We start from the raw sequence: 43,721 nt of genomic DNA, 5'->3' as shown, positions 1-43,721 counted from the left end.
GTTAATCTCATATAGTGTTCCTTGTACAGGTTCAATAGAACCTTCCACATATATATTAGCTATTGCCCATGTCTTTAATCCGATTACATCTCGAGATGATACTCCACTCAAAATTCTCAAATTATCATTATCCACTATCTTAAATAGAGGTAGTTCCTTCTCTATGTTTTGATATAATTTTAAATCTAAATTTGCTATTGTTCCATCTATCTTGGCTTTCACAGTCAAATCATTGTAATCTTTTTTATTTGTTAAAAGTGAGGCCTTGGCAGATCTATATGCTCCTTCACTAGAAGCTAATTTATTCTTAACATCTAAAAACTCTTCCTCTGAAATTAATTTTTCATTGTAAAGAACTTCATATTTACTATAAGTAGTTTGTTGTCTATTATAATCCGCTTTTGTTGAGATTATTTTTGCTTTAGAATCTAAATATGCCGATTCTACATCTTGATTTTCAAGGACCAACACTACATCTCCAACCTTTACTTTATCTCCATTTCTATAATTTATCTTTACGACATCTACCCTGCTTTTAGTAGTTTCTTCCGTCTCGTTTATAGAATCTAAAGACCCAGATGATACTGCTACCTTATTTATTTCGCTTAAATCAGCATCTGCCATCTTTACATTTTTATAATTTATCTCATCATTCCCCTTAACAACATCTTCTTTTTTTCCACAAGCTACTACACTTAATGCTACAAGTAATATAGCTATCTGCTTCATTATTTTATTCATTCTATCCTCCTGTTCGCCTATGGGCGAAACGATAATTATTAATTAAATTTTTACTTTAAATCTTCTAAATATTTTTCATATGCATAATAATAGTTCAGTTTGGTTTCAATCAGAGATAATTTAGTATTATTTAACTGTGTTTCATATATCAAATAATCTGTTATAGATATAATCCCTTCATTATATTTTCTTTTTTGTAGATCATAGTTCTCTTGTGAAGCCTCTAACTGAGCTTCCCTAGCCTCTGTAGTCCCATTTAATTTAACCAAATTAATATAATTTGTTCTGATACTCACCTCTAAATCATCCAAAGTTTTTCTCTCTGTATTTTCAGCTTTTCTAGACTCATTCTTACTTCTTGTATAGGCATCCCAAGATTTCCCAAAATCAAATAATCTCCAATTCACCTCTACACCAGCAGTCCAATACCAATTATCCATTGAGTCATTCAAATGACGGTCTTCAGCACTATAAGCTAGCCTTGCATTTATTTGTGGCAACAGATCTGCTCTAGATACTTTTTCTTGTTTTTCTATTATATCAGTGTTCAACTGAGATATTTGGCTATCTTTATTATTTAAAAGAGCATAATTTATATCTGCATTCACATCTATCAGATCCAAATCATATTTTTGAAATTCTAAACTCTCTAAATTTATATCTTGATTCATCGGCACCCCAATAATATTTTTAAACTCAATCATATATATTTCACCTTGATTCTGGGCTTCTATTAGATCGGTCCCTGTAGATATAACTTTTGTTTTAAGGGGCAGATAATCAGATTTAGATATTATATCTAATTGATATTTTCTCTCTGCTTGTTCAAAGGCAGCTTTAACGTCCTCTAAGGATGTTTCATATACTTTGATAGCTTCTGCTTGAGCTAATACTTTTAGATATGCATCTATAACTCCTAATTTTAATTGACTCTTACTTTTAGCCAATTTATACAACATCAATTCTTGAGATATCTTAGCAATTTGAATCCCTGCAATTATCGTTCCACCGTTATAGATCGGCTGGGTAATTCCCAGTTCATGATTGAGTCTTTGATCACTCTCTGTCCCACCTGTCATACTCATTTCATTTTCATCCCCTGTAGTGGTATATCCACCTCTATAATCCAATCTAGGAGCAGCCGATTTATACCCTTCCAACACCTGTAAATCAATATTTTCCTGATCAATCTTTACATTTTGATACTCATAGTTGTTTTCATAGGCCATATTTAACGATTCATCTAAAGTCACCTTTTCTGATCCCCATAGGGAAGATGCCATTAATATCAACATCAAACTCATTATTTTCTTCATCTTTTTCTCTCCTTTTTCTCAATAATTAATCTTCATCTGTTAAATCTATACTCTTACAAAACTTTTCAAAGGGTTCATCGGATATTTTTTCATCATAAACTTCCTTAGTTATATGAAAGTATTTCCCTGTAAATATACAAGCCCCCAGAAAATTAAGTATCAGCATCAATTCATTTGTATTTCCCATCCCCTTCTTCTTTATAATTTCTCTGAAAATATCCAATAAGAATTTATAATTTTTATTTATCTCAGTTCTGGTATCATCACTTATAAAATTAGAATTACTAAAATAATTTATAAACTTCCTTTCCTCTGGGTTTTCAATCCCCCAAACAATTAAATTATTCCAAATTTTCTTCAATTTCATTTTAGAAGTCTTCGCACCATCCAAGTCCTTTAAAATATTCTCCTTCTGTTCTCGTTTTATCTCCATAAAAATTTCATTGATCAAAATATCCTTGGTTTTAAAGTAGTTGAATAGGGTTCCTGTGGCAATCCCGACTTCCTTGGCTATCAAACTGGTAGGAGTTCCGTGAAATCCCCTTTCTACAAAAAGCTTTGTCGCTATTTCTATTATTATTTTTCTTTTTTTAATTTTATTGTCCATTCCATTCCTCCTCAAACAAAATGACTGACTAGTCACTTTATTAGAACAGTATATATTTTTTAAGTTATAAAGTCAATTTTAATTTTATTTAATAATTACTAATATAGCAGTCTTAATATCTCGACTGACCTATTAAAATTTTATTACAGATTCAATGCTTTACCAATTATAAATTTTTCAATCACTGTTTTCAGTGCGTGATTGTTATGAGATGTTGAGATAAACTTTGCCATACTCTTCACCTCTACCTCAGCATTTTATTTTCTCTAGATATCTTTCCTTCATTGTTTAATAATTATCGTCCATATCTGTTGCTATCATCTTATATTTCATCTTATAAACCTCCTAGATTTTCTTTTATTATATCATGCAAATAAGCCCCACGAACAAATGGACGACTGCTCTGATTAAGTTAATATATGTAAAAACCCCTCCTAAATCAGCATGGCTGATTTAGGAGGGGTTAATTTTATGATAAATAGGTGTTAGGATACGCCGGGTTTTGTCGTTGGTCAATCATTTATCTAGGCCTATAATTGCTTATAGGCTCAAGCGACACACCTAAAAATCGAGACGGGCAGTCTCATAATGATCTTTCTTCGGTCTTGCTCCAGAAGGGGTTTACCAAGCTACAATAGTTTCCTATCATACTGGTGGGCTCTTACCCCACCTTTTCACCCTTACCTATAAAACAAGTTCATAGGCGGTCTATTTTCTGTGGCACTTTCCTTAAGGTTTCCCTCAGCAGCCGTTAGCTACCTTCATTGCCCTGTGGAGCCCGGACGTTCCTCCCCTAGATTCCTCTAGCGGCGACTGACTCTAACACCTAGTTATTAATACTTTACTTACGCTTTCTAATCCCACCCATCTTTATAAATCTTAAAGTTACAAAAATAGCTATAGCTATTAATATCAAGATCAATAATCCTGCAAATTTATTTTCAATGAATGTTTTTTTTACCTCTTGTTTTTTAATCTCTTTTTTATCTACCTCTATATCATCTACAACTTTTCCCGACATATCCAAAACACTTAGTATAAATTTCTTATACTCTTTTTTTACTATTGCGTCTTCCCCTTCAATCAACAAATTGTCGATTTCTTCCTCATAAGTACTAGTATCTATATCTTGGGTAAATTTTAATTTTACATTAACATCATTTTTCCCGTCTGGAATTATGTCTAAAATTATCGCTTTTTCAACAATATTTTTTTCATCCATTTTCCTGCCAAGATTTATATGATACACTATATCTCCATTTTTTTCAATCTCTGATAATTTTTTTTCAACTTCTTGCTTCTCTTCTGCAGTCAAATAGTTCCCGCTATCATTTACCTGTCCAAAGGAAAATGCAAATACTACAAGGCTTAAAAACACTATTCTTTTTATCATAGGATCCTCCTAATTTTATAAACTCTTAAATACTGGCTGATCATTGTAGATTTCTACCTCTAAATCATCACAATATTTTTCTATTATATCCGTAAAGAAATATTCACTTTCATAGTGTCCGACGTCAAATATAGATATCCCTATCTCCCTAGCATCCAAGGCTTCATGATATTTTATATCACCTGTTATAAAAAGGTCAACACCTATTTTTTCTAATTTACCTAAAAAACTAGCTCCTCCACCATTTACCACAGCTATTTTTTTTATTTTTTTATCTAATTCTCCTACTACCCGTACATTATTTAGAGACAACTTTTCTTTCACCGTTTCTAAATAGCTACCCAATTCAACCCCTTCAGACAGACTATATATCCTTCCTAAGCCACCTAAAGAAATCTTATTTTCTGTTTTTATCATCTCATAAGCGACCTCATCATAGGGATGAATTTTTTTTATTTCATTTAAAAGGTTCGACAATTTCCCTTTTTCACCTAGGATACTTATTTTTTTATTTTTATTCCTAAACTTTTCTTTTTCTTCTACCTTTTCAAAGTTTTCTATAGAATCAGAGGTATAGTACACATTTTTATATCCATTATACTCCAAACCAAATTCTTCTCCCTTAGATTTCAACCTATCCTCGAATTCTATATCTACATAGACTGATAATAGGTACATATCAATGTATTTTTCATCTAAAATTTTAGATGTTTTTACACCTAATTTTTCACATATATATTGATTTAACCCATCCTCTGCAGAATCTAAGTTGGTATGCATAGAGTACACAGCAATCTTATTTTCAATTAATTTTAAAAGTTTTCTTCCTATCAAATTTTTAGAAGTAACATTTTTTATCCCACTGAATATAATTGGATGATGGGTTATGATTAAATTTGCCCCTACCTCTATGGCATGATCTATCACCTCTTCTGTGGCATCCAGTGATATCTGTACCCCAGTTATTTCTCTGCTCTCATCCCCAACTAAAAGGCCGATATTATCCCAAGATTCAGCTATGTTTTTAGGAAATTTTTTCTCTAGTCTCTTTATTAAAGTTTTAATTTTCATCGATCCATGCCTTCTTTCCGTTACACTTTAATTTTATCATAAGTTTTTCTATCTCTGCCTTTACCTTTGATGGGTCCATATCTAAGATCTCTCCAATCTCCTCAAAGTATTTTCTCTTTCCACTGAGCCCATAGTATAGATCCAGTATTTTTATCTCAGCTGATGTAAATTTATTGGCTAAATTAGATACTGACATAAGTTTTTCTACCTTTACTAACTCCATATCCACCTCGGCAATACTCTTATACACTTTTGCTTCCTCTCTATCTTCTTCTTTTATTAAAAATCCATAATCATTGATTTTTTGTAAATTTTCAAATTCTTCCATGCCCATATTTAAAACTCTTTTTATCTTTGCTGCTTCTGATTCATCTATCTCTAAATCGGTAATTTTATTTTCCGACTTATACACTTCTACCTTCATATTTTTAAAATAAGCTATTACAGGAGATTTCAGTTCCTCTATAACTAGTTTATTGCTTTGAATCACCTCATATTTTATCCAAAATTCCATATATTCTGAAAAATCCATAGAGTAATCCAGATCATAGTTATCTATAGCCTTCACTATTCCCATAAGACCATCTTGAACTACCTCTACATAACTTGTTCCTGCTTTGGAATAATAAAGTGCTATTTTAGCCACTAATTTTAATGATCCTTCCATCAAAATTTCCCTAGAAGAGACGTCTCCATCCTTGATATCTTTTATTAATTCTGACATTTTTTCTTTTTTTATAGATTTTATAGATGATAGTTCTCTCAGATAATTTTCCACAGTATTCTCATAGAAACTTCCTATATTTTTAATATCAAATTTTTCAACCCTTCCACCTATCTCATCTATTTTTTTTCCCTCTAAATTTAAGATTAAACTCTTAAATTCATCTGTGCTAGAAGTTTCAGCCATTAGTTCAAAACTTCTCATATCTATCGTATCTTCTATATTTTTAATATCTATTTTCATCTTCTCAACCCCAAATATATTTTTTTACTATTATATATAGTACCAAAGATTTTAAACTCTTTCAATGAATTTAAAATTAAAATAAGAGACAGTCCAATAGGAGCCGTCTCTTATTTAATCAAGTATACTATATATTTATCTCAATAGTTAAATATTTAATTTTCTCTTTTTTTATTAGCAGTTTGCATTAAAATCAAATTTAGCTAATCCACCTAATGATGTTTCTTTGTATTCGCTCTTCATGTCTAGGCCAGTTTGCTTCATTGTAAGTACTACCTTATCGAAACTAACTGTATGCTGACCATCTGTAAATAATGCATAGTTAGCTGCATCTAATGCTCTCACTGCTGCTGCTGCATTTCTTTCAATACAAGGAATTTGTACATATCCTCCCACTGGGTCACATGTAAGACCTAAGTGGTGCTCTAATGCCATCTCTGCTGCGTATTCTATTTGATCTAAAGATCCACCTAAGATAAATGCTGCCATTCCTGCTGCCATTGCACACCCTGCTCCTACTTCAGCTTGACATCCACCTTCTGCTCCAGATATAGTTGCATTTTCTTTGATTAAATTTCCAATTAATCCTGCTATAGCAAGACCTCTTAAAGTTTCTTCCATAGATAAGTTATGTTCTTCTTTTAGTGCATATAATAATCCTGGAATGATACCAGCGGCACCACATGTAGGAGCAGTAACTACTCTTCCTCCCCCACCATTTTCTTCCGATACTGCCAATGTATAAGCAAATATTTTTCCTAAATAACTAGTTCTTGAATTATCTCTTCTGGCTTTTCTATAAAACATTTGAGCTTTTCTTGGATACTTAATAGTTCCTGGTAATACTCCAGTCTTTGAAAGACCTGACTTTACAGAATCTTCCATAGCTTCCCAAGTCCTCTCTAAGAATGCCCAGATAGAAGAATCTTCCATCTCTGCTACATATTCCCATAATTCTTTTCGATTGGTCTTACACCACTTTATTATTTCATCCATAGTTGTCAATGGATAAATTTTATTTGATCCACCTCTAGCTTGACCATCTTCTATGATAGTTCCTCCTCCTACAGAGAATACTAACCATTCTTTAGTTTCATTTCCACCTTTATCTACAGCTATGAACTTCATTCCATTTGTATGGAACTCATGAACGAATTCTGGCATCCAAACTATCTCTGTAGTCTTAGGCTTTAAAGTTTCTTCGATAACCCAGTCAGTTAAATGACCCTTACCTGTAGCTGCTAGTGACCCATATAATTCTACCTTAAAACTAGCGGCATCAGAGTTCTCCATTTTAAATCTTTTTGCTGCTCTTTCTGGTCCCATCGTATGAGAACTAGATGGTCCGTTTCCTATCTTAAATAATTCTTTTAACGAATCCACGCTGTTTCCTCCTAATTTTTTCTGAATTTCAAACAATTCAATAAAATAATATTTTTTATACTATATAATAACATAATTCTTATAATTCACAAACTCTCTTCTATATAAATTTTACACTAGTGTACATTTATAAGTTATTGAGAACTGAAGTAGTTCATATTGCACTTTAAAAATCATAAATAGGTTTAGGAAGAATCCCCTAAACCTATCATTATTTTATACTATTTCTAGTTTTATACTGTTCCTCTTACTTCTGCAACACTTTTGATCTTAAAGTTTTTAAATATAAATGATCCTATGTATCCTATTGTTAATCCAGACATTGCACATAGTGCTGCTGCTATAGTTACTTTTAATGGACTGTTGAAACCATACATAACCATTAATCCTGCTATTGGTGTTGCGGTTCCTGCTGCATTGTTAATAAGTCCAAAGTGAGTTACGATAAGTCCTGCTATAGCTCCACTTACGAAGTTTGTGCAATATACAGGAATCGGGTTAGCTGAGATTAAGTCAGCCTGTGTCAATGGTTCTATTGCAACTGCGATAGTAGTTGACTTATCTTTGAATATTTTGTGGAAAATACTGCATTCATAAAAGATGATCCCATTACCGCTAATGCTCCTATTGCCATTGGTAATCCTGTTAACCCTAACATTGCTGTAAGTGCCATTGAGCTAAGTGGTGCTGTCTCTACTACTGTGATTACTCCACCTAAAACGATTGCCATTATAGTTGGACTTTGAGCTGTAGCTTGAGTAATTATTTTTCCGATGTTAATTAAAGTAGCATTAACTAATGGGTCTGCTCCGATAGCTACTAATCTTGCTAACGGTGCTGCTATTACTATAACTGCTATTAGATCTATTCCATCAGGTATTTTTTCTTCCATCTTAGGTAAGATAAATCCTAATACGTATCCTGCAAAGAACCCTGGTAATATTCCAAATCCAGATACTGCAGTACCGATTAACACTGCATATACAGGTGATGATCCAAGTGCTAATGCCACTAGAATTGCTGCAGCTACTCCGCCCATTCCACCAGATGCTGCTCCTAAATCTCTTAATATAGTAATCCCAAATAAATCTTCCACCAACATAAAAGTGAAAAGCTTCTACTAGGAAACTAGCTGTTGCTGCTCCTGCTAATGCACCCATTGCCTTCATCCCTTTTGGCATTTTTAAACTAAACATTGTGAATCCGACTAATAATAATAATAATAATAATAATAATACTATTCCCTTTAATATTTCCATGATTTTTTTCTTTCCTCCTAAATATTTTAATTGCTTAATACTTAATAATCTTGTTTAACAACCTGATTAATATAACATAAAATTCACTATTTTAAAATAATGAATTCATTATTTTGAATAAAACTGTACTTTTATCAAAAAAAAAACAGTTTAATAAAATATAATACCGAAATTTAAACTATAGATTAACATTTTCTATAAACTATCTTTTTATTTTTTCATTTTATTGAATCGCATGTAAAGAACTTCATTTTTAATATATTAGTTTTTATGATATAATAAAGTGTTAAATAAAATATTACGTTTCAAAATATTACGTTTTGCTTTAAAATTAAAATATTAAGGTAGATGTAAAATATATATTAACATTTAGATTTAGGAGGCATATACCTTGAATTTAGGAGAAAAAATAAAATTTTTTAGAAAAGAACAAAAAATGACTATAAAGGATCTTTCAGGGAAAACCAGCCTATCAGTTGGATTTATCAGTAATATAGAAAGAGGACAAAATAGTCCATCTATCAGTAATCTTCAACAAATTTGTGAAGCTTTAGAAGTTAACCTTATGGAAGTTTTACAAGATGTCAATGAACAGTCTCCAATCACTAGGAGAGTCGAAAGAAAATCTATTTTCGAATCGGAACAAGGGGACATCACCATAGAAACATTAACCAACGCTAACCATGCATTAAATGGTATATCTATCACTATTTCAGATGATAATCCGCACAGTGATTTTTCTTGGGGACATAACTATGATGAAGTAGGTGTTGTTATCGAGGGTAATTTAGAAATTGAACTAAATAACAAGCTTTATAATTTAAATGAAGGAGATTCTATCTATATTGAGAAATTTCAAGCCCATAAATATAGAAATCCCGCTAAAAAGAAAAATGTTACTCATTGGTTTTCTCTAAGAAATTAAAAAAAGTTTATCTGCATAGCAGATAAACTTTTTTTAATTTCTTATTATGATCAAATCTTATACTATTTTAAAATCTTCTAATTTTTTTCTTCTACTAGGATGTCTTAGTTTTCTCAAGGCCTTTACCTCAATTTGTCTGATTCTTTCCCTAGTTACTTTAAATATTTTTCCAACCTCTTCTAAGGTTCTTGGACATCCGTCATCTAAACCATATCTAAATCTTAAGACTTTTTCCTCTCTATCGCTCAAACTGCTTAATACTTCATTCAACTGTTCTTTCAATAGCGTTTTATGAGTTTCTTCGTATGGGCTCAACATATTGTTATCTTCTACGAAATCACCTAATTCACTGTCTTCCTCACTTCCTACTGGTGTTTCTAATGAAATCGGATCTTGGTTCATTTCCAAAATAGTTTTTACTTTTTCAGTTTCCATTCCCAATCTATTTCCTAAAATTTCAGGTGAAGCTTCCTTCCCTGTCTCTTGCAAATAGATCCTAGCTTCCTTCTTTATCTTATTTATTGTTTCAATCATATGTACCGGTATCCTTATAGTTCTACCTTGATCAGCTATGGCTCTTGTTATAGCTTGACGAATCCACCATGTTGCATATGTAGAAAATTTATATCCTTTAGCATGTTCAAATTTTCCAACAGCCTTCATCAGACCAATATTTCCCTCTTGGATCAAATCCAATAATTTAAGACCTCTATTGGTATGTTTTTTAGCTATACTTACTACTAGTCTTAGGTTGGCTTCTACAAGTTGGTTTTTAGCCCATTCATCCCCATCGTCAGATAATTTAGCTAATTCTATCTCTTGAGCATGTTTTAATAATGGAACCTGACCAATTTCACGAAGATACATTTTTATAGGTTCATCTACAGATACTCCACCTACAAGTAAGTTCTTTGTGTCCAACTCTTCTTTAGTTACTTCCTTTACTTTTTTAGGATCAAATCCTGAATCATCTTCTGAAAGACCAGATTTTACTATCATTGATTTGGTTTTAGTTGTCTTAGTGGTTTTTCCCTTAGTTTTAGCTTTTTTTTTCAGCTCTTTTTCACTTACTACTTTTATCCCTTGATTAACCATCCCATTGATCAGGGTTTCTATTTTTTCTGGAGCAAAATCATCTTGAAGTCTACTATTTATCTCCTCAAAAGACATAATCTTGTTTTCTAAAGCCTTCTTTATAATTTCACGAACTTTCCCATTTTTAATAAAATTTTTCATCTTGCCTCCTCAACATTTACAAATCAAATTTTCATAGAAATAAATTCTTTATATTTTTCTTCTAAATCATCTATCTTTATATCACCAATTATTTTTTCACATATTTTTTTACAATTTAAAAATGATTTTATATCATTTGTTTTAAAAAAACTCATCTTTTCATCAATCTCTTTTACGAACCATCTCTTATAAATCTCAATATAAGTATTTATAATTTCATCTTCGTTCTTAGCAGAAAGTTCTGTAGATATATTGAGGATTATCCCTTCTTCTTCTTCTTCTAGTTTAAAAAAAATTCCACGCAGTAGTTCCTGTATATAGTTTTGCTCTCCATTTTGTTCTATTGTATCGAATATATTTTGAACAAATGGAGAAGTTATAGTCTTATTTTTAAATTTTTCAAAATATTTTCTATCTTTTAAACAAAGTTTTAGTGTTTCTAGTTCTAATTCATCTATTTTTAATGATCTTGTTTTTATATGTTGTCTCTCTATTTTTCTAACTTTCCCAGTCCCTTCATCGTTTTGTATTAAGATTTTTCTTAATATTTCAATCTCTTTTTCCATCCCTAAAGATACTGATAGTTTGTTCAAATACAAACTTTTTTCTAAATCTGTTTCCACAGATAGAAAAAATTCCTTAAACCTACCTATAAAATTTTGCTTTGCCATAAAATTACTCAGGTCATATTCCCTAACATAATAATCATATAAAAAATCAAAGATCTCCTTTGAGTTTTTTACAGATTTCAAAAATTCAGTCTTACCATATTTCTTTAAAAATTCATCGGGATCTTTAGCATTTTTTAATTCTAAAATCCTTATATTAAATCCATATTTCTTTAAGACTAGACTAGCTTTTTCACTGGCTACCCTTCCGGCATTATCCATATCAAAAGCGATTATTACGTTGGATGTGTATCTTTTTAGGAGTTCCGCCTGTTCATTAGAAAAAGTGGTCCCCAAAGGAGCCAAAGCCACATCAAACCCATAGGCATGAGCTGCTAGCACATCCATATATCCTTCCATTAGAAGGGCATAATTTTTCCTCCTAATGCTGCTTCCTTTATTTTTTATTCCATAGAGATTTCGGCCCTTATGAAATACTGGGGTTTCTGGTGAGTTCAGATATTTTGCAAGATCCTTTCTGTCACTCATAGTTCTACCACCGAAAGCGATTACATTTCCGCTAGGTGAATAAATTGGATAGATTACTCTGTCACGAAAGGTATCATAATATCCCTTATCACCACTCTTTATTAAACCTAACTTAGATAGTATAGGAGGATCATACCCTTTTCCTACCAAATGATTGTACAGTGAATCCCAGCTATTTAGAGCATACCCTAAATTATTTCCCTTTATAAAATCAGGCTGCATTCCCCTATTATTTAAATAAGATAGTGCTTCTCTCCCAGAATTAGAAAAAATATTTTCCTTAAAAAATGAAAGCGCTTCATCCAAAATCTTATAATATTTCTTATTTCTGTCCTCTGAATCATTCCCACTTATAGGAGTTATGTCCAATTTGTATTTTTTGCTCAGTTCATAGACTGCTTCCCCATAGCTTAACTTGTTATATTCCATATAGAATTTAATAACATTTCCACCTGCACCACAAACAAAACACTTGTATATATTCTTTGAGGTACTTACCATAAAGGAAGGGTTTGTATCCTTATGAAATGGACAAAGACCTTTATAATTTGAACCTGTCTTTTTTAAATCGACATATTCGCCTATAACTTCTACAATATTCAATTGCGTTATAACTTTATCTAAATCTTCATTTCTAAATCTCATAAAAACACCATCTCAATTTATTTTGATACTACATTTCAGTATATCTCATAATATTCATTATTTCAAGTCTTTTTAATACTATTTTGAATATTTTTGATTTTATTTCAAAATTAATCATATATTTCTATTTAAAGTAAACCTAATTAGAAGTTAATATGAGCCAGAGAAGTTTCTCTGGCTCTAAATTTATAATTTTATCATCATAATTATATAAATAATGGAACTAATACTAATGAAACTATAGACATAAGTTTAACCAGTATATTCAATGATGGTCCAGAAGTATCTTTAAATGGATCTCCTACTGTATCTCCTACTACTGCCGCTTTATGTCTGTCAGATCCTTTTCCATCTCCTTTATACCCTGCTTCTATCTGCTTTTTAGCATTATCCCAAGCTCCACCGGCGTTTGCCATCATGATAGCCATTAATATCCCTGTTACAAGTGCTCCTGCTAATAATCCACCCAGTGCTTCTACAGACCATAATCCCACAACTACTGGTGCTAATATTGCTAATAATCCCGGTATAACCATTTCTCTTAGCGATGATCTTGTAGAAATATCTATACATCTTTTATGATCAGGTTTTTCTGTATAATCCATAATTCCTGGATGTTCTCTAAATTGTCTTCTAACCTCTTCTACCATTTCCATGGCTGCTTTCCCTACCGCTGTCATCGTTAAGGCTGAGAATAGAAATGTAAGCATTCCACCAATGAATAACCCTGCCATTACTTTAGGATTAGTTACATCGATTACCAGTGCTCTTCCTGTTAAAGATTCTATGGACTGCTTATATGCTGCAAACAGCGATAGTGCGGTAAGTGCTGCTGATCCAATGGCAAAACCTTTTCCTACTGCTGCAGTAGAGTTCCCTACTGCATCCAGTCTGTCTGTACAAGCTCTTACCTCTTCTGGCATGTTACACATCTCCGCTATTCCACCTGCATTATCTGCTACTGGTCCATATGCATCTACTGCTACTATCATACCTGTAGTTGACAACATTCCCACTGCTGCAATGGCTATTCCATATATTCCTGCAAAGTTAAACGCTGCCAAGATAGCTATTACTATTACTATTATTGGTGCTACAGTAGATTCCATTCCCACCGCTAATCCCTCTATTATTGTAGTTGCCGGTCCTGTTTTGGCTGCATCTGAAATCCTGTTTACTGATCTTTTACCTGTATCGGTATATAAACCTGTAAAATAAGCTATAACTAATCCTGCTAATAATCCTGCTACAATAGCATAGAATATACCCATTGGAACTTCTAAATATTTTATAACTCCAAAAGCTCCTACAAGAGCTAAAACACCAGATATTCTAGTAGCATTTTCCAGCTTGTGATAAACCTCATCCGGATCATCTGTCTTCACCGTAAATGTTCCAATTATAGATGCTATTATCCCTACAAATGCTATTAAAATTGGTAATATGATAAGCGCTGTTCTCTGTCCCGGCATAAGTCCGGAAAGTGTAGCTCCCAGTGCCATGGCAGCTATCATCGAACCTACATATGATTCAAATAAATCGGCTCCCATTCCTGCTACGTCTCCTACATTATCTCCTACATTATCTGCAATAGTCGCCGGATTTCTCGGATCATCTTCAGGTATTCCTATTTCGATCTTTCCTACCAGGTCGGCACCTACATCGGCTGCCTTGGTATAAATTCCTCCACCTACTCTGGCAAATAAAGCTATAGATGAAGCACCCATTCCAAATCCTGTTATAATTTCCATATCTCCATCAGACAGTATAGTTAGTACTGATATTCCTATAAGACCTAGCCCTACTACTGCTAAACCCATTACAGCTCCACCGGCAAAAGCTACATCTAACGCTTTAGATAGTCCGCCGTCTCTGGCAGCTATAGCTGTTCTTCCATTAGCTTTGGTAGCTATTCTCATTCCTATATTTCCAGCAACCCCTGATGTAATTGCTCCTAATATAAAAGTAAGTGCCACATATGGGCTTAAAAATATTCCTAATAAAATTGAAACTCCTAAAACAAACCATACCAATACCTTGTATTGAGCATGTAAAAATGCCATGGCACCTTCTCTAATTGCTTCTGTTATCTCTTCGACCTTAACATCATTAATCTCATATTTATTTACTTTTGTAGCGTAAAAATATGAAGCTATCAATGCTAATAGCCCACCAACTATTCCCAATAACAATAAATTAACCATAATCATTTTCCCCCTATAAATTTTTGTTCCACCTAAGGTGTCCTTTGAAGCTCATAGCGTAATTTAAGTAATGACCTACAGGCATAATTTCGTGCACTCTAAGTATAGTTTATATTTTCACTTTTTCAAAATATTTTATTTTAAAGTTTTAGTAATCTGACCATCTTTTACCTTCCATACTATATTTTTTCGTAATAATAGAACTTCCACTATTATACGGCTTTAATATTAAGTCTAATGATTCATCCTGAACCCTAATAACTGATTCTATTCCTGATGCAAAGAACTTATCGTAATAAACAACTCCATTATATGCAACCTCTTTACCATCTTGATTTCTACTTCCCCCGATTTTTAAATAATGACTTTCTTTATCTTTATACACCGATTGAGCCTTAGAACCTAATCTATCATATATTTCTTTTGCTGATATCAATATTGCATCATTACTTGTAGAATCTAATACCATTTTTTCAAATAAAATAATATTTCCTACCATTCTTGCTGCTCCTAGTACTGCTATGGTTTTTGAATCCTTTGCTTTGGCTAATTGTCCCTTTAATTTAGGAGCTAGAGTCGTAGCCAATATACTTATTATCGCTATTACTACTAGAAGTTTTATCAATGTAAATCCTTTTTCTCTCTCTTTCATTTCTCCCTCTCCCTGTGTTTTAAATTTTGTTTATACTATGCTATAACATTTAAAAATATAACATTTTTTATATCTTTTTGCATCTTTTTAAGTTGGATTTTATATTTATTTAAGAATAATATCTATTTAAAAATAAAATAACACTAAAAAATCAACCAAAATGGTTGATTTTTTAGTGTTATTTTATCATATATTTTTTAAAGCCATCACTATACGCTTCAGACATATCAGCTTTCACTATCATTACCTCTAAATCATCCGTATTGTTGACATAATTTATCACATCTTCCATGGGCATAGAAAAAAAAGCTGTAGAATACATATCAGCAAAGAAACTATCTTCTCCAATAACCACTACCATCTTTCTGTCCCCTACAGGATATCCAGTTTTTCTGTCTATAAGATGATGGTATTTTTTACTATCTATCTCCACATAGATCTGATAATCTCCAGATACTCCCATGGACTTATCGTTTACTCCAACAATGTGATATACCTTAGAAGGATCTTCTGGATTTTGTAACCCCACCTTCCAAGACACTCCTCCTGGTTTTGTATTCAAAGTTTCAATACTCGATATAGCACTTATAAAGGCATGTTCCACTCCATTTTCTGCCAATATAATCTTAGCTCTATGGATAGCATATCCCTTTAAAAATGATCCTGTATCTATTTCATTTTTAGAAGTTTTCAGCCTTATTTTATTCCCTATAATTTCCAAATTACTATAATCTACCATTCTCATAGCTTTTTCTAACTCGTCTTTTTTAGGGATCTTTATCTTATCAGATTCATTGAAGAATCCCCAGACCTTCATCAATGGAGTTATAGTGATATCGTACTTGGTTTTACTCAGATTATAGGTTTGTTCTACACTTAGAAATAGATATAAACCTTCACTATCTAATTCAAAAAATTTCCCTGGGTTATGATTCAATTTATAGATCAGACTATCCTCTTTATGAGTATTAAATTTATCATCTACCCTTTCAATCTCCTCAAAAGCTAGATCCATTGCTTTTTTAGTTGTTTTAGGATTTTCAGAATAAACTACCATATCTATCATTGTTCCAAAGGCAAATTTTCTCTCCACTATTTTTTTCTTTTCTTTTTTTCCACATCCAATTAGGAGTAGCAAGATAAAAATCAATAGAATTTTTTTCATATTATCCCTCTGTCTTTACTCTCACTAATTCTACTTTTCCTTCTAATACTTCTCTGCTTGCTATTTCTACTAGAGTATCTATTTTTCTTACTTTTATTAAAGGTGCTTCTCCACCTACTAACTGACCATATCTTTTACCTAGACTCATTGCTAATTTATATTTATTAGGTATTTTTTCTAATAATTCATCATAAGTTACTTCTTTTTTCATTTTTATCCCTCCATCTTAGTTGCTTTCTTTTCTTATTATTTCTATCAATTCCGATACAGATCTATCCACAGTTTCATTGACTATCACATGATCATATTCATCTTCAAAAGCCATCTCTTTCAGTGAGTTTTTTAACCTTAGTTGCACTGTTTCTTCAGGTTCAGTACCCCTTCCACGAAGTCTTTCCTCTAATATTTTTTCTGTAGGAGCTTTAAAGAAAATTAAACACGTATCTTTAAATTTTTTTTTGATTTGAATTCCACCTTGGACGTCTATCTCTAAGATTACATTTTCTCCACGACTTAATCTAGATTCTGCTTCAGATTTTAACGTCCCATAATAATTCCCATGTACATTGGCATACTCTAAAAATTCATCTTTTTCTATTCTTTTTTCAAATTCTTTCAAAGTTAAAAAATAATATTCCCTGCCATTTTCTTCCCCTTCTCTAGGAGATCTGGTAGTCGCTGATGTAGCTAAGTTAATATTTAGCTCTCTACGAACTTGTTTACATATCGTTGATTTCCCTGCTCCACTTGGCCCGGACACAACAAATAATCTTCCTCTTCCCATGTTTTTTCTCCTTTATTTACCCTTTCTTGCCTATCGGCCTCTCTCTCAATTGGGAGAAAAAAGCAAAAATATTTTCTACTATAGTTTCTCCTTTACAAGGAGAAACCATAGGAAGGAAGAGGGGGCATTTTTATAGTAAAATAGGCGACTAAGTCGCCTACCTTTTAATTTTTTTCTACAATCTTTATGTCTAAATCTTCGTATTCTTCAAATCCTGTACCTGCCGGGATTCTCTTACCTATAATTACGTTTTCCTTCAATCCTTCTAAGTAATCTACCTTACCTTCAATTGCTGCATTTGAAAGTACCTTAGTAGTTTCTTGGAATGATGCTGCTGAGATGAAACTATCAGTATTTACCGCAGCCTTGGTAATCCCCTGGATTACGCATCTATATTCTAGCTCTTTTTTCCCAGCTTTTCTAAGTTCTTTATTCTCAAGGTCTGCAACTCTCTTTTCAATAACTTCTTCCTCTAAAAATAATGATCCTCCAGCTTTTAATATTATTACCTTCTTAAACATCTGTTTAACAATAATCTCGATATGCTTATCATTTACCGAAACTCCCTGATCTCTATATACTTGTTGCACAGATTCTAGGATAAATTGTTCTGCTTCTACTAAACCTTTGATTTCAAGTACATCATGTGGTGAAATAACACCTTCAATCAACTTATCTCCAGCTTTTACTATCATTCCATCGGTAACAATTAAATGTTCTCCCATTGGAATCAAGTATTCTTTAACTATCTCAGAATCATCTATAGATCTTACTAAAAGTATTCTCTGACCTTTCTTCTTCTTTCCAGTAACTTCTACCTTACCATCAATTTGAGTTAAGATAGCTTTACCTTTAGGATTTCTAGCCTCGAATAATTCTTGTACTCTTGGAAGACCACCAGTGATGTCTTTTGTTCCTGATGTTTCTGGGATGATCTTAGATATGATGTCTCCTTCACATACTTTATCTCCCTCTTTCATCAACAAATATGCTCCATATGGAATTATATATTCTGCAACTTTTTCATCCTCAGAATTAAATATAATAACTCTTGGGTTGACATCTCCAGTTTCTACTGGTTTGATTGCAAGATGTTCAGTAACATCATATTTATCATCGTATATTTCTTTGATGAATAGTTCTCTATATTCAATTCTACCAGCTTTTTCAGCGATAATAGGGATATTGTATGGGTCAAATTTCACCAGTATATCTCCATCTTTTACAGTTTGTCCTTCCTCTACTTTTAGGATTGAACCAGTTGTTACTGTATATTCATATGTTCCAACGATTATTTTTGAACCTTGAGAAACTACTTGTAATTCATTAGTTTCTTTATTCAATAAAGTTCTAATCTCTTGGAATTCTACCACTCCATCATTTTCTGTTTTAATAGTATTTTGAGCGATCGATGTCGATGCAACTCCTCCTGTATGGAAGGTTCTCATTGTAAGTTGTGTACCAGGTTCTCCGATAGATTGGGCTGCGATTACTCCGACAGCTTCTCCTAATAGAATATCTCTATGATTAGATAAATCTCTACCATAACACTTTCTACAAACTCCCTTTTCAAGAGCACACGTCAACGGAGATCTGATCTTAACCGATCTAACACCTTTATCTATGATATCTTGTGCTACTACTTCATCCATCATTGTACCTCTAGGGTATAATAATTCCTCATTATGATAAAGGTCTATTGCTATTACTCTACCTAAAATTCTTTCATGTAGATATTCAATGATCTTACCTTCTGAAATCAGATTGGCAACTTCGATGTTTTCATAAGTTTCACAGTCATCTTTATTTACAATAACTTCATGTGATATATCTACTAATCTTCTCGTTAAGTAACCTGAGTCAGCTGTTCTTAGAGCCGTATCTGCTAGTCCTTTTCTTGCTCCATGTGATGACATGAAGAATTCCATTACTGTCAGTCCTTCTCTAAAGTTGGCTTTGATAGGTACTTCGATGATCTTACCAGTTGTATCAGCCATAAGTCCTCTCATGGCAGCTAGTTGTCTCATCTGTGCGATGGAACCTCTGGCACCTGAGTTGGCCATCATGTTTACCGGATTAAAGTCATCTAGTCCTTTCATCATATCTGTAGTTACATTTTCAGTAGCCTGTGACCAGATTGCAACTGTTCTTCTGTATCTTTCTTCGTTGATGATCTCACCAGCTTTATAAGCTATATTAATTTTAGCTACATCTTCATCTGCTTTTGCTAAGATTTCTTTTTTAGTTTCAGGAATAGTCATATCTTCTATTCCTACAGTTATTCCTGCCAAACATGCATAATGGAAACCAAAGTCTTTGATATCATTGATTAACTTAGCTGTGATAGTAAATCCTTGAGTTTTAAATAGATCTGTGATTAAATCTTTTAACTGCCCTTTACCAAACGTCACGTCATATCTCTTAACTTCGACTGGTAATAGTGCGTTGAATAAAAGTCTTCCTACAGTTGTAGTTACCATCTTTTGATTTTCATATTCACCCATTCTTACGTTAATGATCGCGTGTGTTTCAACGATATCAGTTTGGTAAGCTGTGATAGCTTGGTTTTTATTTGAGAAGTTCATGCCTTCTCCTTTAGCTCCAGGTTTTTCCTTTGTCATATAGAAACAACCCATTACCATATCTTGAGATGGTACAGCTATAGGTTCACCATTTGATAGTGCTATAATATTATTTGAAGCCATCATAAGAGTTTTCGCTTCCATGATAGATTCAGGTGATAATACTAAATGTACTGCCATTTGGTCTCCATCGAAGTCGGCGTTGAATGCTGCACATGACAATGGATGTAATCTGATTGCTTTACCTTCAATTAATACTGGTTGGAAAGCTTGGATAGATAATCTATGTAGTGTAGGGGCTCTGTTTAATAATACCGGATGATCAGCGATTACATCTTCAATTACTTCCCATACACAATCATCGGCGTCTTCTACTAATTTCTTAGCAGTCTTAATAGTTCCAGCGATCTCTCTCTTTACTAATTCTCTCATGATAAATGGCTTGTATAATTCTAATGCCATTTTCTTAGGAATTCCACATTCGTGCATTTTTAATGTTGGTCCTACTACGATTACCGATCTTGCTGAGTAATCCACACGTTTTCCTAATAAGTTTTGTCTAAATCTTCCTTGCTTACCTTTAAGCATATCTGATAATGACTTTAATTCTCTATTATTTTGAGCTACTACTGGTTTACCTCTTCTACCATTGTCAATAAGGGCATCTACAGCTTCTTGTAGCATTCTTTTTTCATTTTTTACTACGATCTCAGGTGCACCAATGTCTAATAACTTCTTTAATCTGTTATTTCTATTGATTACTCTTCTATACAGATCATTTAAGTCTGAAGTAGCAAATCTTCCACCATCTAATTGTACCATTGGTCTAAGATCAGCAGGAATGATAGGAACACTCTTAAGTATCATCCAAGCAGGGCTATTTTGAGAAGATAAGAGATCTCTTACAACTTTTAATCTCTTTACTAATTTCTTTCTTTTTTGAGCAGAAGTAACCTCTTCAAAATCTTTCTCTAACTCTTTAGATAATTTTTTAAGATCTATTCTTTCCAATAATTTTAATATACCTTCAGCACCCATCCTAGCTTCAAAAGCTTTTCCATGCTGCTGTCTGAACAACTTATATTCTCTCTCAGTTAATATTTTTCCGATTTCTAAACCAGTATCAGCAGGGCTTAATACTAAGTATCTAGCAAAATAAAGCACTGACTCTAATTCTTTTGGAGATATACCGATTAAAAGAGCCATCTTGTTAGGCGTTCCCTTAGAGTACCAGATATGTGCTACCGGTGCTGCTAATTGGATGTGTCCCATTCTTTCTCTTCTTACCTTTGATTTAGTTACTTCAACACCACACTTTTCACATACAAGACCTTTGTATCTCATTCTTTTATATTTCCCACAAGCACATTCCCAGTCTTTTGTTGGTCCGAATATTCTTTCACAGAATAAACCATCAAATTCAGGATTTAATGTTCTATAGTTTATTGTTTCTGGTTTTGTTACCTCTCCATATGACCACTCTTGGATCTTATCTGGAGAGGCAAGTTTAATTCTAATTTTTGCGAAGTCTTTTATTCCCATACTATTAAATAGCCTCCTTAATTAAATCTTTTCAAAAATAAGCTTTTTAAGGGCAGGTTTAGCAGGGAAAGTGTCTCTTTCTCTGCTATATTCTGTCTTTTATAACCCTATCTATAATCTCAAACTCTTGGTTTGATTAATCTTCTTCTTTTAAGTCAGCTAATGAGAATTCAGTTATGATCTCCTCTTTTACTAAGTCACTTGAAACATCTATTACTTCACCTTCAGTATCAAATAATTCAATATCCAATGCTAAAGCTTGGAATTCTTTTAATAATACTTTAAATGATTCTGGTAAACTTGGTTCTGGCATTTCTTCACCTTTAACTATAGCTTCATAAGTCTTAGTTCTACCCATAACGTCATCTGATTTAACCGTTAACATCTCTTGTAAGATACTAGAAGCTCCATATGCTTCAAGTGCCCAAACTTCCATCTCTCCTAATCTTTGTCCACCAAATTGTGCTTTTCCACCTAATGGCTGCTGAGTTACAAGTGAGTATGGTCCGATTGCTCTAGCATGCATCTTATCTTCAACTAAATGATGAAGTTTAAGGATATACATACGTCCAACAGTTACTGGATTATCAAATGGCTGTCCTGTTCTACCATCTATTAGGTTTACCTTACCAGATCTATCGAAACCAGCTTCCTCTAGATACTTCTTTATAGTTGCTTCATGTCCACCTGACTCTTTGTTTCCACTATCAAATACTGGAGTTTCGATGTAAACACCGTCGTCTCCGTCTTCATCCTTCATAAATCCAAGGGCTAGTCCTAAATGCACCTCTAGTACTTGCCCGATATTCATCCGTGATGGTACTCCTAATGGATTAAGTACAATATCAACATGTGTTCCATCTTCTAAGAATGGCATATCTTCGGCAGGTAATACTCTCGAGATTACCCCTTTATTCCCATGACGTCCAGAGATCTTATCACCTACGTTTATCTTTCTTTTTTCAGCGACAAATATTCTGATAGAACTATTGATCCCAGCTTTTAATTCGTCTCCATTTTCTCTAGCTAATTCTAAGATTTCTACTACTGTACCCTTAGAACCGTGAGGCATCTTAAGTGATGTATCTCTTACGTCTCTGGCTTTTTCTCCAAAGATAGCTCTTAATAATTTCTCTTCTGCAGGTGGTTCAGTCTCTCCTTTTGGAGTAGTTTTTCCTACCAAGATATCTCCTGGTCCTACTTTTGCTCCTACTCTTATGATTCCTCTTTCATCTAGGTTTCTAAGAGCTTCTTCTCCTACATTAGGGATCTCTCTAGTTATCTCTTCATCTCCTAACTTAGTAGATCTAGCATCTACTTCATACTCTTCTATATGAAGTGAAGTAAATACATCTTCTTTTCTAAGCCTATCAGATATCAAGATTCCATCCTCGAAGTTATATCCTTCCCAAGGCATGAATGCCATTAGGATATTTCTTCCAAGTGCTAAGTCTCCACCCTTTGTAGATGGTCCATCTGCTAAGATAGTCCCTACTTCTACTTTTTGACCCATGTCTACTAATGGTGTTTGATGTAAGCACATAGCTTGGTTAGATCTTTCGAAGTTTAACATTTTATATAAATGATCTTTACTACCATTTTTTGTTTTTTCAGTTATCACTATTTTACTGGCATCTAAAGTAGTTACTACACCAGTTGTTCTAGAAACAACAACTGCTCCTGAATCTATTGCTACCTTTCTCTCAAGACCAGTTCCAACAAATGGAGCTTCCCCTCTAAGTAAAGGCACCGCTTGTCTTTGCATGTTTGATCCCATTAATGCTCTATTAGCGTCATCATGCTCTAAGAAAGGAATTAATCCAGCTGATACAGATACTACTTGTTTAGGAGATACATCTATATAATCTATCTTCTTACCGTTTACCCATACAACTTCATGTCCAAATCTACATAATCCTTTACCAGTGATTTCATTTGTTTCTTCATTCATTACAGTATCAGCTTGGGCGATAAATAATCCATCTTCCTCATCTGCTGCTAAATATCTTATATCTTCAAAGTTAGCTATTCCATCTGTTACTTTTACATATGGAGTTTCCATAAATCCATACTTATTTACCCTAGCATAGGTTGCTAAAGATCCTATAAGTCCGATATTTGGTCCCTCTGGAGTTTCTATTGGACAAATTCTTCCATAGTGTGAATCATGTACATCTCTAACCTCAAACCCTGCTCTTTCTCTAGAAAGTCCTCCAGGTCCTAGTGCAGATATTCTTCTCTTATGAGTTAATTCTGCTAGTGGATTCGATTGGTCCATGAATTGTGATAATTGACCTGATCCGAAAAAATCTAAGATAAGTGCATTAAGTGGTCTAGTATTTAATAATGATTGTGGTGTAAGTGCAGATGCATCTTGTACAGTCATTTTTTCCTTTACCATCTTATTCATCTTAGCTAAACCTGATCTGATTTGCATATGAAGTAGTTCTCCTACTCCTCTTACCCTTCTGTTGGAAAGATTATCTATATCATCTGTATGTCCTTCTCCGCCATATAATCCTATTGCATATCTAATAGTAGCCATTACATCTTCCTTAGTTAATACAACTATGTCTTCTGCAACATCTAGTTTTAATCTTTTGTTCATCTTGTATCTTCCAACTGAAGCAAAGTCGTATCTTTGAGGGTTGAAGAACATTTGTCTGATAAGAGATCTCGCTGAATCTACAGTTACCATATCTCCTGGTCTTAACTTTTTAAATACTTCCATTACAGCATCATCTGAATTTTTAGTTGTATCATCTAATAATGAATTAGCTAACACCTTATCTTCAGGTTTAACTTCCCAATAAGTAAGCGTTTCTAATTTTTCATCTATGATTTTTTCCACTGTCATCTCATCTATAACACTTTCCGCTTCTAAGATGATCTCTCCAGTTTCTTCATCATAAACATCTTTCTTTATGAAACTTCCCTCTATCTTAGTTCTAAGAACAGATAATAATTCATCTCTGTTGCTGTATTTTTCATAATATTCTGTAAGATCTTTTACTCTAGTTTCTAATAGATCATCCATTATCTCTGCATTTGTCTCATAGAAATCTACTGCCTTTAAAAATACAGGTGCTAATACTTTTTTCTTTCTGTCTATCTTTACGTTTAAATAGTCATTTTTGTCAGTTTCAAATTCTAGCCAAGTTCCCTTGTATGGAATTATCTTGCCGGTAAACATATCTTTAGCTGTCTGGACATTTACTTCCTTAGTAAAAGATACCCCTGGTGATCTATGTAGTTGTGAAACGACTACTCTTTCTGCTCCATTTATTATGAATGTAGCATACTCAGTCATTCTCGGAATCTCTCCAAAATAAACTAAACTCTCTTGTATCTCGTTTCCAGCTTTTTTATTTTCCAATCTAAGTCTGACTTTTAAAGAAGATGAAAAAGTCTTCCCTCTCTTTTTACACTCTAATTCGTCATTTAGTGGAGGTTCATTTTCATGTAACTCATACCCTACATAATCTAATTTAATGTCACCATTAGAAGATTCTATTGGAAATATTTCCTTAAAGGCCGACTCTAATCCCTTGTTCTCTCTTGACGTAGGATCTTTTTTAGCTTGTAAAAAGTCCTCATACGAGTTTAATTGGAATTCTAAGAAATGAGGCATTGTACCCCTCTCTTTTATCCTTCCAAAACTAGTTCTTTTAATTAGCTTGGTCATCAATTCACGCTCCTTATCTTTATATCATTGAAAATTAATAGTTAATATCTTAGGCTGATCCACCACTGTCTAGCAATCGTTACCCAATATATGAACTATTAATCTTTGATAAATTTATTTTATATTTCGCTTACTTTTTTCAATGATTAAATAGGGCACTCTAAGCTAAAAGAGTGCCCTATTTTATTCAATTAGTCAATTTTGGACTTAGAGAGTTAATTACTTAACTTCTACTGTAGCTCCAGCTGCTTCTAATTTAGCTGCAACTTCAGCCGCTTCATCTTTAGAAACTCCTTCTTTAACTTTTCCACCTTCAGTTTCTGCTAAACCTTTAGCTTCTTTAAGACCTAATCCAGTGATAGTTCTTAATTCTTTGATTACAGCTATTTTCTTAGCTCCTGGAGACATGATTATTACATCAAATTCAGTTTGCTCTTCTACTGGTGCTGCTCCTGCTGCTACTGCTACTGGTGCTGCTGCTGTTACTCCAAAGTGATTTTCTAATGCTTCAACTACTTCTTTTAATTCTAATACAGTCATTGCTTCTAAATCAGCGATGAAAGTTTCTTGGTTAAATGCCATTTTTATGTTCCTCCTAATTTTTATTTGGTAAGCTCAAAGCCACACCTTAATATTCTTAATTTATTTTGATCTAACGATCATATTTAAAAGTAGAGAATTACGCCTCTTCTTTTTGATCAGCGATAGCTACGATACCGTATGCTAACTTTCTGATTGGTCCTAACATTCCATTTAATATCATAGATAATAATGCATCTCTTGATGGTAAAGTTGCTAATGCTTCTATTTCAGAAACTTCAACTCTTTTCCCTTCTGAGTAACCACCTTTGATATTAAATAAATCTTTTTTATCTTTACCAAATTCGTAAACCACTTTAGCTGGTGCTACTGCATCTTCATATCCAAACGCAAATGCTGTAGTTCCTTCTAAAAGATCATCAAATGAATCCGTTACACCTGCCTCAGTTAAAGCTATTTTAAACAATCTATTCTTAGCTACTAAGTATTCAGATCCAGATTCTCTTAATTGTTTCTTAACTTCAGTATCATCTTTTGCATTGATACCTTGATAATCAACAAATACGATTGTTTTAGCGGCTTTAATTTTTTGAGCTAATTCTGCTACTACTAATTTTTTCGCTTCAATTGCCATTCTTCTAGTCACCTCCTCTTTAAATTAAAATGATCTCTGACTAAATGTTTAGTAAAGACAGAGATCATTTCTGATAGGTGAGGTTATAAGTTTTGTATTCAAAACTGTATAAACCTCGGTAGGATTTACGGTTTTCACCACCTACTGTCTTTAGTTCAATTTATAGTTTAAAAAAAGTTAAACTTTAATTAGTTAAGCTTCTAAATATTTAGAAACTAGGATAGGATCAATTTTTATTCCAGGTCCCATAGTTAATGATAAAGCTACAGTTCTAAGGTATATACCTTTAGCTGCTGATGGCTTTAATCTGTTGATTTCTGCCATGAACGCTTTGAAGTTATCTTCAATTTGCTCAGCTGTGAAATCTACTTTTCCAATTCCTACATGAATAGATCCTAATTTATCTACTCTGAATGCAAGTTTTCCTCTTTTGAACTCAGATACTGCTTGTTCTACGTTAGTAGTTACAGTTCCTGATTTAGGATTAGGCATTAAACCTTTAGTTCCTAAAGTTCTACCTAATTTTCCTAACTTAGGCATCATATCTGGTGTAGCGATTACTACATCAAAATCAAACCAACCTTTTTGGATTTGTTCAATATATTCTTCTGCTCCTGCATAGTCTGCTCCTGCATCTAATGCTTTTTGCACGTTTTCACCTTGAGTGATTACTAATACTTTAGTTGTCTTACCAGAACCATGAGGTAATACTACAGTTCCTCTTACTTGTTGATCAGCATGTCTAGGATCTACTCCTAATCTTAGTGCAACTTCAATAGTTTCTACGAAGTTTGCAGTTTTAGTTTTTGCAACTAATTCTAATGCATCTTTAATTTCATATAATTTACCAGCCTCTACTAATTTAGCAGCTTCTACGTATTTTTTAGCTTTTTTATTTGCCATTATTACTTTTCCTCCTTATGTGGCTTAAGCGAACTCATGTCCTACCACTTAATTATCAACAATGTGATATATATTGAAATTTTTAAATTAACCTTCTATTTTGATTCCCATTGATCTTGCAGATCCAGCAATGATACTCATAGCTGCTTCTAATGATCCAGCATTTAAGTCTACCATTTTTGTTTCAGCAATCTCTTGGATTTGTGCTCTAGTTACTGTTCCAGCAACGTCAGTTTTTGAATTTGCTGCTGCTGATTTGATTCCAGTTGCTTTCTTTAATAAATCTGATGCAGGTGGAGTTTTTAATACAAATGTGAAAGATCTATCAGAATATACTTTGATCTCTACTGGTATTATGAATCCCATCTTATCGTTAGTCTTTGAATTGAATGCTTTACAGAATTCCATGATGTTTACACCATGTTGACCTAATGCTGGTCCAACTGGTGGTGCTGGGTTTGCTTTCCCTGCTTGTAATTGTAATTTAATTAATCCGATTACGTCTTTTGCCATTTTTGTTACCTCCATAATTTCCTTGTGGTTTTAATGATTTACTCTCCCACCTTTGAAAAGATCTAGTTACTCTATGAAATTAAGTCATTACTTTCTTAACTTCGTTAACCCCAATCTCTACAGGAGTCATTCTACCAAACATATCTATCATTATTTTTACTTTCCCATGTTCTAAGTCAATTTTATTAACTTCACCAACACTTCCAGCAAAACCGCCCTCAAGCAGCTCTACCATATCCCCAACTTTGAAATCTAATATAATTTCTTCCTTAGGTTCAGGTTTTTCTTCTCCTTCTTCTCCTAAGAATCTAAGGATACTTATTACTTCATCATCTTCCATAGGGATAGGATCAGATCCAATACCAACAAATCCTGTTACACCGTTAGTGTTTCTGATTACATACCATGCATCAGAATCAACACTGTACCATATACCATCATTCGTTTCTTCTCTTACTGCTTCCATTTCTATCATTACGTAACCTGGAAATAATTTTCTAAAAACGATTTTTTCTTTACCATTTTTAACTTCTTTTATCTCTTCTTCAGGAACTACAATTCTAAAAACTTTATCTGTTAATTCAAGTGTCTGAATTCTCTTTTCTAAGTCAGCTTTCACTTTTTTTTCATAACTGGAATACGTATGAATCATATACCATTTTTTTTCTATTGTTCTTTCCATAAATTACCCTCCAAAAAAGGTACCCATCATCTCAAGTATCCTCGAAGCTATCACATCAAAAATACCAACATAGATACTTACTGCGACACTCATAGCTGCAACAAGTAATGTTGCCTTAACAGTTTCATCTTTGCTAGGCCATACAACTTTCTTATATTCAGTTTTAACATTCTGTAACAAAGTATTCATATTAACCACCCTAAAGTATAAAATGGCAGTCCAGTAGGGACTCGAACCCTAAACCCACGGTGTTGGAGACCGTTACTCTACCAATTGAGCCACTGAACTGCATGTTGTTAAGCTACGTTTTCCCAAGAATTACTTCTTAGTTTCTTTATGTACAGTTACTTTTTTATCCCACTTACAGAATTTTTTCAATTCAATTCTACCATCCGTGTTTTTTTTGTTTTTAGAAGTACTATAGTTTCTTCTCTTACATTCAGTACATTCCATTAAAATGTTTACTCTCATTTCTTTACACCTCCACTCATCATATCGGAATTGCTATCCTCCCACAATCTCAATTGTGGTACATGAGCCAAAAATTCGCTCACAAACATAGATTATGATATCATACATAGTAGAAAAAGTCAATATTTTCCAAAGTTTTTTATATCTTTTTTGTATTATTTATCCTATCTTTAACTCTCCCTACAAAACCCGCGTTTCCCCGTGGTTTCTTATACACTTTTAGCCTCAAAAAATTAAAAGAACCCTTGAAAAAATCAAGGGTTCGGAGAGAGTTATAAAAAAATTTCTACTTTCCATGTAAATATATTACCATTTTTATCTTTAAACTCCATTAGAATGAAATTAATATTTTATCGAGATTAAATTAAGACATTATTAGAAGAAATTATATCCTAAAGTCAGTGATACCATTTCTACATTATCTTTTCCACTGGGATTATTTTTCACTTCAGAAATCGAATAAAGAAGTTCTCCTTGGAAAGAATTTAAGAATTCTACTCCTACTCCCACAGCTCCATAGGCACCACCATCAGCTTCAGATTTTCCATTATAATCCGTATTATCATTTACTACAAAAATTTTTCCTAATCTAGCCACCATATAAGGTTTTATAGCTATCGGTATAATATTAAATTTTGCAAATACATATACAGGAGCCAGATCATATCCAATATTTTTCTGGACTGAGGAATTGTCATATTTTAAATTCCCATTATAAGTTACGCCTGCTCCTAGATCTACGAAACCCAAGAATCCCTGACTAAGTTCTAATCCGACATTATAGCCTGGGTCTTCCATCTGTTTGCTTCCTGTTCCATGAATAGCCCCACCTTTTACCCACAAGTCTAGAGCTAAGGTATTCAACGACATTACAGTAAACATCAATACAACTAAAATTCTTTTCATAATCACTTCCTCCCTTATTACTTTTCCTTTCAATGGTTTCCCTTCGTTAAGGAAACCATTGCCAAAATATCTAGCTATAGTTTTCTTTATATGAAGAGAAAACGACAACAAAGAAAGAGTCTATTTCACTACTATATTTACTATTCTTCCTGGAACAACGATCTTTTTCACTATAGTTTTCCCTCCTATAAACTTAACTACATTAGGAGCCATCAAAGCCAAAGCTTCCAATTCTTCCTTTGTAATAGATCTAGAAACATCTAAAGTTGCTCTCAATTTACCGTTTACCTGCACACCAATTTGTACATCATCAGAGATAGTTAACTCTTCCACATGAGTAGGCCAAGTCATCTCGAATAAATGCCCTGTTTCTCCTAACACTGTCCATAATTCATCGGTAATATGAGGAACAAACGGTGACAACATAATTATCATAGTTCTTACAGTTTCAGTAAACACCTTCTTAGATTCACTGGTTATTTCACCTTTTTCTAATATATTAGCCTTAAAATCCTGCAACTCGTTAATAAGTTCCATGTTAGCCGCAATAGATGTATTGAAGTGATAGTTATCCTCAATAGATGCTGTTACCTTCTTAATTGTTTGATGTAACTTTCTGATCACATTTTTATCGGCTTTAGAAACCGCCTCTAAATCTATACTGCCTGTTTCAAAATATTTTTTATTTTCTACAACCATTCTCCAGACTCTATTTAAGAATCTAGATGCCCCTGCCAATCCATTTTCATTCCATTCCAATTCTTTTTCTGGTGGTGCAGCAAACATTGTGAATAATCTAGCAGCATCTGCACCATATTCAGTAATCATATGTAATGGATCTACTCCATTGTTTTTAGATTTAGACATTTTTTCTACCTTCATAACTAACTCTTCACCTGTAGCTTTAGAATATGATTTTTCATTTTTTGTCTCTGTTTCATTTGGATATAGGTATTTCCCTGTACTCTTTTCATAGTATGACGGACCTAACACCATCCCTTGAGTTAGCAATCTCTTAAAAGGTTCATTTGTAGATAATAAGCCCATATCTCTAAGAACTTTATGGAAGAACCTAGAATACAATAGATGCATTACAGCATGCTCTACTCCTCCAATATATTGATCTACAGGAGACCAATTGTCTGCTATATCTTTATCAATAGGTAGATCTGTATTTTTTGGATCACAGTATCTTAAGTAGTACCAAGATGAATCCACAAAAGTATCCATTGTGTCTGTTTCCCTCTCAGCAGGTCCTCCACACGTTGGACAAGTTACATTTTTAAATTCTTCCGATGTCTCCAATGGATTTCCATTTCCTGAGAATTCAATATCCATAGGTAATTTAATAGGTAGATTTTCATCTGATTCCATTACTATTCCACATTTATCACAGTAGATAGCGGGAATAGGAGTTCCCCAATATCTTTGTCTAGATACTCCCCAATCTTTTAATCTATATTTTACTGTTCTTTCTCCAAATCCTAGTTCTTCTATATATTCCGCGACTTTAGTTAGAGCCTCTTTGGAAGATATACCATCGAATCTATCAGAATTTGTCATTATACCCTTTCCAATAAATGGGTTTTCCATATCTTGTACTTCTATTTTTATCTCTTTTTTAGTCTTCTTCTCTATAGGATTTATTACTACTCTCATAGGTAAATCATATTTTTTTGCAAAGGCAAAATCTCTTTCATCATGCGCAGGTACAGCCATAACAGCTCCTGTACCATAATTCATAAGCACATAATCAGCTATCCAAAGCTCTACTCTCTCACTGTTTATGGGATTGACCAAGTATCTACCTGTGAAAACTCCATTTTTTTCTTTCCCCTCTGCAGTCCTAGCTATCATATCTTCATTTTTCATAGCTTCTATAGCATCTTTGATTTCAGGTTTTTCTGATAAAATATCAGCCACCATTGGATGCTCTGGAGCTATCACGCAATATGTTACACCGAATACAGTGTCTATTCTTGTGGTAAACATTGGTAATTTTTCATCTGACCCTTCTAAATTAAAAGATATCTCAGTACCAAAAGATTTTCCTATCCAATTTTTTTGCATGGTAATTACCTTTTCCGGCCATCCTTCCTTAATTTCTTCGTGACCTTTTAATAATTCGTCTGCATATTTAGTTATTTTAAAGAACCATTGAGTTAACTCTTTTTGAATTACATCTGTATCTCCGTGTCTCCAACATTTACCATCTTCTACCTGTTCATTAGCTAATACTGTATCACATTTTGGACACCAGTTAACTGTAGATTTTTTTCTATATATTAGATCATTTTCATACATTTTTTTAAAGATCCACTGATTCCACTTATAATAATCTGGTTTATAAGAAGCTATCTCTCTATCCCAGTCATATGAAAATCCCAACATTTTTAACTGACCCTTCATATATTCTATATTTTTCACTGTCCACTCTGCTGGATGTGCACCATTTTGAATAGCTGCATTCTCTGCTGGCAACCCAAATGAATCCCACCCCATTGGATGAAGTACATTATAACCCTTCATAGTTTTATATCTGGCTATTACATCACCCATAGTATAGTTTCTTACATGTCCCATATGCAATTTCCCTGATGGGAAGGGTAGCATCTCTAGTACATAATAATTTTCTTTCCCCTCTACTTTATTCTTTGTTTCAAATATCTTTTTATCGTCCCATATCTTTTGCAAGTTTTTCTCAATTTCATTAAACATATATTCTCTCATCTACTACACTCCTACTCTATAATTTATTATATTTTTTTATTTATATCACAAAGGATTAAGGTAGGTATAAACCTAACTTAATCCTTTGTATGTATCCAACCACAGTTCACTTTTTCTTTTTATCCTTTGGATGGCATTATCCACTGCCTTTACTTTCTCATCCATTTTTACTGCAATTTCTTTATATGGATATCCTTTAACCATATATCTAAAAACGGAGGTTTCTAATGGACTCAACTTTCTCTCTAGGTAATTTTTTAATCCAGTCACCTGTTCCTTTGACAGAGCTAGTTCTTCTGGATTATACGATTGATAAGATTTTAATCCCCTAAAATATTCTATCTCCCTATTGGTTTCCTTATTTTCATTTTCTATACCAATAGATGTATTCAATGCCTTATTCTTATTAGAATTTGCTTTTTTAATAGCTGTAATTATCTGCCTTTTTACACAAATTGTGGCAAAAGTTTTAAAAGACGCCGCTTTGTCAGTGTCATACGCTCTAATAGCTTTTAATAGTCCAATCATGCCCTCTTGAATAAGATCATCTCTTTCAGCACCTAGTAAAAAATAGTTCTTGGCATTCATCATAACAAAACCTTTATAGTTTTCTACAACTAACCCTACAGCTTCTTCATTCCCACTTTTCGCTTCCTCTAATATTTCTTCAGTAACTTCAAATCTCGCTCGCTCTCTCAAAATTTTTACCCCCGTTAAAACCCTATTAAAGACAACTTTCTATTAAAATTATTATCGATTTTTTGATATTTCCGACAGTAGAATCCCACCTGCAACCGATACATTCAATGAATTTATCTTACCTTTCATAGGTATTTTTATTAAAATATCACAATGTTCCCTTACCTTTTTCCTTATTCCAAACCCTTCACTACCTAAAACTAAAGCTGTTTTAGCAGGATAATTTTCTTCGTGATAATATTTTTTTGCACTCCCTTCTGCACCATAGATCCAGAAATCGTACTTTTTTAATTCATCGATTGTTTCAGCTATGTTTTTCACTTTGATAATACTTACATGTTCTATAGCTCCTGTAGATGTTTTTACTACAGTTTCATTTATTTTCACCGAGTTTCTCTCTGGTATTATTATTCCTTTAACACCAAAAATCTCTGCACTTCTAATCAATGCTCCAAAGTTTCTAGGATCCTGTACTCCATCTAAAATAAGTACTGTGGATTTTTCTTCCTTTACAGCGCTTTCTAAAAATTCTTTAAAAGTTATATAGTAATCGTAGTCACTTATATAAGCTACTACCCCTTGGGAGTTTTCAATTTTTTTTTTACCTTCCTTAACAATTATGTTTTTTTTACTGGCTTTAGTTTTTAATTTAGCCACCTGTTCAGGTCTTACACCTGTAAATATCTCTATATATTCTATATTTACATTAGATTCTATCGCTTCATTTACAGCATTGATCCCTATTATTTTTTCCATTATTACATCTCCACCTTAATCCTTTCTATATCTGCACCTATCTTTTGTAATTTTTTCTCTATCTCTTCATACCCTCTATCTACATGGTATATTCTGGTTACTATAGTTTCACCTTTGGCTTTTAACCCTGCCATAATAAGTGTTGCTCCCGCTCTCAGGTCACTGGCCATTACTTCTGCACTACTAAATTCTTCCACACCTTTTATTATGGACACTTGGCTATCTATATGGATATCTGCTCCCATCCTATTTAATTCAGGAACTTGCATAAATCTATTTTCAAATATGGTTTCCTTTATCTCGCTGGTTCCTGACACTAATGCTAACAATGTCATAAATTGAGCCTGTAGATCGGTAGCAAATCCTGGATGGGGAGCCGTTTTAATTATTACAGGCTTTAAATCCTCCATCTTTGCTTCTATTGTAGCCAGATCTCCGTCAAATTTTACTTTTACTCCCATCTCTTCAAGTTTCGCAATAAAACTTCCTAGATGTTCCTTAATAGCACCTTTAACTTTAATCTTTCCATCAAATAAAACCGAAAGAGCCATATAAGTTCCAGCTTCTATCCTGTCTGGCATAATAGAGTATTCCACTGGAGTTAACTTTTCTATACCAATTATTGTGAGTTTCCCCGTTCCACGCCCTTCAATCTTGGCTCCCATAGCAATCAAGTAATTACATAGATCGTCTACCTCAGGTTCCCTAGCTACATTTTCTAAGATGGTTGTACCTTCCGCTTTTACAGCAGCCATTATAATATTTTGGGTAGCTCCCACACTTGGAAAATCCAAAACGATATGACCACCAATTAATTTTTCAGCTTTAGCTTTTACATATCCATGGGTAATCTCAATTTTAGCACCCAATCCTTCGAATCCTTTTAGGTGTAAATCTACAGGCCTAGAACCTATAGCACAACCTCCAGGCAAAGATACTTTAGCATTTTTTGCATGAGCCAACATAGGTCCCATAACTAAAAATGATGCTCTCATTTTTTTTACCAGATCATATTCAGCTTCTAAATTAGTCAATCCATTATTTATAATTTTATAGCTATTATTTCCTATTTTTTCAGTTTTCAACCCTAGGCTTTCCAATAATTTCATCAAAGTTCCGATATCTCTTAAGTTTGGTACATTGTGTAAAATATGAGTTCCTTTTTCTATTATTGTTGCTGTTATTATTGGAAGTGCAGCATTTTTTGCTCCACTTACTTCTATTGTTCCACTGAGTGAATTGCCACCCTTTATTTTAAAAGCTCCTATCATCTTTATTCATTTCCTCCTGATTTCTTTCGATCTCTGCATACCGGACAGTTAGTTCCTAATAATTTATCTATAATATTAAGCCTCTTAAATTTGTCTAAATAACTAGGTAATTTATCCTCAATTTTAAGATAACATTCATTACATATACTTTTATTTTGATTTCTAGAAAATTCATGTCCCAGTCCAACATCTAAAAAATCCTGATTCATATCCCTTACAACCAATTCCTTATTTTCATTATCTAAAGCTTTATCTGAAACCACTACAAGTCCTATGTCACCCAAATAGCTAAGGCCATCTACAAGTTCATATCTAAAGTCTAGCTTTTCCGCTTCCTTTATATATGGTTTTAGATATTTCAACCCCACATCTCTCCTTAACTTTAAAAGTTTAGCACAGTCACTTTTTATAGCCTCTATTATATCTAAATAGACCTCGTCTTCCACCAATTGATCTATTTTTAAAGCTATTATTATTCGTTCCCTATATTCATCCAAATAATATTTTTTTTCATGCTGAATACTATATAACTGATTCATTTTTTTTTCTTTTTCATCTAATAAATCCAAATGATTCATTTCTTTCATAGTTATCACCTTCTTTTTTTAAGTTCAATTATAATTATACCACATTAAGATCTTTTTTCAATCCTTCCCAACAAATTAGTTATTTTTGCTGACTGTCAATTAATTTTTCATATATTCCCAAAGGTAAGCCATTAGGATTTTAAAACATTATTACTCAATATGGTAGATATAATGTATAATTTAATAAAATAATCTAAATATGGAGGTTACCGTGAAAAAACTAATACTTTTATTTATAGTGCTATTCAACATATCTTCTTATTCTCTTACAATCAGAGTAATAGGAGAAGATACAAATCCCCTAAAGGAAGTCATTGCAAATATCAATAATCAAGTTAAAATAAGTGATTCAAAAGGTCAAGTTAACTTTGACCTTTCAGAAGAAATCCTAAATATTTCCATCTCTAAAGAAGGCTATAAAGAAGAAGTTCTCACTTTGAAAAACTCTATGGATGGGGTTCAAAATTTCACCATTGTGATGAAACAATTAAATATGTCTTACGTTATATTTGAGTTCCCTGTGAATAACGGAATAATCGAATATCGTGAAATTGGAACAAGCAGATACACTAAAGTACCTTTTTTAGGCGGTTTTAAATCTATAGAGTTTTTATCAGGAACCTATGAATTTATATTTTCTGCAAAAAACTCTATAAAAAATAAACAAATATTAAATTTTAAAGACAGATCTGAATATGTTTTTGTGGATATAAAAATTCCTGTAAATAAGTTCTTTATCCTGGGAAACATCTCTAAAAATAAAGGAATTAAATTTTATAAAGAAAATATCGGCAAAGTTATTCCACCTAAAAACATTACTCTTGTAATCTTTCAAAATGGTGAAATTAAAAAAAAAATCAAACTTAAAGATGCCTTTGTTCCCATTGAACTAGAGGATGGAGTATATGACTTTATGGTTGAAGACCAGTTTTATTCCGACCTTTATTTTAGAGGTCTTAAACTAAACTCTACTGTCAATAAAACTATAGTTATATCTATACCCTCTGTACAAACTACTGTCCGTGGTGTTATAAAAAATAAAGACCAATTTATTGGAGGAACCAAAATTTTATTTACAGATGTAGATAATAACTCCTATGAGACTATGAGTACCTTTGCAGGCGATTTTTTTCTAAATATACCCCCACAAAAATATAAAATAACCCTTAAAAAACCAGGTTTCACTCTAGAAAAGAATCAAAATTTAATCTATGATTTTACTGCCCCAAAAAAAGTTTATAACCTCACCCTCAATGCGGAAGAACTCCTTAGTAATATTGAAGGTATCGTCACAGACGACAAAGGTATCCCTATTTCAAATGCCGAGATTATGGTGAAAAACGGAGAAAAAATAATTCATTTAACAAGTGATGACTTTGGAAATTTTTCAACATCTATCCTCCCGGGGTTGTTATTTATAAAAGTAGAAAAAAATGGATATAAAGCCTTTGGTATTGTAACAAAGTTACAACGTTTTTCTAGCCTTTCTGGATTAAAAATTTCTCTGACACCATATCTTTCTAATATTTCTGGGATAATAGGTAACAGTTTCACCCCTCTAAACGACCTCCATCTGACCCTTAAAAATCACCAGGGAGAAATTGTGGCAAATACCATTTCAAATCAAAATGGGTATTATGAATTTTCTGATATTCAAATAAATAACAAATATTTTATCAGTGTGGGAGTGCCCTCCTATAAATATTCTTATTCCGATGTTTTTACCCTGACAAAAGATGACCTAATAAATAAAAACATTATCCTGCAAAGCCGAAAGACCCGAATCCACTTAGAGTTTCTAAGTAATTCCAAGACTCCTCTGAGTAATCTGGAGATTATCGTAGGAGGAATTATGTATAAAACTGATACCAATGGGTTTTTGTTGTTAGACCTACCTGAAGATATAAAAAACATAGATATTAAGGTAAAGTCATACGGTTATCAAAAACAAATCGACCTGACTTCTATGTCTGAAAATCCTAATCAATTGACTCTAATTGTTAAATAATAATCAGAAAAGAGGGGTGATCAAACAGATCACCCTTCTTTTAAATCTTAATCTTAATCTTCCTCTATGCCCATATTTGCTACTCCATTTAATTTTAAATCAGCAAATATTTTATCTGAATCTCCGTATGTCAGCTTATAATACCCCGCTACTGCAATCATGCCAGCATTATCGGTACATAATTTCATAGATGGATAAAAAACTTCTATCCCCTCTAATTTTGATCTCTCCAATAATTCTTTCCTCAATAATGAGTTAGCCGCTACCCCCCCTGCTATAAGGATATTCTTCACTCCTTTTTCTATAGCTGCTTTAATGGTTTTTTTACAGAGTATATCCACTACTCTATTTTGAAAACTAGCTGCTATATCAGCAGGATTATATTCTTCTTTTTTCATATTCTTCTTATTCACATAATTTATTACCGAAGTTTTCACTCCTGAAAAACTAAACTCATAACCCCCAACTTTGGGTTCTGGCATATGAATGTTATCTTTGTCTCCCTCATATGCTAACTTATCTATTACTGGTCCGCCAGGATATCCTAATCCCATTACTCTAGATACCTTGTCATAAGATTCTCCTACTGCGTCATCTAGAGTTCCTCCTAGATTAAAGAATTTATGATTTTCATCGATATATATTATATTTGTATGTCCACCAGATACTACCAGTGCAATTGCAGGTAGTTCCACCTTGTGTTCTAAAAAATTAGCATAGATATGTCCCTTTATATGGTGGACTGGTATTATAGGTATATCCCTTCCATAGGAGATCCCTTTTGCAAATGAGATTCCGACTAAAAGTGCTCCTATGAGACCAGGTGCGTAGGTTATAGCTATATAATCTACGTCATCTAGAGTTATTCTAGCTTCCTTCAAGCTGACTTCCATTATAGTTGCTATATTTTTAATGTGGTGTCTAGAAGCTATTTCAGGAACAACTCCTCCATATTCCTTATGTATGTCTATTTGCGATGAAATATGGTTGGACAACATTTCTTTTCCATCCTTCAACACTGATATAGACGTTTCATCACACGATGTTTCTATTCCTAATATAATCATTTTTTCTCCCTTGTATCGTTTCTATTTTTTTGTCTCAACTTTATATCAAATCGACACCTATTTTTTTCATCAACTCTTTTATCTGGTTTTTATCCAGTTTTTTTATAATTATCTTTCCCATTTTTTTTTCAAACATAATATTTTTATTCAGTTCTTTATCGTCATGCATAAGCTGAACCTCGCCTATCCTTACCTTGGGATGTTCCGCTTCTTCTATATATACAAAACTACTTTGATATTTCTTGATTTCGCATCCAGCATGCAGGGTCCCGCGAGCTTTTCCATAGACAAAGATATTTTTCCTGCTCTTTACATATGATCCTGGATTTAGACTCCCTAATATTATTACATTGGTCTCTGAATTAATTTTTTCACCCGATCTTAAATTTCCGTAATGAAATCTATAATCAATTTTTTTCTCCGTTACTTTATTGGATTCATCTGCTTTTTCCAAAGGTTTTAAACTCACTATAGACTCTATCATTTTTTCTAATTGTAAAATTTGACTTTCGCTAAAATTTGAATCTATTATCTTATAAAATTTTAATGTTCTCAGTAATTTATAGTTTTTTATAACTATACCTTTTAACTGCCCCTCTATTATTTCAAAAACTGTAGTTGAAGGTATTTTTATTCCAACTAAATTCCCCGATATATTTAGTTTTATCTTCTCCATACCTCTCTCCTTTATTTATAGATATATTTTACACCTTATATTTTATAACCCAACTTAACTCTTTGTCAATACAAACTTTTTTTGCCGATCTCTCACCCTGTTTAAAGATTAATTTTTATCTTTATTTTTTAAATCCCTAGATTGTCAAATTAAATGCAACATTCGGTTCCCCCCAGAATTCTTCTTGGGGATTTTCCCAATTTAAGCTTCCCCTCGGTCTATTATTTATTTTTTGTACTACTATATTTACTTCTTCTTTTGTTAATTTTAAAAACTCAGTTCCTTTTGAAAAAAATCTTCTTAATAAGCCATTTGTATTTTCATCACTACCTTTCTCCCATGAATGATATGGGTTAGCAAAATATGTTTTTATTTCTAATTTTTCTTCTGATTCTTTAAATCCTAAAAATTATTTTCCTTTATCAGATGTAAATATTTTTATAAATTTTTTGGGTATATATTTGAAATTTTCTAGGGTTACGTTATTAAATGTCTTGGCTTTTCTATCTGGCATCAGTTCAGCTATTAAAAACCTAGTTTCCCTACAAACATAGGTCATTATTGCCCCTTTATGATCTTTTCCTACTGTTGTATCACTTTAGTCATACCCTATTCTACTCTTCTATCATTCACTTCTCGCAGTCTTTCTTCTATCATCTTTTTATCAGGTATGCTGCCTCTTTTTTCCTGAACTTCATTCTTCTTAACTTTACCTTTTCTAGGTAGTAGTTTAACAGTGTCTTCCAGTAAAAAATCCTGCTTTTATTTCTCTGTAAATAGTTTTAAATGATATGCTGTATAATTTATCTAATTTTGCTCTTTCCGATATTTATTTAGGAGTCCAAGAATTTTCTGATTTTCCTTGAATATCGATTAAAAGAATACTTTCTTTAAGAATATTTTTAGCCCCACATTTTTGTTTTCTTTCTTGATAAGCTAATTGAGCATTGAAAGGACTAAACGTCCCATTAATAGTATTTCTTTTGATCTATGTTTTTAAGTTTTCTGGCTATTTTAACATTCGATAATTTGAGCGCTAAAAATTCTAATATATTTTCTCTCTCTAAAATGGTAAAATGTTTATGATTCATAGAAATCTCTTTTAATGTTTGGTGGTACATACATTATACCAAGGATTTTTCTATGAATCTTCTTTTGTTGCATTTAATTACACAATGTAAGTTCTTTAAAGGGGTTTTTCATTTTTAAGAGAACAAGAGTATTAATCAAAATTTATTTTAGGAGGTAAGTTTATGAACTATGTAGATTATGTTTCTACACTTTTTATCACTTACGGAATAAAACCTATATTAATATGGGTTATTGGAAAATTCTTCATCGGTAAATAATGCTGCTGGTAGAGAAAAAAATGGAGATTGTAAAGACTCTATTGTTGAGGTACAAAATTTTGCTACCCTTTTAAATACTTTAGACAATAATCCTTTTATTGTCTAAAGTGGAAAAATATCTAACGATACCTTTATAAATTATTCTGAAAATCCAATTAGGAGGGTGAATATTATCTTTGGAGTAGGCTAGAATGACGACCTAGATAAGGCTAAGTCTGTTCTTGTTGACATTGCAAAATCTCAAGAAAAAATCTTGAAAAATTCATATGTCTTTGTCGAAATAATTGAATGTGGAAACTCCTCTGTCAATATAGTATATCTAGTTTGGTATAATACAGCTGATTATTGGGATGTTTACTTTCTCTCTCTGAAGATGGCGAAAATTGAATTTAATAAAGCCAATATTTCTATTCCACACCTACAAATGGATGTACATGTAGATAAATAAAAAAATCTCCAAATAAGAATCAGGGAATTTTTCCCTGATACTTATTCCTTTATCTATGTTATAATTTACCTACACTAAATAATTAGAAAAGGAGATAAACATGCGAAAAATAAAAACGATTATATTTTCATCCATACTCATTGTAGCAATTTTTTTTATCTTTAAAATCAAAGATAATCTTTGTTTGAAAAAAGAAACAATCATTCAGAAAGAGGTGACTTCACCATCTACTATGTATATTTCAGAATTGACCACTTTAAGAGAAAGTATAGATGGAAAACCTAAAAACTCATTGATCATCGGTACTTTAGTAAATATTTTAAAAGTTGATAAAAATTGGGTATATGTATCTACTAACGATTCTAATTATAAGGGATGGGCTGAACAAAAATATCTTACTGAAGTTAAATTAGAGGATCAAGATATATTTCAAACTATCAAAGTTTTAACCGATATACCAGTAGATAACGATGGAAATGAAGTAAAAGATCTTGATCAAAATAATAGTAATCAAAAATTTATAAAGAAAATAGTGAACACAAATTTTGATATCAAAGAACTATATCAATTAGGAGATGTACAATTTAAATCTATCAATAAACAGCTCTATAAAAATAATCCTAAAAAAGATATTAAAGCTATATATATATCTCTTAATGGAATGTATCACGTAGATGATTATATTGACATGGCAAAAAAAACAAATATCAACGCTTTCGTTTTAGACATAAAAAATGATCGCGGAAGGATATTATTCGAATCTCCTACAGCACGTAAAAATTTAGGCGACTCCTATATTCGTCCTAGGATAAAAAATATAGAAACATTTATAAAAAAACTAAAGAAAAATAACATCTACCTTATCGGAAGAATCTCTACCTTTAAAGATGAATCATACGCTGTTTCCAATAAAAATGATATCATCCTAGATAAAAGATATAATCGTGCATACCAAGATTCAGACAAGATTTCGTGGCTATCACCTTATAATCGAAATACTTGGTATTACAACATAGAATTAGCAAAAGAAGCTGCTGATTTTGGGTTCAATGAAATTTTATTTGATTATGTTAGATTTCCTGACAGAGTTCAAAATCTAGAAAAAAACTCAAAATTAGTCTATAATAACTCTTATTCAGAAACAAAACCTGAGGTTATCCAAAGATTTTTAAAATATGCCCATGACGAACTAGCTAAAAAAGAAGTCTATATAGCTGCATCTGTTTTTGGGCAAATTGGTATTTCTAAAAATGATGAAAATATTGGTCAACATTGGGAATCCATCTCTAATATAGTTGATTTTATAAATCCAATGGCTTATCCTTCTCACTATGCAGAGGGAACATATGGACTAAAAAGCCCAGATAATAACCCTTTTACTCTATTAAATTATTATACAAAAGACGTGATCTTGAGAAATAATAATCTAGAAAATCCTGCTATTATTGAACCATGGATTCAAGGTTTTAGTGCTCCTTGGATTAAAAACTATAGAAGTTATAAAACGGAAGAGTTAAAAGAGCAGATAAAAGCTCTTAGAGTAGAAGGTCTACACAGTTATCTTGTTTGGAATGCATCCAGCCGTTATTATTGGGACGGTTTAAAATAATATTTTTCTAAAAAAAAATCATCTAATTAGATGATTTTTTTTATCGCGACTAATAAATACGTTCTAACTTTACTTTTATTTTTGATAGTATACAAAAAAAAGACCTGTCAATTCTACCGAAAGATCTTTTTTATATAGATCAGAATAATATCTGATTAAATTTTATTTGGTGGAGATAAGCTGGGTCGAACCGCGACCTCCGCAGTGCAAGTGCGGTGCTCTCTCAACTGAGCTATATCCCCCAAATCAAAAAAATTATTTCTTCAAAAAATAAAAAAGACTTGGCAAGTTCCTATCCTCCCAAGGGGCTGCCCCCTAAGTACTTTCAGCGTTTACGGACTTAACTTCTGGGTTCGGAATGTGACCAGGTGTACCCACGTAGCTTTTCTTACCAAGCTTACTTTCTTATGAATATTGTTAAACATTCAAAACTATATAATAATGTTTTTCTAAATTAACTCTTTCATTCTAAATCAATTTTGCTTTAGGTTAAGTGTTCGTCATATTAGTATTGGTCAGCTAAAGACTTCACAGCCCTTACACCCCCAACCTATCAAC

At 32.7% G+C, this 43,721-nt stretch carries 37 protein-coding genes, 2 tRNA genes, 1 rRNA gene, 1 other RNA gene and 1 other annotated feature; of the genes, 3 read left to right on the top strand and 38 right to left on the bottom strand.

What is annotated here, in order from left to right:
• The 10 genes from V5784_RS04630 to V5784_RS04585 all read right to left on the bottom strand — a co-directional run.
• A partial coding sequence (locus tag V5784_RS04630) for an HlyD family efflux transporter periplasmic adaptor subunit (protein ID WP_336887878.1) occupies positions 1–741 on the bottom strand: 741 nt, incomplete at its 3' end.
• A gap of 50 nt (positions 742–791) precedes the next feature.
• A complete protein-coding gene (locus V5784_RS04625; RefSeq protein ID WP_336887877.1) occupies positions 792–2,057 on the bottom strand; it encodes a TolC family protein in 1,266 nt (421 codons plus the stop codon).
• A gap of 25 nt (positions 2,058–2,082) precedes the next feature.
• Positions 2,083–2,664, bottom strand: coding sequence for a TetR/AcrR family transcriptional regulator (locus V5784_RS04620; protein ID WP_336887876.1), 582 nt, complete (start codon positions 2,662–2,664; stop codon positions 2,083–2,085).
• Positions 2,665–3,139: 475 nt separating this feature from the next.
• Positions 3,140–3,493, bottom strand: an RNA gene (gene rnpB / locus V5784_RS04615) — RNase P RNA component class A.
• Between the two features lie 12 nt (positions 3,494–3,505).
• Entirely contained in the window at positions 3,506–4,057 is a 552-nt protein-coding gene (locus V5784_RS04610) for a hypothetical protein (RefSeq protein ID WP_336887875.1), read from the bottom strand.
• A gap of 15 nt (positions 4,058–4,072) precedes the next feature.
• Positions 4,073–5,128 (bottom strand): Nif3-like dinuclear metal center hexameric protein, encoded by a 1,056-nt coding sequence (locus V5784_RS04605; protein WP_336887874.1) that lies wholly within the window; start codon positions 5,126–5,128, stop codon positions 4,073–4,075.
• Positions 5,118–6,095: a sigma-70 family RNA polymerase sigma factor gene (locus V5784_RS04600; protein ID WP_336887873.1), complete on the bottom strand. Its 978-nt coding sequence runs from the start codon at positions 6,093–6,095 to the stop codon at positions 5,118–5,120. Before V5784_RS04600 ends, V5784_RS04605 begins: the two co-directional genes overlap by 11 nt.
• A gap of 174 nt (positions 6,096–6,269) precedes the next feature.
• Positions 6,270–7,478: an L-serine ammonia-lyase, iron-sulfur-dependent, subunit alpha gene (locus V5784_RS04595; protein ID WP_336887872.1), complete on the bottom strand. Its 1,209-nt coding sequence runs from the start codon at positions 7,476–7,478 to the stop codon at positions 6,270–6,272.
• 233 nt (positions 7,479–7,711) lie between these two features.
• Positions 7,712–8,005, bottom strand: coding sequence for a PTS sugar transporter subunit IIC (locus V5784_RS04590; RefSeq protein WP_336887871.1), 294 nt, complete (start codon positions 8,003–8,005; stop codon positions 7,712–7,714).
• Positions 8,006–8,010: 5 nt separating this feature from the next.
• Positions 8,011–8,580, bottom strand: a complete 570-nt coding sequence (locus V5784_RS04585; protein ID WP_336887870.1) for a PTS sugar transporter subunit IIC — start codon at positions 8,578–8,580, stop codon at positions 8,011–8,013.
• A 548-nt stretch (positions 8,581–9,128) separates the two neighbouring features.
• Between V5784_RS04585 and V5784_RS04580 the strand changes: the two genes are divergently transcribed.
• Positions 9,129–9,662: an XRE family transcriptional regulator gene (locus V5784_RS04580; protein ID WP_336887869.1), complete on the top strand. Its 534-nt coding sequence runs from the start codon at positions 9,129–9,131 to the stop codon at positions 9,660–9,662.
• 57 nt (positions 9,663–9,719) lie between these two features.
• Here the strand turns inward: V5784_RS04580 and rpoD are convergent, their stop codons facing one another.
• From rpoD to V5784_RS04465, 23 genes are all read right to left on the bottom strand, one after another.
• Positions 9,720–10,898 (bottom strand): RNA polymerase sigma factor RpoD, encoded by a 1,179-nt coding sequence (rpoD, locus tag V5784_RS04575; RefSeq protein WP_336887868.1) that lies wholly within the window; start codon positions 10,896–10,898, stop codon positions 9,720–9,722.
• A gap of 23 nt (positions 10,899–10,921) precedes the next feature.
• The gene (gene dnaG / locus V5784_RS04570; protein WP_336887867.1) at positions 10,922–12,700 is read right to left on the bottom strand and encodes a DNA primase; all 1,779 of its coding nucleotides are present in this window, start codon (positions 12,698–12,700) and stop codon (positions 10,922–10,924) included.
• A 206-nt stretch (positions 12,701–12,906) separates the two neighbouring features.
• Positions 12,907–14,910, bottom strand: a complete 2,004-nt coding sequence (locus tag V5784_RS04565; protein WP_336887866.1) for a sodium-translocating pyrophosphatase — start codon at positions 14,908–14,910, stop codon at positions 12,907–12,909.
• Positions 14,911–15,052: 142 nt separating this feature from the next.
• Positions 15,053–15,556 (bottom strand): type II secretion system protein, encoded by a 504-nt coding sequence (locus tag V5784_RS04560; protein ID WP_336887865.1) that lies wholly within the window; start codon positions 15,554–15,556, stop codon positions 15,053–15,055.
• A gap of 178 nt (positions 15,557–15,734) precedes the next feature.
• Entirely contained in the window at positions 15,735–16,721 is a 987-nt protein-coding gene (locus tag V5784_RS04555) for an FAD:protein FMN transferase (protein WP_336887864.1), read from the bottom strand.
• A 1-nt stretch (position 16,722) separates the two neighbouring features.
• Entirely contained in the window at positions 16,723–16,932 is a 210-nt protein-coding gene (gene rpoZ / locus V5784_RS04550) for a DNA-directed RNA polymerase subunit omega (RefSeq protein ID WP_336887863.1), read from the bottom strand.
• A 15-nt stretch (positions 16,933–16,947) separates the two neighbouring features.
• Positions 16,948–17,505, bottom strand: a complete 558-nt coding sequence (gmk, locus tag V5784_RS04545; protein WP_336887862.1) for a guanylate kinase — start codon at positions 17,503–17,505, stop codon at positions 16,948–16,950.
• A gap of 164 nt (positions 17,506–17,669) precedes the next feature.
• Positions 17,670–21,629, bottom strand: coding sequence for a DNA-directed RNA polymerase subunit beta' (gene rpoC / locus V5784_RS04540; RefSeq protein WP_336887861.1), 3,960 nt, complete (start codon positions 21,627–21,629; stop codon positions 17,670–17,672).
• A 136-nt stretch (positions 21,630–21,765) separates the two neighbouring features.
• A complete protein-coding gene (rpoB, locus tag V5784_RS04535) occupies positions 21,766–25,314 on the bottom strand; it encodes a DNA-directed RNA polymerase subunit beta (RefSeq protein ID WP_336887860.1) in 3,549 nt (1,182 codons plus the stop codon).
• Between the two features lie 219 nt (positions 25,315–25,533).
• Positions 25,534–25,896: a 50S ribosomal protein L7/L12 gene (gene rplL, locus V5784_RS04530; RefSeq protein WP_336887859.1), complete on the bottom strand. Its 363-nt coding sequence runs from the start codon at positions 25,894–25,896 to the stop codon at positions 25,534–25,536.
• Positions 25,897–25,993: 97 nt separating this feature from the next.
• Positions 25,994–26,488 (bottom strand): 50S ribosomal protein L10, encoded by a 495-nt coding sequence (gene rplJ, locus V5784_RS04525; RefSeq protein ID WP_336887858.1) that lies wholly within the window; start codon positions 26,486–26,488, stop codon positions 25,994–25,996.
• Between the two features lie 16 nt (positions 26,489–26,504).
• Positions 26,505–26,660, bottom strand: a sequence feature (ribosomal protein L10 leader region).
• 20 nt (positions 26,661–26,680) lie between these two features.
• The gene (rplA, locus tag V5784_RS04520) at positions 26,681–27,391 is read right to left on the bottom strand and encodes a 50S ribosomal protein L1 (protein WP_336887857.1); all 711 of its coding nucleotides are present in this window, start codon (positions 27,389–27,391) and stop codon (positions 26,681–26,683) included.
• 87 nt (positions 27,392–27,478) lie between these two features.
• Complete coding sequence (rplK, locus tag V5784_RS04515) at positions 27,479–27,904, bottom strand: 50S ribosomal protein L11 (protein ID WP_336887856.1); 426 nt, start codon at positions 27,902–27,904, stop codon at positions 27,479–27,481.
• Between the two features lie 79 nt (positions 27,905–27,983).
• Positions 27,984–28,586 carry a transcription termination/antitermination protein NusG gene (gene nusG / locus V5784_RS04510; protein ID WP_336887855.1) on the bottom strand — a complete coding sequence of 201 codons (603 nt, stop codon included), beginning with the start codon at positions 28,584–28,586 and terminating at the stop codon, positions 27,984–27,986.
• A 3-nt stretch (positions 28,587–28,589) separates the two neighbouring features.
• On the bottom strand, positions 28,590–28,775 hold the full coding sequence (gene secE / locus V5784_RS04505; RefSeq protein ID WP_336887854.1) for a preprotein translocase subunit SecE: 186 nt from the start codon (positions 28,773–28,775) through the stop codon (positions 28,590–28,592).
• A gap of 23 nt (positions 28,776–28,798) precedes the next feature.
• Positions 28,799–28,874 (bottom strand) — tRNA-Trp (locus V5784_RS04500).
• A gap of 30 nt (positions 28,875–28,904) precedes the next feature.
• Positions 28,905–29,057 carry a 50S ribosomal protein L33 gene (gene rpmG / locus V5784_RS04495; protein WP_114643403.1) on the bottom strand — a complete coding sequence of 51 codons (153 nt, stop codon included), beginning with the start codon at positions 29,055–29,057 and terminating at the stop codon, positions 28,905–28,907.
• 375 nt (positions 29,058–29,432) lie between these two features.
• Positions 29,433–29,963, bottom strand: coding sequence for a hypothetical protein (locus V5784_RS04490; RefSeq protein WP_336887853.1), 531 nt, complete (start codon positions 29,961–29,963; stop codon positions 29,433–29,435).
• Between the two features lie 120 nt (positions 29,964–30,083).
• On the bottom strand, positions 30,084–32,693 hold the full coding sequence (leuS, locus tag V5784_RS04485; RefSeq protein ID WP_336887852.1) for a leucine--tRNA ligase: 2,610 nt from the start codon (positions 32,691–32,693) through the stop codon (positions 30,084–30,086).
• Between the two features lie 72 nt (positions 32,694–32,765).
• Positions 32,766–33,392: a sigma-70 family RNA polymerase sigma factor gene (locus V5784_RS04480; protein WP_336887851.1), complete on the bottom strand. Its 627-nt coding sequence runs from the start codon at positions 33,390–33,392 to the stop codon at positions 32,766–32,768.
• 51 nt (positions 33,393–33,443) lie between these two features.
• Positions 33,444–34,148 (bottom strand): 23S rRNA (guanosine(2251)-2'-O)-methyltransferase RlmB, encoded by a 705-nt coding sequence (gene rlmB, locus V5784_RS04475; RefSeq protein ID WP_336887850.1) that lies wholly within the window; start codon positions 34,146–34,148, stop codon positions 33,444–33,446.
• A 2-nt stretch (positions 34,149–34,150) separates the two neighbouring features.
• Complete coding sequence (gene murA / locus V5784_RS04470) at positions 34,151–35,419, bottom strand: UDP-N-acetylglucosamine 1-carboxyvinyltransferase (protein ID WP_336887849.1); 1,269 nt, start codon at positions 35,417–35,419, stop codon at positions 34,151–34,153.
• A gap of 2 nt (positions 35,420–35,421) precedes the next feature.
• A complete protein-coding gene (locus tag V5784_RS04465) occupies positions 35,422–36,006 on the bottom strand; it encodes a DUF1694 domain-containing protein (RefSeq protein WP_336887848.1) in 585 nt (194 codons plus the stop codon).
• Positions 36,007–36,217: 211 nt separating this feature from the next.
• Between V5784_RS04465 and V5784_RS04460 the strand changes: the two genes are divergently transcribed.
• A complete protein-coding gene (locus tag V5784_RS04460) occupies positions 36,218–38,014 on the top strand; it encodes a carboxypeptidase-like regulatory domain-containing protein (protein WP_336887847.1) in 1,797 nt (598 codons plus the stop codon).
• Between the two features lie 53 nt (positions 38,015–38,067).
• Here V5784_RS04460 and tsaD read toward each other — a convergent pair whose 3' ends face one another.
• The 3 genes from tsaD to V5784_RS04445 form a co-directional block, all read right to left on the bottom strand.
• A complete protein-coding gene (tsaD, locus tag V5784_RS04455; RefSeq protein ID WP_336887846.1) occupies positions 38,068–39,081 on the bottom strand; it encodes a tRNA (adenosine(37)-N6)-threonylcarbamoyltransferase complex transferase subunit TsaD in 1,014 nt (337 codons plus the stop codon).
• A gap of 40 nt (positions 39,082–39,121) precedes the next feature.
• A complete protein-coding gene (locus tag V5784_RS04450) occupies positions 39,122–39,757 on the bottom strand; it encodes a septum site-determining protein MinC (protein WP_336887845.1) in 636 nt (211 codons plus the stop codon).
• A gap of 409 nt (positions 39,758–40,166) precedes the next feature.
• Positions 40,167–40,316 (bottom strand): hypothetical protein, encoded by a 150-nt coding sequence (locus tag V5784_RS04445; RefSeq protein WP_336887844.1) that lies wholly within the window; start codon positions 40,314–40,316, stop codon positions 40,167–40,169.
• 1,338 nt (positions 40,317–41,654) lie between these two features.
• Here V5784_RS04445 and V5784_RS04440 point away from each other — a divergent pair.
• Complete coding sequence (locus V5784_RS04440; protein ID WP_336887843.1) at positions 41,655–43,163, top strand: putative glycoside hydrolase; 1,509 nt, start codon at positions 41,655–41,657, stop codon at positions 43,161–43,163.
• 167 nt (positions 43,164–43,330) lie between these two features.
• On the opposite strand, the gene V5784_RS04435 is transcribed toward V5784_RS04440, so the two are convergent.
• Both V5784_RS04435 and rrf read right to left on the bottom strand, forming a co-directional pair.
• Positions 43,331–43,405: transfer RNA gene (locus V5784_RS04435), tRNA-Ala, on the bottom strand.
• 37 nt (positions 43,406–43,442) lie between these two features.
• Positions 43,443–43,559 (bottom strand): 5S ribosomal RNA (rrf, locus tag V5784_RS04430).
• Positions 43,560–43,721 lie beyond the last annotated feature (162 nt).

The organism is Psychrilyobacter sp. (assembly GCF_037132775.1).
Lineage (GTDB): Bacteria > Fusobacteriota > Fusobacteriia > Fusobacteriales > Fusobacteriaceae > Psychrilyobacter.
The sequence above is the reverse complement of the archived record's forward strand: the minus strand, read 5'-3'. Positions and strand labels throughout refer to the sequence as shown.

Excerpts from the sequence above, each read along its gene's own strand:
- V5784_RS04625 (WP_336887877.1), bottom strand. The coding sequence starts at position 2,057 with ATGAAGAAAATAATGAGTTTGATGTTGATATTAATGGCATCTTCCCTA.
- V5784_RS04620 (WP_336887876.1), bottom strand. The coding sequence starts at position 2,664 with ATGGACAATAAAATTAAAAAAAGAAAAATAATAATAGAAATAGCGACA.
- V5784_RS04610 (WP_336887875.1), bottom strand. The coding sequence starts at position 4,057 with ATGATAAAAAGAATAGTGTTTTTAAGCCTTGTAGTATTTGCATTTTCC.
- V5784_RS04605 (WP_336887874.1), bottom strand. The coding sequence starts at position 5,128 with ATGAAAATTAAAACTTTAATAAAGAGACTAGAGAAAAAATTTCCTAAA.
- V5784_RS04600 (WP_336887873.1), bottom strand. The coding sequence starts at position 6,095 with ATGAAAATAGATATTAAAAATATAGAAGATACGATAGATATGAGAAGT.
- V5784_RS04585 (WP_336887870.1), bottom strand. The coding sequence starts at position 8,580 with ATGTTGGTGGAAGATTTATTTGGGATTACTATATTAAGAGATTTAGGA.
- rpoD (WP_336887868.1), bottom strand. The coding sequence starts at position 10,898 with ATGAAAAATTTTATTAAAAATGGGAAAGTTCGTGAAATTATAAAGAAG.
- dnaG (WP_336887867.1), bottom strand. The coding sequence starts at position 12,700 with ATGAGATTTAGAAATGAAGATTTAGATAAAGTTATAACGCAATTGAAT.
- V5784_RS04565 (WP_336887866.1), bottom strand. The coding sequence starts at position 14,910 with ATGATTATGGTTAATTTATTGTTATTGGGAATAGTTGGTGGGCTATTA.
- V5784_RS04560 (WP_336887865.1), bottom strand. The coding sequence starts at position 15,556 with ATGAAAGAGAGAGAAAAAGGATTTACATTGATAAAACTTCTAGTAGTA.
- V5784_RS04555 (WP_336887864.1), bottom strand. The coding sequence starts at position 16,721 with ATGAAAAAAATTCTATTGATTTTTATCTTGCTACTCCTAATTGGATGT.
- rpoZ (WP_336887863.1), bottom strand. The coding sequence starts at position 16,932 with ATGAAAAAAGAAGTAACTTATGATGAATTATTAGAAAAAATACCTAAT.
- gmk (WP_336887862.1), bottom strand. The coding sequence starts at position 17,505 with ATGGGAAGAGGAAGATTATTTGTTGTGTCCGGGCCAAGTGGAGCAGGG.
- rpoC (WP_336887861.1), bottom strand. The coding sequence starts at position 21,629 with ATGGGAATAAAAGACTTCGCAAAAATTAGAATTAAACTTGCCTCTCCA.
- rpoB (WP_336887860.1), bottom strand. The coding sequence starts at position 25,314 with ATGACCAAGCTAATTAAAAGAACTAGTTTTGGAAGGATAAAAGAGAGG.
- rplL (WP_336887859.1), bottom strand. The coding sequence starts at position 25,896 with ATGGCATTTAACCAAGAAACTTTCATCGCTGATTTAGAAGCAATGACT.
- rplJ (WP_336887858.1), bottom strand. The coding sequence starts at position 26,488 with ATGGCAATTGAAGCGAAAAAATTAGTAGTAGCAGAATTAGCTCAAAAA.
- rplA (WP_336887857.1), bottom strand. The coding sequence starts at position 27,391 with ATGGCAAATAAAAAAGCTAAAAAATACGTAGAAGCTGCTAAATTAGTA.
- rplK (WP_336887856.1), bottom strand. The coding sequence starts at position 27,904 with ATGGCAAAAGACGTAATCGGATTAATTAAATTACAATTACAAGCAGGG.
- nusG (WP_336887855.1), bottom strand. The coding sequence starts at position 28,586 with ATGGAAAGAACAATAGAAAAAAAATGGTATATGATTCATACGTATTCC.
- secE (WP_336887854.1), bottom strand. The coding sequence starts at position 28,775 with ATGAATACTTTGTTACAGAATGTTAAAACTGAATATAAGAAAGTTGTA.
- rpmG (WP_114643403.1), bottom strand. The coding sequence starts at position 29,057 with ATGAGAGTAAACATTTTAATGGAATGTACTGAATGTAAGAGAAGAAAC.
- V5784_RS04490 (WP_336887853.1), bottom strand. The coding sequence starts at position 29,963 with ATGAAAAGAATTTTAGTTGTATTGATGTTTACTGTAATGTCGTTGAAT.
- leuS (WP_336887852.1), bottom strand. The coding sequence starts at position 32,693 with ATGAGAGAATATATGTTTAATGAAATTGAGAAAAACTTGCAAAAGATA.
- rlmB (WP_336887850.1), bottom strand. The coding sequence starts at position 34,148 with ATGGAAAAAATAATAGGGATCAATGCTGTAAATGAAGCGATAGAATCT.
- murA (WP_336887849.1), bottom strand. The coding sequence starts at position 35,419 with ATGATAGGAGCTTTTAAAATAAAGGGTGGCAATTCACTCAGTGGAACA.
- V5784_RS04465 (WP_336887848.1), bottom strand. The coding sequence starts at position 36,006 with ATGAAAGAAATGAATCATTTGGATTTATTAGATGAAAAAGAAAAAAAA.
- tsaD (WP_336887846.1), bottom strand. The coding sequence starts at position 39,081 with ATGATTATATTAGGAATAGAAACATCGTGTGATGAAACGTCTATATCA.
- V5784_RS04450 (WP_336887845.1), bottom strand. The coding sequence starts at position 39,757 with ATGGAGAAGATAAAACTAAATATATCGGGGAATTTAGTTGGAATAAAA.
- V5784_RS04445 (WP_336887844.1), bottom strand. The coding sequence starts at position 40,316 with ATGACCTATGTTTGTAGGGAAACTAGGTTTTTAATAGCTGAACTGATG.
- V5784_RS04440 (WP_336887843.1), top strand. The coding sequence starts at position 41,655 with ATGCGAAAAATAAAAACGATTATATTTTCATCCATACTCATTGTAGCA.